At 56.5% G+C, this 57,671-nt stretch carries 49 protein-coding genes, 2 tRNA genes and 2 pseudogenes (1 of these 53 running past the window's edge); 35 read left to right on the top strand and 18 right to left on the bottom strand.

Going from position 1 to position 57,671, the window contains the following annotated elements; genetic code table 11:
• The 12 genes and pseudogenes from folP to pnp form a co-directional block, all read left to right on the top strand.
• Nucleotides 1-581, top strand: the 3' portion of a protein-coding gene (folP, locus tag ACLEIV_RS15755) for a dihydropteroate synthase (protein ID WP_410457582.1). It extends 253 nt beyond the left edge of the window; only the last 581 of its 834 coding nucleotides appear in the window; its start codon lies beyond the left edge, outside the window; it ends in the stop codon at nucleotides 579-581.
• Nucleotides 582-585: 4 nt separating this feature from the next.
• Nucleotides 586-1,911: a phosphoglucosamine mutase gene (glmM, locus tag ACLEIV_RS15750; RefSeq protein WP_410457581.1), complete on the top strand. Its 1,326-nt coding sequence runs from the start codon at nucleotides 586-588 to the stop codon at nucleotides 1,909-1,911.
• A 231-nt stretch (nucleotides 1,912-2,142) separates the two neighbouring features.
• Nucleotides 2,143-2,478, top strand: a complete 336-nt coding sequence (secG, locus tag ACLEIV_RS15745) for a preprotein translocase subunit SecG (protein WP_410457580.1) — start codon at nucleotides 2,143-2,145, stop codon at nucleotides 2,476-2,478.
• Between the two features lie 7 nt (nucleotides 2,479-2,485).
• A tRNA-Leu gene (locus ACLEIV_RS15740) sits at nucleotides 2,486-2,572 on the top strand.
• Nucleotides 2,573-2,629: 57 nt separating this feature from the next.
• Nucleotides 2,630-2,706: transfer RNA gene (locus tag ACLEIV_RS15735), tRNA-Met, on the top strand.
• 190 nt (nucleotides 2,707-2,896) lie between these two features.
• Complete coding sequence (gene rimP / locus ACLEIV_RS15730) at nucleotides 2,897-3,355, top strand: ribosome maturation factor RimP (protein ID WP_104484861.1); 459 nt, start codon at nucleotides 2,897-2,899, stop codon at nucleotides 3,353-3,355.
• A gap of 14 nt (nucleotides 3,356-3,369) precedes the next feature.
• Nucleotides 3,370-4,872 (top strand): transcription termination factor NusA, encoded by a 1,503-nt coding sequence (nusA, locus tag ACLEIV_RS15725; RefSeq protein WP_410457579.1) that lies wholly within the window; start codon nucleotides 3,370-3,372, stop codon nucleotides 4,870-4,872.
• A 19-nt stretch (nucleotides 4,873-4,891) separates the two neighbouring features.
• Nucleotides 4,892-7,588, top strand: coding sequence for a translation initiation factor IF-2 (gene infB, locus ACLEIV_RS15720; RefSeq protein ID WP_410457578.1), 2,697 nt, complete (start codon nucleotides 4,892-4,894; stop codon nucleotides 7,586-7,588).
• An 83-nt stretch (nucleotides 7,589-7,671) separates the two neighbouring features.
• Nucleotides 7,672-8,088, top strand: coding sequence for a 30S ribosome-binding factor RbfA (gene rbfA, locus ACLEIV_RS15715; protein ID WP_410457577.1), 417 nt, complete (start codon nucleotides 7,672-7,674; stop codon nucleotides 8,086-8,088).
• Between the two features lie 2 nt (nucleotides 8,089-8,090).
• Nucleotides 8,091-9,026, top strand: a complete 936-nt coding sequence (gene truB, locus ACLEIV_RS15710) for a tRNA pseudouridine(55) synthase TruB (protein WP_410457576.1) — start codon at nucleotides 8,091-8,093, stop codon at nucleotides 9,024-9,026.
• A 161-nt stretch (nucleotides 9,027-9,187) separates the two neighbouring features.
• Nucleotides 9,188-9,457, top strand: coding sequence for a 30S ribosomal protein S15 (gene rpsO, locus ACLEIV_RS15705; RefSeq protein ID WP_410457575.1), 270 nt, complete (start codon nucleotides 9,188-9,190; stop codon nucleotides 9,455-9,457).
• A 317-nt stretch (nucleotides 9,458-9,774) separates the two neighbouring features.
• Nucleotides 9,775-11,949: pseudogene (gene pnp / locus ACLEIV_RS15700) on the top strand (polyribonucleotide nucleotidyltransferase); the annotation flags it as partial.
• A gap of 136 nt (nucleotides 11,950-12,085) precedes the next feature.
• On the opposite strand, the gene ACLEIV_RS15695 reads toward pnp, so the two are convergent.
• From ACLEIV_RS15695 to ACLEIV_RS15685, 3 genes are read right to left on the bottom strand one after another with little or no spacing between them, the layout of a single operon-like run.
• A complete protein-coding gene (locus tag ACLEIV_RS15695) occupies nucleotides 12,086-13,192 on the bottom strand; it encodes a mandelate racemase/muconate lactonizing enzyme family protein (protein ID WP_410457573.1) in 1,107 nt (368 codons plus the stop codon).
• 14 nt (nucleotides 13,193-13,206) lie between these two features.
• Nucleotides 13,207-14,604, bottom strand: a complete 1,398-nt coding sequence (locus ACLEIV_RS15690) for a YfcC family protein (RefSeq protein ID WP_410457572.1) — start codon at nucleotides 14,602-14,604, stop codon at nucleotides 13,207-13,209.
• A 14-nt stretch (nucleotides 14,605-14,618) separates the two neighbouring features.
• The gene (locus ACLEIV_RS15685; protein WP_410457571.1) at nucleotides 14,619-15,776 is read right to left on the bottom strand and encodes a M20 metallopeptidase family protein; all 1,158 of its coding nucleotides are present in this window, start codon (nucleotides 15,774-15,776) and stop codon (nucleotides 14,619-14,621) included.
• Between the two features lie 241 nt (nucleotides 15,777-16,017).
• Between ACLEIV_RS15685 and ACLEIV_RS15680 the strand changes: the two genes are divergently transcribed.
• Nucleotides 16,018-16,968: a LysR family transcriptional regulator gene (locus ACLEIV_RS15680; RefSeq protein WP_410457570.1), complete on the top strand. Its 951-nt coding sequence runs from the start codon at nucleotides 16,018-16,020 to the stop codon at nucleotides 16,966-16,968.
• Between the two features lie 133 nt (nucleotides 16,969-17,101).
• On the opposite strand, the gene trhP is transcribed toward ACLEIV_RS15680, so the two are convergent.
• From trhP to ACLEIV_RS15665, 3 genes are all read right to left on the bottom strand, one after another.
• Nucleotides 17,102-18,493 carry a prephenate-dependent tRNA uridine(34) hydroxylase TrhP gene (trhP, locus tag ACLEIV_RS15675; RefSeq protein WP_410457569.1) on the bottom strand — a complete coding sequence of 464 codons (1,392 nt, stop codon included), beginning with the start codon at nucleotides 18,491-18,493 and terminating at the stop codon, nucleotides 17,102-17,104.
• Nucleotides 18,494-18,733: 240 nt separating this feature from the next.
• Nucleotides 18,734-19,729 (bottom strand): type I glyceraldehyde-3-phosphate dehydrogenase, encoded by a 996-nt coding sequence (gap, locus tag ACLEIV_RS15670; RefSeq protein WP_410457568.1) that lies wholly within the window; start codon nucleotides 19,727-19,729, stop codon nucleotides 18,734-18,736.
• Nucleotides 19,730-19,956: 227 nt separating this feature from the next.
• On the bottom strand, nucleotides 19,957-20,721 hold the full coding sequence (locus ACLEIV_RS15665) for a DUF2989 domain-containing protein (RefSeq protein WP_410457567.1): 765 nt from the start codon (nucleotides 20,719-20,721) through the stop codon (nucleotides 19,957-19,959).
• Nucleotides 20,722-20,894: 173 nt separating this feature from the next.
• Here ACLEIV_RS15665 and ACLEIV_RS15660 point away from each other — a divergent pair, with 173 nt between their 5' ends.
• The 8 genes and pseudogenes from ACLEIV_RS15660 to ACLEIV_RS15625 all read left to right on the top strand — a co-directional run bounded on the left by ACLEIV_RS15660 (nucleotide 20,895) and on the right by ACLEIV_RS15625 (nucleotide 27,349).
• Nucleotides 20,895-22,325, top strand: a complete 1,431-nt coding sequence (locus tag ACLEIV_RS15660; RefSeq protein ID WP_410457566.1) for a glyceraldehyde-3-phosphate dehydrogenase — start codon at nucleotides 20,895-20,897, stop codon at nucleotides 22,323-22,325.
• 119 nt (nucleotides 22,326-22,444) lie between these two features.
• Nucleotides 22,445-22,723 carry a YeaC family protein gene (locus tag ACLEIV_RS15655; protein ID WP_410457565.1) on the top strand — a complete coding sequence of 93 codons (279 nt, stop codon included), beginning with the start codon at nucleotides 22,445-22,447 and terminating at the stop codon, nucleotides 22,721-22,723.
• A 182-nt stretch (nucleotides 22,724-22,905) separates the two neighbouring features.
• A complete protein-coding gene (locus ACLEIV_RS15650) occupies nucleotides 22,906-23,868 on the top strand; it encodes a YbgA family protein (RefSeq protein WP_410457564.1) in 963 nt (320 codons plus the stop codon).
• On the top strand, nucleotides 23,858-24,703 hold the full coding sequence (locus ACLEIV_RS15645) for a MerR family transcriptional regulator (RefSeq protein WP_410457563.1): 846 nt from the start codon (nucleotides 23,858-23,860) through the stop codon (nucleotides 24,701-24,703). Before ACLEIV_RS15650 ends, ACLEIV_RS15645 begins: the two co-directional genes overlap by 11 nt.
• The gene (phrB, locus tag ACLEIV_RS15640; RefSeq protein WP_410457596.1) at nucleotides 24,675-26,084 is read left to right on the top strand and encodes a deoxyribodipyrimidine photo-lyase; all 1,410 of its coding nucleotides are present in this window, start codon (nucleotides 24,675-24,677) and stop codon (nucleotides 26,082-26,084) included. The genes ACLEIV_RS15645 and phrB overlap by 29 nt, the downstream gene beginning before the upstream one ends.
• 4 nt (nucleotides 26,085-26,088) lie before the next feature.
• Nucleotides 26,089-26,439: pseudogene (locus ACLEIV_RS15635) on the top strand (class I SAM-dependent methyltransferase); the annotation flags it as partial.
• Complete coding sequence (locus tag ACLEIV_RS15630) at nucleotides 26,409-26,816, top strand: DUF2878 family protein (protein WP_410457562.1); 408 nt, start codon at nucleotides 26,409-26,411, stop codon at nucleotides 26,814-26,816. The pseudogene ACLEIV_RS15635 and the gene ACLEIV_RS15630, both read left to right, overlap by 31 nt.
• Nucleotides 26,813-27,349 (top strand): DUF3833 family protein, encoded by a 537-nt coding sequence (locus ACLEIV_RS15625; protein WP_410457561.1) that lies wholly within the window; start codon nucleotides 26,813-26,815, stop codon nucleotides 27,347-27,349. Before ACLEIV_RS15630 ends, ACLEIV_RS15625 begins: the two co-directional genes overlap by 4 nt.
• A gap of 259 nt (nucleotides 27,350-27,608) precedes the next feature.
• On the opposite strand, the gene yfbR is transcribed toward ACLEIV_RS15625, so the two are convergent.
• Nucleotides 27,609-28,202 (bottom strand): 5'-deoxynucleotidase, encoded by a 594-nt coding sequence (yfbR, locus tag ACLEIV_RS15620; RefSeq protein WP_410457560.1) that lies wholly within the window; start codon nucleotides 28,200-28,202, stop codon nucleotides 27,609-27,611.
• 69 nt (nucleotides 28,203-28,271) lie between these two features.
• On the opposite strand from yfbR, the gene ACLEIV_RS15615 reads away from it, so the two are divergent.
• Nucleotides 28,272-28,562 (top strand): DUF1244 domain-containing protein, encoded by a 291-nt coding sequence (locus ACLEIV_RS15615; protein ID WP_410457559.1) that lies wholly within the window; start codon nucleotides 28,272-28,274, stop codon nucleotides 28,560-28,562.
• Nucleotides 28,563-28,758: 196 nt separating this feature from the next.
• On the opposite strand, the gene purU is transcribed toward ACLEIV_RS15615, so the two are convergent.
• From purU to ACLEIV_RS15600, 3 genes are all read right to left on the bottom strand, one after another.
• The gene (purU, locus tag ACLEIV_RS15610) at nucleotides 28,759-29,595 is read right to left on the bottom strand and encodes a formyltetrahydrofolate deformylase (protein WP_410457558.1); all 837 of its coding nucleotides are present in this window, start codon (nucleotides 29,593-29,595) and stop codon (nucleotides 28,759-28,761) included.
• Between the two features lie 36 nt (nucleotides 29,596-29,631).
• Complete coding sequence (locus tag ACLEIV_RS15605) at nucleotides 29,632-30,093, bottom strand: YchJ family protein (RefSeq protein ID WP_410457557.1); 462 nt, start codon at nucleotides 30,091-30,093, stop codon at nucleotides 29,632-29,634.
• A 110-nt stretch (nucleotides 30,094-30,203) separates the two neighbouring features.
• Entirely contained in the window at nucleotides 30,204-31,157 is a 954-nt protein-coding gene (locus ACLEIV_RS15600) for an OmpA family protein (protein WP_410457556.1), read from the bottom strand.
• Nucleotides 31,158-31,611: 454 nt separating this feature from the next.
• Between ACLEIV_RS15600 and ACLEIV_RS15595 the strand changes: the two genes are divergently transcribed.
• The 7 genes from ACLEIV_RS15595 (at nucleotide 31,612) to ACLEIV_RS15565 (ending at nucleotide 39,869) form a co-directional block, all read left to right on the top strand.
• Nucleotides 31,612-31,875 carry a helix-turn-helix domain-containing protein gene (locus ACLEIV_RS15595; protein WP_410457555.1) on the top strand — a complete coding sequence of 88 codons (264 nt, stop codon included), beginning with the start codon at nucleotides 31,612-31,614 and terminating at the stop codon, nucleotides 31,873-31,875.
• 152 nt (nucleotides 31,876-32,027) lie between these two features.
• On the top strand, nucleotides 32,028-32,948 hold the full coding sequence (locus ACLEIV_RS15590) for an ROK family protein (protein ID WP_410457554.1): 921 nt from the start codon (nucleotides 32,028-32,030) through the stop codon (nucleotides 32,946-32,948).
• A 51-nt stretch (nucleotides 32,949-32,999) separates the two neighbouring features.
• Entirely contained in the window at nucleotides 33,000-33,611 is a 612-nt protein-coding gene (locus ACLEIV_RS15585) for a BamJ family beta-barrel-assembly machinery protein (protein WP_410457553.1), read from the top strand.
• Between the two features lie 187 nt (nucleotides 33,612-33,798).
• Nucleotides 33,799-34,611, top strand: a complete 813-nt coding sequence (dapB, locus tag ACLEIV_RS15580) for a 4-hydroxy-tetrahydrodipicolinate reductase (RefSeq protein WP_410457552.1) — start codon at nucleotides 33,799-33,801, stop codon at nucleotides 34,609-34,611.
• 411 nt (nucleotides 34,612-35,022) lie between these two features.
• Nucleotides 35,023-36,159: a glutamine-hydrolyzing carbamoyl-phosphate synthase small subunit gene (gene carA / locus ACLEIV_RS15575; protein WP_410457551.1), complete on the top strand. Its 1,137-nt coding sequence runs from the start codon at nucleotides 35,023-35,025 to the stop codon at nucleotides 36,157-36,159.
• A gap of 16 nt (nucleotides 36,160-36,175) precedes the next feature.
• Nucleotides 36,176-39,403 carry a carbamoyl-phosphate synthase large subunit gene (carB, locus tag ACLEIV_RS15570; protein ID WP_410457550.1) on the top strand — a complete coding sequence of 1,076 codons (3,228 nt, stop codon included), beginning with the start codon at nucleotides 36,176-36,178 and terminating at the stop codon, nucleotides 39,401-39,403.
• Between the two features lie 262 nt (nucleotides 39,404-39,665).
• Nucleotides 39,666-39,869 carry a cold-shock protein gene (locus tag ACLEIV_RS15565; RefSeq protein ID WP_071473096.1) on the top strand — a complete coding sequence of 68 codons (204 nt, stop codon included), beginning with the start codon at nucleotides 39,666-39,668 and terminating at the stop codon, nucleotides 39,867-39,869.
• 238 nt (nucleotides 39,870-40,107) lie between these two features.
• On the opposite strand, the gene ruvX is transcribed toward ACLEIV_RS15565, so the two are convergent.
• The 8 genes from ruvX to metK form a co-directional block, all read right to left on the bottom strand.
• Nucleotides 40,108-40,539, bottom strand: a complete 432-nt coding sequence (gene ruvX, locus ACLEIV_RS15560) for a Holliday junction resolvase RuvX (protein WP_410457549.1) — start codon at nucleotides 40,537-40,539, stop codon at nucleotides 40,108-40,110.
• Nucleotides 40,536-41,090, bottom strand: coding sequence for a YqgE/AlgH family protein (locus ACLEIV_RS15555; protein ID WP_410457548.1), 555 nt, complete (start codon nucleotides 41,088-41,090; stop codon nucleotides 40,536-40,538). Before ACLEIV_RS15555 ends, ruvX begins: the two co-directional genes overlap by 4 nt.
• A 70-nt stretch (nucleotides 41,091-41,160) precedes the next feature.
• Nucleotides 41,161-42,108, bottom strand: a complete 948-nt coding sequence (gene gshB, locus ACLEIV_RS15550) for a glutathione synthase (protein ID WP_410457547.1) — start codon at nucleotides 42,106-42,108, stop codon at nucleotides 41,161-41,163.
• On the bottom strand, nucleotides 42,105-42,836 hold the full coding sequence (gene rsmE / locus ACLEIV_RS15545; protein WP_410457546.1) for a 16S rRNA (uracil(1498)-N(3))-methyltransferase: 732 nt from the start codon (nucleotides 42,834-42,836) through the stop codon (nucleotides 42,105-42,107). Before rsmE ends, gshB begins: the two co-directional genes overlap by 4 nt.
• A complete protein-coding gene (locus ACLEIV_RS15540) occupies nucleotides 42,814-43,518 on the bottom strand; it encodes an endonuclease (RefSeq protein ID WP_410457545.1) in 705 nt (234 codons plus the stop codon). Before ACLEIV_RS15540 ends, rsmE begins: the two co-directional genes overlap by 23 nt.
• A gap of 147 nt (nucleotides 43,519-43,665) precedes the next feature.
• Entirely contained in the window at nucleotides 43,666-44,136 is a 471-nt protein-coding gene (locus ACLEIV_RS15535) for a peroxiredoxin (RefSeq protein ID WP_410457544.1), read from the bottom strand.
• Entirely contained in the window at nucleotides 44,133-44,648 is a 516-nt protein-coding gene (locus ACLEIV_RS15530) for a SprT family zinc-dependent metalloprotease (protein WP_410457543.1), read from the bottom strand. Before ACLEIV_RS15530 ends, ACLEIV_RS15535 begins: the two co-directional genes overlap by 4 nt.
• Nucleotides 44,649-44,902: 254 nt before the next feature.
• The gene (metK, locus tag ACLEIV_RS15525) at nucleotides 44,903-46,063 is read right to left on the bottom strand and encodes a methionine adenosyltransferase (RefSeq protein ID WP_410457542.1); all 1,161 of its coding nucleotides are present in this window, start codon (nucleotides 46,061-46,063) and stop codon (nucleotides 44,903-44,905) included.
• A gap of 251 nt (nucleotides 46,064-46,314) precedes the next feature.
• Here metK and tkt point away from each other — a divergent pair, with 251 nt between their 5' ends.
• The 6 genes from tkt (at nucleotide 46,315) to ACLEIV_RS15495 (ending at nucleotide 57,409) form a co-directional block, all read left to right on the top strand.
• Nucleotides 46,315-48,315 carry a transketolase gene (tkt, locus tag ACLEIV_RS15520; protein WP_410457541.1) on the top strand — a complete coding sequence of 667 codons (2,001 nt, stop codon included), beginning with the start codon at nucleotides 46,315-46,317 and terminating at the stop codon, nucleotides 48,313-48,315.
• 836 nt (nucleotides 48,316-49,151) lie between these two features.
• A complete protein-coding gene (locus tag ACLEIV_RS15515) occupies nucleotides 49,152-49,823 on the top strand; it encodes a hypothetical protein (RefSeq protein WP_410457540.1) in 672 nt (223 codons plus the stop codon).
• 113 nt (nucleotides 49,824-49,936) lie between these two features.
• Nucleotides 49,937-50,386 (top strand): hypothetical protein, encoded by a 450-nt coding sequence (locus tag ACLEIV_RS15510; RefSeq protein ID WP_410457539.1) that lies wholly within the window; start codon nucleotides 49,937-49,939, stop codon nucleotides 50,384-50,386.
• Nucleotides 50,387-50,415: 29 nt separating this feature from the next.
• Entirely contained in the window at nucleotides 50,416-51,039 is a 624-nt protein-coding gene (locus tag ACLEIV_RS15505) for a hypothetical protein (RefSeq protein ID WP_410457538.1), read from the top strand.
• 113 nt (nucleotides 51,040-51,152) lie between these two features.
• Complete coding sequence (locus tag ACLEIV_RS15500; RefSeq protein WP_410457537.1) at nucleotides 51,153-51,983, top strand: hypothetical protein; 831 nt, start codon at nucleotides 51,153-51,155, stop codon at nucleotides 51,981-51,983.
• Between the two features lie 209 nt (nucleotides 51,984-52,192).
• Nucleotides 52,193-57,409, top strand: coding sequence for a DUF4011 domain-containing protein (locus tag ACLEIV_RS15495; protein ID WP_410457536.1), 5,217 nt, complete (start codon nucleotides 52,193-52,195; stop codon nucleotides 57,407-57,409).
• Nucleotides 57,410-57,671: the final 262 nt, after the last annotated feature.

Raw genomic sequence — 57,671 nt, 5'->3', positions numbered from 1 at the left:
TGCGCCAGGAGCTGGATTGCTGGATTTCCGTCGATACCAGCAAGGCGGGGGTGATGCGGGAGTCGGTCAAGGCCGGTGCGGATTTGATCAATGACATCCGTGCCCTGCGCGAGCCGGGGGCCTTGCAGGTGGCAGCCGACAGTGGCGCCGCCGTATGCCTGATGCATATGCAGGGTCAGCCCAGAACCATGCAGCAGGCACCGGATTATCAGGATGTGACCCTCGAGGTGGCGGACTTTCTGCGGCAACGGCTGTCAGCCTGTGATGAAGCGGGTATCCCCCGCGAGCGCATCTGCCTGGATCCCGGTTATGGATTCGGCAAGCGGCTCGAACACAACTACGAATTATTGGGCAAGGTAGGCGACCTGCATGCCTTGGAGCTGCCGTTGCTGGTCGGTATGTCACGCAAGTCGATGCTGGGACAATTGCTGGACCGTGACGTCGAGCAACGCCTTGCCGGTGGCCTGGCGGCGCATTTGTTTGCGTTGAGTCAGGGCGCGCAAATATTACGAGTGCATGATGTAAAAGAAATGGCCGATGCCATGCAAGTATGGCAGCAGGCCGCACAATATCAGGGATAATACAATGAGCAGAAAATATTTTGGTACCGACGGCATTCGCGGGCGGGTAGGGGATTACCCCATCACGCCGGAATTCGTGATGAAGCTGGGCTGGGCCGCCGGAAAGGTGCTGTCTCGTACTGGCACCAAGAAGGTGCTGATCGGCAAAGATACGCGCATCTCCGGTTACATGCTGGAGTCGGCGTTGGAGGCGGGCCTGTCTGCGGCGGGCATACAGGCGGCGCTGCTCGGCCCCATGCCGACCCCGGCCATTGCCTACCTGACCCGTACCTTCCGGGCCGAGGCCGGTATCGTGATCAGTGCTTCCCACAATCCCTATTACGATAACGGCATCAAGTTCTTTTCCCATGACGGCACCAAGCTGCCGGACGACGTCGAGCTGGCGATCGAGGCCATGCTCGATCAGCCGATGGATTGTGTGGCCTCCGAGCTGCTGGGCAAGGCCAGTCGCATCAACGACGCGGCCGGGCGTTACATCGAGTTCTGCAAGAGTACCTTTCCTTCCGAGATGCATCTGGATGGCCTGACCATAGTGCTCGATTGTGCTCACGGCGCCACTTATCACATAGCCCCGGCGGTATTTGAAGAGCTGGGTGCCAAGGTGATCCGTACCGGCGTGCAGCCGAATGGCGTCAACATTAATGACAAGGTTGGCTCGACCGCGCCGGCGGCACTGGTGGCTGCCGTGCAGGAGTACGACGCCGATCTGGGTATCGCCTTCGACGGTGATGGTGATCGACTGGCGATGGTGGATCATACCGGTGCCTTGCTGGACGGCGATCAATTGCTGTATATCATGGCGCGGGACGCTCGTCGCCGGGGTACCCTTAGCGGCGGTGTGGTCGGTACCCTGATGACCAACATGGCGCTGGAGCTGGCGCTGGCACAGCAGGATATTGCCTTTGTGCGGGCCAAGGTGGGTGACCGTTATGTGATGGAGCTGCTCAAGCAACACGGCTGGAAGCTGGGGGGGGAAAACTCGGGCCATATCATCAGCCTGGATCACAACAGTACCGGTGACGGCATAGTGGCATCATTGCAGGTGTTGCGTGCCATGGTTGATGAAGGGCGCAGCCTGCATGAATTGAGTAGAGAGCTGGTGCTCTATCCTCAGGTGCTGGTTAATGTGCGCTTTCAAGCTGGCACCGATCCGCTGTCCGACAGCGAAGTGCAATGCCGGGTGGCCGTTGCGGAAGCTGAACTCGCCGGCGCAGGCCGGGTCTTGCTGCGCAAATCCGGCACCGAGCCTCTTATCCGGGTCATGGTGGAAGGCGCCGATTTTGAACAGGTACAGCGTCTGGCTCGGCATATTGCCGATGCGGTTGCCTGAGAGGCGGTATTTGTTGGCTCGACTTTAGTCGGGCAAATATCCCAGCCCCACTGTGAAGTGGGGCCTACAAGAAGAAAAACGGTTGTCCAATCATCGTTTTGTCTTCTTTTTATTCACTTGAATCTATTTTTTAAAATTGCACTTGTATCCCGTCAAGGGTCTAGCTAGTATTAGCCCCGCTCCGGACAGCAGTCTGATGCGGGGCTCAGACGTCAAGCAAAGGTAAGGCTGATGTACGAAATTCTTTTAGTGGTGTATCTGCTCATCGCACTGACTCTGATTGGTCTGGTGCTGATTCAGCAAGGTAAGGGCGCCGATATGGGTGCTTCCTTCGGAGCAGGTGCGTCGAATACGGTTTTTGGCTCCAGTGGGTCCGGTAATTTCCTGACCAAGGCGACAACGCTACTGGCAGCAGGCTTCTTTGTGGTGAGTCTGGTATTGGGGAATCTCTCCAGTAACAACACCAAGCAGGGAAGTGAATGGGAAGATCTTTCTGTACCTCAGGTAGAAGAAAGCGTCATCCCGGGTGATGTTCCTGCCATAAACAGCAGCGACGTACCCGAATAAGGTTTTTGCCGAGGTGGTGGAATTGGTAGACACGCTATCTTGAGGGGGTAGTGCCTGTATAGGCGTGCGGGTTCAAGTCCCGCTCTCGGCACCAAGTCATAGTTAAGTTGAGATTCGAGCTCAAATTAACTATACTCTCGCACGGTTCGGACGCGGGGTGGAGCAGTCTGGTAGCTCGTCGGGCTCATAACCCGAAGGTCGTCGGTTCAAATCCGGCCCCCGCAACCAATCCTCACGTTTGTCGCATGTTATTTAATGATAGCTGCGGTAAATGGTCGCTGCGAGGCGACAGTCAGGGTCCAGGTGAATAGCCCCGATTTGAAGATCGGGGCTTTTTGTTATCTGCACTTCAGCACCGGTATCATCGGTGCACATTCACTGGGCTGCGAGCCCTTTTTTTGTTTTCGGAGGGGTAGCTTTGGCTACATTGGAACAACGATTGACCGAGATGCTGTCAGAGCCCGTAGAGGCTCTGGGCTTTGAATTGCTGGGGCTCGAATTTGTACGCGCCGGCCGGCATTCGACCTTACGTTTGTACATCGACCATGAAAACGGTATTGAAGTAACTGATTGTGCCGAAGTCAGTCGGCAGGTTAGTGCCGTGCTCGATGTGGAAGATCCCATATCTACCGAATATGATCTGGAGGTGTCTTCTCCGGGTATGGCTCGCCCCCTGTTCAAGCCGGCTCATTATCAGGCCCTTATCGGCCAGCAGGTAGAATTATCCCTGCGTATGGCGGTGAACAATCATCGTAAACTGACCGGGCTTCTGGTGTCGGTAGACGACACCATGATCAGGTTGGAGGTGGCGGGAACCGAATTCCCCATCGCCTTCGCCAATATCCAAAAAGCGCATCTGGTTCCGAACTTTGACTAACGAGGCAGTCGGACATGAATAAAGAAATATTGCTGGTTGTTGATGCCGTTTCTAACGAAAAGGCCGTGCCTCGCGAAAAGATTTTCGAGGCACTGGAAACCGCCCTGGCTACGGCCACCAAGAAAAAATATGAAGGTGATATCGCGGTACGGGTCGAAATCGACCGTAAAAGCGGTAATTTCGAAACCTTCCGTCGCTGGCAGGTAGTGGAAAACCAGGAAGCCCTGACCAACCCCTACGGCGAAATCACCCTGGAAGCGGCACAGATCGACGAGCCTGACATTCAGATTGGCGATTATGTGGAAGACGAGATCGATTCGGTTACCTTCGACCGCATCACCACCCAGACAGCCAAGCAGGTTATCGTACAGAAAGTACGTGAAGCCGAGCGCATGCAGGTGGTGGAGCAGTTCCAGGATCAGGAAGGCGAGATCATTACCGGTGTGGTCAAGAAGGCGACGCGGGATAACGTGATTCTGGATCTGGGCAGCAACGCCGAGGCGGTGATCTTCCGTGAAGATTTATTGCCGCGGGAATCGTTCCGTTCCGGTGATCGTATTCGCGGCCTCTTGTATGCGGTTCGTCCCGAAGCCCGTGGTGCCCAGCTGTTCGTCAGCCGTAGCCACCCGGACTTTCTGAAAGAGCTGTTCCGCATCGAAGTACCGGAAATCGGTGAGGAAATTATCGAAATCATGGCTGCCGCCCGGGATCCGGGCAGCCGTGCCAAGATTGCAGTCAAGACCAACGACCGTCGCATCGACCCCATCGGGGCTTGTGTCGGTATGCGTGGTGCCCGGGTTCAAGCCGTATCCGGCGAGCTCAGCGGTGAGCGGGTCGATATCGTGTTGTGGGACGACAACCCCGCCCAGTTTGTGATTAACGCCATGGCACCGGCAGACGTGGCCTCTATCATCGTCGATGAAGATGCCCATTCCATGGACATCGCGGTGGAATCCGGCAATCTGGCCCAGGCCATCGGCCGTAACGGTCAGAACGTTCGGCTGGCAGCTCAGCTGACCGGCTGGGAACTGAACGTGATGACGGTAGAAGATCTGCAGAGCAAGCATCAGGTAGAAAGCGACAAGATCATGAATCTGTTTGTCCAGGATCTGGACATCGACGAAGATTTCGCCGCCTTGCTGATGGAAGAAGGCTTTTCTTCCCTGGAAGAAATTGCCTATGTGCCGGTCAGCGAGTTGTTGAGCGTCGAAGGCCTGGATGAAGAGACGGTGGAGGTGCTGCGTAATAGAGCCAAGGATGCCCTGACTACTCGGGCCCTGGCGCAGGAAGAATCATTCGAAGGGGTGGAGCCGGCAGAAGACCTGCTCGCACTGCCCTCCATGACCCGGGAGCTGGCGTATTCGCTTGCCGCCCGTGGTGTTGCGGATCTGGAAGAATTGGCAGAACAGGGCATAGACGACCTTGAAGGAATTGAAGGTCTGAATGAAACCCTGGCAGGGGAGCTTATCATGGCGGCCCGAAATATCTGCTGGTTCGGAGACCAGAACGAAGAATAAGATCAGCGGAGGTAAATGAATGGCAGAAGTTACATTAACGCAGCTCGCCAGCGACATCGACACATCGGTTGACCGTCTTGTCCAGCAGTTTCGCGAAGCCGGCATGGAGAAATCCACTGCCGACACCGTATCGGAAACCGAAAAGGCCGCCTTGCTGACGTTTTTAAAGAAACAGCATGGCGCTGACGATAAAGAACCCAAGCGGATGACGCTGCAGCGCAAGACCATCAGCACCCTGAGTGTGCCGGTCGTCGGCGGCAAGAGCAAAGCCGTACAGGTCGAGGTGCGCAAGACGCGCACCTACGTAAGACGTGACTCGCTGGAAGAGCAGCAACGTCAACAGGAAGCAGAAGAGCAGGCGCGTCTGGAAGCAGAAGCACAGGCCCGGCGTGAGGCCGAAGAGCAAGCCAAACGCGAAGCCGAAGACAAGGCCAAGCGTGAGGCACAAGAACAAGCCAAGCGTGACGCGGAAGAAAAAGCCCGCCAGGCTCAGCTGCAAGCTCAGAACACCACAGAGCAGGGGGCAACCAAGCCCCGAAGCAAAGAGCAGAAAAAGGCGGACGATATGGCGAAGAGCGAAGCAGAAAAACTGAAACAACAGCGTGAGCAAGAAGCCTTGCGCAAGGCCGAGCTGGACGCCCAGAAAAAGGCCGAAGAAGTACGCAAGCTGGCTGAAATAAACGAAAAGCGCTGGGCAGAAGAAGCCGCGGCGAAGAAGCCGGAAGATGCGGATTACCATGTCATGACCAACGAGCATGCCAAGGCCGCGGAAGACGAAGCCGACAAGACCGAAGAGCAGAAAGCTCGCCGTAGTACCGGTGGCAAGAAGCGCAAGGGTGGCAAAAACAAGGAAGATCGCGAAAATCGCGAAAGCCGCAACGAACGTCTGAGAAAAGGCAAGCGCGCCAAGGTAATGACGCCGAATTCGATGAAGCATGGCTTCCAGAAGCCGGCGCAGGCGGTGAACCGCGACGTTGAAATCGGTGAGACCGTCAGCGTGGCCGAACTGGCCAACAAGATGGCCGTCAAGGGTGCCGAAGTCGTCAAGACCATGATGAAGATGGGTGCCATGGTAACCATCAACCAGGTGATCGATCAGGAAACCGCCCAGTTGGTGGCGGAAGAGATGGGCCACAAGGTGATTCTGCGTCGTGAAAACGAGCTGGAGCAGAAGGTACTGTCGGACCGTGATACCGATGCCGAACGTCAGACCCGGGCCCCGGTTGTGACCATCATGGGTCACGTTGACCACGGCAAGACCTCGACCCTGGATTATATCCGTCGGGCCAAGGTAGCAGCCGGCGAAGCCGGTGGTATTACCCAGCATATCGGTGCCTACCACGTCGAAACCGACAACGGTATGGTCACCTTCCTGGATACTCCGGGTCACGCCGCCTTTACCTCCATGCGTGCCCGTGGCGCCAGTGCGACCGACATCGTGATCCTGGTGGTGGCGGCGGACGACGGCGTTATGCCGCAGACCGTTGAAGCCATCCAGCACGCCAAGGCGGCCGGCGTTCCCCTGATTGTTGCCGTCAACAAGATGGACAAGCCGGAAGCGGATATCGACCGGGTCAAGAGCGAACTGTCTCAGCACGGCGTCATGTCGGAAGACTGGGGCGGCGAAAACATGTTCGTCTTCATCTCGGCCAAAACCGGTCAGGGTATCGACGAGCTGCTCGAAGCCATTTTGCTGCAGGCGGAAGTACTGGAACTGAAAGCCGTGTACGACGGCATGGCATCCGGTGTCGTCATCGAATCACGCCTCGACAAGGGACGTGGTCCGGTTGCTACCGTACTGGTACAGGAAGGTACCCTGAACCAGGGTGATATCGTACTCTGTGGCCTGGAATATGGCCGTGTTCGTGCCATGAAGGACGAGCTGGGTCGCGAAATCAAGACGGCGGGTCCGTCCATTCCGGTCGAAATTCTGGGCCTGTCCGGCGTGCCGGCAGCCGGTGATGAAGCCACCGTGGTACGTGACGAGAAGAAGGCCCGTGAAGTGGCACTCTATCGTCAGGGCAAGTTCCGTGAAGTAAAACTGGCGCGTCAGCAGAAAGCCAAGCTGGAGAACATGTTCGCCAACATGACCGAAGGCGAAGTCGCCGAAGTCAACCTGGTACTGAAAGCGGATGTGCAGGGCTCCATCGAAGCGATTTCCGAGTCGTTGCAGAAGCTGTCTACCGACGAAGTGAAGGTCAAGATCATCGGCTCCGGTGTGGGTGGTATTACCGAAACCGACGCCAGCCTGGCAGCGGCATCCAACGCCATCATAGTGGGCTTCAACGTGCGTGCCGATGCGTCTGCCCGCAAGATGATTGAGGCGGAAGACATCGATCTGCGTTACTACAGCGTGATCTATGAGCTGCTGGATGAAGTGAAGCAGGCCATGACCGGCATGCTGGCTCCCGAGTTCAAGCAGGAAATCATCGGTCTGGCTCAGGTACGTGATGTGTTCCGTTCGCCCAAGTTTGGTGCCGTGGCCGGTTGTATGGTCACCGAAGGTAACGTCAAGCGCAGCAACCCGATCCGGGTACTGCGCGAGAACGTGGTCATTTACGAAGGCGAGCTGGAATCTCTGCGTCGCTTCAAGGACGATGTGCAGGAAGTGCGTAACGGCATGGAATGTGGTATTGCCGTGAAGAACTACAATGATGTACGAGTGGGCGACCAGATAGAAGTCTTCCAAATCGTGGAAGTACAGCGCACCCTGTAAGGGCGGCTTGTACCAGGAACCCCGGTTTCAGCACTGATATATAAATGGGGGCCTTTGGCCCCCTTTGTCTTGGAAAGAGAGTTATGGCCAGAGAATTCAGCCGATCCCGCCGGGTAGGTCAGGAATTGCAGAAAGAAATTGCGATGATCCTGCAGCGGGAAATCAAAGATGAGCGCCTCAAGTTGGTGACGGTATCCGGTGTCGAGTTGTCTCGAGATCTGAACTACGCCAAGGTGTTCGTTACCTTTCTGGAAAACGATCCGGAAAAAATCGAACAGGGCATGAAGGTATTGAAAGATGCCAGCGGCTTTATTCGCAGCCTGGTGGGTAAAGCCATGCGTCTGCGGGTGACGCCCGAATTACGTTTCTCCTACGACCAGAGCCTGGTCGAGGGGATGCGTATTTCTACCCTGGTTTCCAGCACCATCGCCGAAGACAATCGTCGGATGAAAGACGGTGGTCAGGACGAGCAGGATCAAGATCAAGAGAAGAAGGACTGAAGATGGGGCGTCAGCGTCGATTTCGTGGCCGTGAGGTAGACGGCATTCTGTTGTTGGACAAGCCTGCCGGCATTACCTCCAACGATGCCCTGCAACAGGTCAAGCGTATTTATGCCGCCGCCAAGGCGGGTCATACCGGCGCGCTCGACCCATTGGCCACCGGCATGTTGCCGATTTGCCTGGGTGAGGCGACCAAGTTTTCCCAGTTTCTGCTGGAAGCGGACAAGCGCTATCGGGTGGTTGCCAAGCTGGGCGAGCGCACCGATACCAGCGATGCAGACGGCGAAGTGGTCGAGACCCGGCCGGTCAAGGTGGCTCCGGGTGACCTGATCGAGGCACTGGATCGTTTTCGTGGCCAGAGTCAGCAGATCCCGTCCATGTATTCCGCACTCAAGTATCAGGGCAAGCCGCTGTACCAGTATGCTCGTGAAGGCATCGAAGTACCGCGGGAATCCCGACCCATCACCGTCTATGAGCTGACCCTCATTCGCTTTGAGGGGGATGAAGTCGAGCTGGAAGTACACTGCAGCAAGGGCACTTATATCCGGACCATCGTCGATGATCTGGGCGAGGTGCTGGGCTGCGGTGCACACGTGACCGTGCTGCGCCGGCTGGCGGTGGCGGGTTACCCGACCGAACGCATGCTGACGCTGGAGCAGCTGGAGTGTATCCTCGAAAACTGCCGGACGCAGGATATAGCGCCTCGCCTGGAGCTGGATCCGCTGCTGTTGCCGATGGACACCGCCGTATCCAGCCTGCCGGAAGTGAACATGTCCGCGCTGGTGGCCGGTTATATCAACCAGGGGCAGGCGGTTCAGGTCTCCGGCGCGCCGCTCGAGGGATTTGTACGCATGACCATGGGCGATGAACAGCAGTTTATCGGTGTCGGTGAAATCGACGATGACGGTAAAGTTGCCCCCAAGCGTCTGGTTCGCTGAAACGCCCGAGGTTCCTGACATAAACGGCGCTCGTTAAGGCCCTTTGTGTTGCTGGCATTTTCTGGTTGCCAACATCGGCTTAACTGGTAGAATGCGCAGCTCGCTTTCCGGCTGAATTAGTGATCGGCTGGAAAAAACATTCATCTCTTTGGAGTAATAAGATGTCACTAAATGCTGAAACCAAAGCCCAGATCGTTGCTGACTTTGCTCGTGCCGAAGGCGACACCGGTTCACCTGAAGTTCAGGTTGCCCTGCTGAGCGCCCAGATCAACCACCTGCAAGGTCACTTCAAGCAGCACATCCACGACCATCACAGCCGTCGTGGTCTGCTGCGCATGGTATCCCAGCGTCGTAGCCTGCTGGACTACCTGAAGCGTAAAGACGTTGCGCGTTACAGTGCACTGATCGCCAAACTGGGTCTGCGTCGTTAATCGACTCATCCGGTTCAAGAAAAAGGGGCTCAGGCCCCTTTTTTGTTGCCTGCAGAAAAGCGTTAAGCCATAAGCTGACAACGGCAAGTGAAACAACATCGCTTGTAGACATCGAGTTTATGCGGATGAACCAGCCACTGGCTGTTTGTTTTTCCAGCAGAGTTGGAACCTGAAAAAACACTCTGTTTCGGTTTAACTTCCAGCTGTCGGTTTACGACTTAAAGCTTGTTTTCCCCTTGCGATTCTGTCCTTTAAACGGGAATCAAGTATACTGTGCCGGTAAATTAAAAGACCAAACATATTAAGGAATCTACAACGTGAATCCTATCGTGAAAACCTTCCAGTATGGCCAGCATACAGTCACCCTCGAAACCGGCGTAATGGCGCGTCAGGCGAGTGGTGCCGTCATGGTCAGCATCGATGATACCGCCGTTCTGGTAACCGTCGTTGGCAAACGCGAAGCCGATGAAAGCAAAGACTTTTTCCCGCTGACCGTCAACTACCAGGAGCGTACCTACGCTGCCGGCCGTATCCCGGGCAGCTTCTTCAAGCGTGAAGGTCGTCCGACGGAAGGTGAAACACTGACCTCGCGACTGATTGACCGTCCGATTCGTCCGCTGTTTCCCGACGGATTCAAAAACGAAGTACAGGTGATTGCGACCGTGGTATCGGTAAACCCCGATATCGCACCCGATATTGTTGCCATGCTGGGTGCTTCTGCTGCCCTGGCCATTTCCGGTATTCCGTTTGCCGGTCCTATCGGTGCGGCCCGCGTCGGTTACATGAACGGCGAATACGTGCTGAACCCGAGTATCAGCGAGCTGGAAAACAGCGAGCTGGATCTGGTGGTGGCGGGTACCGCCAATGCGGTACTGATGGTGGAATCCGAAGCCAACATTCTGCCGGAAGAGGTGATGCTGGGTGCCGTGGTTTACGGTCACGAGCAACTGGGCGCCGCCGTCCAGGCCATCAATGAATTTGCCGCCGAAGTGGGCACTCAACCCTGGGACTGGCAGCCGAAGGCCGAGAACGAAGGCCTGAAAGCCCAGATTGCCGAACTGGCGACCACCGAGATGGGCGAAGCCTACCGCATCACCGACAAGAGTGCCCGTCGTGACGCCATTGGCGCCATCAAGGCCAAGGCACTGGCGGCGGTTCTGGCCGCTCATCCGGAGCAGGGCATCAAGGAAGTGCAGGAACAGCTGGGCAAGCTGGAGAAGCAGATTGTACGTGGTCGCGTAGTACGCGGTGAGCCCCGTATCGATGGCCGTGAACCGGACATGATTCGTGCTTTGAACGTGGCCACCGGCTTGCTGCCCCGTACTCACGGCTCTGCCCTGTTTACCCGTGGTGAAACTCAGGCCCTGGTTGCGGCTACCCTGGGCACAGAGCGTGACGCTCAGCTGATTGACGAGCTGACCGGCGCCCGTACCAACCGCTTCATGCTGCACTACAACTTCCCTCCCTACTGTGTGGGCGAAACCGGCATGGTCGGCAGCCCCAAGCGTCGGGAGATCGGTCACGGTCGTCTGGCCAAGCGCGGCGTTGCCGCCGTGATGCCGAGTGCCGAGGCATTCCCCTACACGGTGCGTGTGGTATCCGAAATCACCGAGTCCAATGGTTCTTCCTCCATGGCCTCCGTGTGTGGTACCTCACTGGCACTGATGGACGCGGGTGTACCTATCAAGGCTTCTGTGGCCGGTATCGCCATGGGCCTGGTGAAAGAAGACGCCGGCTTCGTCGTGCTGTCCGACATTCTGGGTGACGAAGATCACCTGGGCGATATGGACTTCAAGGTGGCCGGTACCACTCAGGGCATTACCGCTCTGCAGATGGACATCAAGATTGAAGGCATCACCAAGGAGATCATGGAAGTGGCGCTGAAGCAGGCGCGTAACGCTCGCCTGCACATCCTGAAGGTGATGGATGAAGCGATGCAGGCACCGCGTGCCGAGATTTCCGACTTCGCACCTCGCATCCATATCATCAAGATCAATCCCGAGAAAATCCGTGATGTCATCGGTAAAGGCGGCGCCACCATCCGTGCCCTGACCGAAGAAACCGGTACCACCATCGAGCTGGACGACAACGGTACCGTCAAGATTGCCGCCGTTGACGGCGAAGCCGCCAAACTGGCCATCCGCCGTATCGAGCAGCTGACCGCAGAAGTGGAAGCCGGCACCATCTACGAAGGTCAGGTTGTGCGTTTGGCCGACTTCGGTGCCTTCGTCAACATTCTGCCCGGTAAAGATGGTCTGGTTCATATCTCCCAGATCACCGAAGAGCGGGTCAAGAATGTGTCCGATCACCTGACCGTAGGCGATACCGTCAAGGTCAAGGTACTGGAAGTGGATCGCCAGGGCCGTATTCGTCTGTCCATCAAGGAAGCGAATGCACCGGTTGTAGCCGAAGCTCCCGCTGCCGAAGAAACCAAGGTTGAAACGGCACCGATTGAAGCAGCCAAGACCGAAGCGGCACCGGCCGACAAGGCCGAGTAACTTCAGCCATGGCCTGACAGGCTAACGCGCTAATAGAAAAAGCCGGGATGATTCCCGGCTTTTTTTTATCTCATTCTGGGTGGTGGTGTTGGAATAGCCAGTTTATGAGGCGTGGTTCATTTTCGAGTGGTCAGTCGATTCGATCCTCAAAGGTGCTGAGTGCTCGTACTCGCTCCTCGTCGATCCATATACCGAGCCCGGGTGCGTCGGACAATTCTATATGGGTATCGCTGCCGGGCATATCGGCGACATCATGAGAAATCATGGCTGGTCCGACTAGATCATTGGCCACTATGTTGCCATGTGCTATCGCCAGGTGTGCGCCGGCAAGGGTCGCCACTGAAGACTCGACCATGGAGCCTATCTGGCAGGGAATGCCGGCGGCGCAGCCAACCTCGGCCATGATCCGGGCGGCGTGCAAGCCACCGGATTTCATCAGCTTGATATTCACCATGTCTGCCGCCTGGCGCCGAACCACCTCAAGCATGTCGCGCACGCCGTGGATGGGTTCATCGGCCATGATGACCGCCTCGGTGGCCCGAGTCACCTGACTGAGCGCATCCAGACTTTCAATGGAGACCGGTTGTTCGAACCAGTCCACCCGGTAGGAAACGGTCTGGCGGATAATGTGCAGAGCCTGCTTGGCACTCCATCCCTGGTTGGCGTCGACCCGCAGAGCTACACCCGGCATCATGGCCTCCCGAACACGGGCGATACGTTCAATATCCATCTCAGAGGTATCCCCAAGCTTGATTTTGACCGACGTATGGCCGCGGGCACAGGCGTCTCTGGCCTGACGCGCCATTTCTTCCGGTTCCAGCATGCTGATCACGCTGGGTACCTCCAGGCGGGCATGATAGCGTCCCCCAAGCAGAGCATAGAGCGGCACCTTGCAGTGCCGGGCCAGCAGATCGTGCAGGGCGATGTCCAGGGCGGCCTTGGCGGAAGGGCTGTGGCGAATGCGCGTCTCCGCCGTCTTGTGGAAGGCGCCGATACTGTCGAAGGAACGCCCGATCAGTAACGGCGCCAGCTCCCTGGCGATGATCTGGCGGGCCGACTGCCAGGTTTCTCCCGAAACATGCTGGTCGACAACCGCTTCTCCCCAGCCAACGTCACCCGAGGTCGATTCAATCCTGACCAGGATACTCTCGATATCTTCATAGGTATCGTAGGCAATCTTGAAGGGCTGTTTGAGTGGCAGGCGAACGCCATAGACGGTGATCTGTTTAATTTGCATAGAATAGATTCCTTTCAAGACCAGGAAAGATAGTAGGCAAGGGTAACCATGCCGGCGGCCAGCATTAGCTGGATGAGGAACAGCGGCATTATCCACTTGATCCATTTGCTCCAGGACACCCCGGCGACCGACAACCCCGCCATGAAATAGCCGGAAGTGGGGGTCACGATATTGGTGATGCCGTCCCCCAACTGGAAGGCCAGCACGGCTGTCTGACGGGACACTCCCACCAGATCGGCCAGCGGAACCATCAACGGCATGGTCAGGGCGGCCTGGCCACTCCCCGAAGGCACCAGGCAGTTCAGCAACAATTGCACCAGAAACATGCCGACGGCTGTGAACACGGGTGGCATGCCGCCAAGCAATTGCTCGAGGTGATAGAGAATGGTATCCAGGATGCTGCCGTTCTTGAGTACGATCAGGATGCCGAAGGCGAAACCGACCACCAGAGCGCCCATGGCGATGTCCTTGAGACCATTGACGAACTGTTCGGCAATCTCGTTGGGGCTCATCCGGGCAAAGGCGCCGACCAGCATGCACATCAGCAGAAACACGCCGGACATTTCACCGATATACCAGCCATGGCGGATGACCCCGTAGGCGATCAGCAGGATGGCGCCGGCGAAGGTCGACAGGATAAGTCGATCGGAATGGCTTAGGGGGCTTTCGTCGAACCGGGGCTGATTTTCAATGGCCCCGGGTTCCGGAGTCGATTTCACTTTGGCGGCATAGTAAGTCACGAAGGAGATGCTTATGCTGACAAACACCAACCAGTAGATAATCCGTAGGCCCATGCCCGAGAACATGGTCAGCTGGGCAATATCCTGAGCCACCCCGACGGTAAAGGGGTTCATGAAGGCGGCGGAGAATCCGGCACCGGCGCCCACCAGGGGGACAGCGGCTGCGACCATGGAGTTGTAGCCCAGCATCCTCATCATGGGCGCCAGTATGATGATGAAGGCGATGGTTTCCTCGGCAAGGCCAAAGGTTGCCCCCCCGATGGCAAACAACAGCATCAGCAATGGGATCAGGATGATGTCATGACCCGACAGGCTGCGGCTGATACTGGCCACCAGTTTCTGCAGTACCCCGGTGGCCTTGAGTACGCCGAAAGCACCTCCGGAGATAAAGATGAAGAAAATGATGCTGCTGCCTTCCTTCATGCCCTCGAACACCGCGATAAAGGGCGTAAGCAAGGTTGCTTGCTGACCATCGATGACGGCATAACTGCCTGGCACCACCACTGTCTTGCCCTGCTCGGAAATCACTCTCTCATAGCTGCCGGCATCGATCAGATAGGTCATCGCGGCCGCGATGCAGATGAAACTGAACAAGACCACGAAGATATGTGGAAAAGCGAATTGCCGGCGTGGTGCAGCCTCGAGCGCTGCGGTTCTTTCTAGATGACTCATGCTACCTCCCGGACTTACCGGTTGCTGTCGAGAAAACGCCGAGCGGAGTGGGAAAGAAAGCGACTGCCTTTCTCCAGGATGTCGTCGTTGAAGTCGTAGTCGGGCTGGTGCAGTTGTGGGACGGAGCCACCGCAACCATTGCCAATCCAGGCGTAGACGCCGGGCACTTTTTCAAGGAAGGCGCCCATGTCGTCGGCGCCCATGCTGATTGGATGATCCACCAGCAGTGATGCGCCCCACAGCTCTTCGACTACGCTTCGCGCGAGGGCGACACAGGTCGGATCGTTAGCCACCGGCGGGGTCGAGTGCCGGTAATCAATAGTCGGGGGACATCCCGTGACCAAGCCGATGCCTTCCACAATATCGTGGATACGTTGTTCGATATGCTGTCTGACCTCGGGCCGGAAGCTGCGGGCGGTGCCCTTGATCCTGGCCGTGGCCGGAATAATGTTGCTGGCATGGCCGGACTGAAGGCTGCCGACGCTGACAACGGCGATATCTTCTGGATTGGTATTGCGGCTGATGATCTGCTGCAGGGCGGTTACGAACAGCCCGGATGCGAAGACCGGATCCGTGGTCAGATGGGGCATGGCACCATGGCCGCCTTCGGAGGTGAACTGCACCTCGAAGTCGTCACTCGAGGCCATGTGGGGCCGGTCGTGGATCACGAAACGGCCGGCCTCGACTCCGGGCCAGTTATGCATGCCAAACATCGCCTCGATAGGAAATCGCTCCAGCAGGCCGTCGTCGAGCATGGCGGGTGCCCCGGTACCGAGCTCTTCGGCCGGTTGGAATATAAGTACCACGCGACCAGAGGCCGGACGGTGTTGAACCAGATCGAGGGCCGCACCAACCAGCATTGCCGTGTGGCCGTCATGGCCGCAGGCATGCATGACACCCTGATGCCGGGAGCAATATTCGGTGCTGTTTTCCTCAACCAGCGGCAGGGCATCCATATCGGCCCTCAGTCCGACGCTGCGACCGGCGGACAGGCCGTTGATAATACCGACCACGCCGTGGCCGCCGATGCCCTGATGTACCTCGTCGACACCAAGTTCCCGCAGCATGCCGACTACCCGCTCGGCGGTCTGTTGCTCGTGGCAGGAGAGTTCGGGAAAGCGATGAAGCTCACGCCGAAAGGCAATCATGCGTTCTATATCACGCTCTTTCATTAGACAGATCCCTCTATTAGCTATTTATGCCTGAAACCGGCTTGTTCTTCCGTGACTGACTCCCTTGCTCTTTATAAACAGCATATTGTCAGGAGCAAGAGTACATGACATAACCGTTCGTGTTGTTGCACTGAACGATGTTTTTCATCATATTCAATGAGTTAAAGGCCGAAAAATACTTTTTCTCGATAGGGACATACCTTTTTGATATGCCACAGGCTGTTTGGGGCGAAATAACAACATGGATATAAGAAAACTGAGGTACTTTCTGTCGGTAGTCGATGAAGGTTCGATCACTGCGGCTGCAAGGAAGGTTCACATTGCTCAGCCGGCATTAACCCGGCAAATCCGGCTGCTAGAAGAAGGGCTGGGCACCCGGCTGCTCAACAGAAATCACAAGGGGGTGGTGTTAACCCGGGCGGGAGCATTCCTGTATGACAATGCCCTGCGTCTGGTGGCCGACATTGATAATGTGGCGAGGAAGACCAAAGCCATAGCGAAAGATGATGCCAACAGCCTGTCTATCGGTATCACCACCATTCATCCTTACATTCCAGGTATCTCCGGATTGATTAGCCAATTCCGTGCACAGTATCCGGATATCCGGCTGGCGCTCGAGTCGATGCTGTCCGGCCCTCAGACCATGGCGATTATCCAGGGCAGCATCGATGCCGGTTTGTTGTTTATAGAAAAAGACGATGAACCCTTGCTGGATATGCTGCCCATTGGCTCTTTCCGCATGGCGGTGATCACTCGCCGCCAATCCGATTTGCTGGACAAGGCGCCGACTTCTCTGCGTGACTTTGATGGTGCTCCTTTCATCCGCTTCAAGCGTGATTCGACCCCGGGCAGTTACGATCGTATCGACCGGTATTTTAATGATGCAGGCATCAGGCGACATATAGTGCAGGAATGTCACGATGACATCACCATTCGCAGCCTGGTGGCCACGGGCATGGGTTACGCCATTATGCCCAGCATCCTTGCCATGGGTGACGATAATCTCATTGCCTACGAATTCGATGATTTACCCCTTTATTCCCCGTTGATGTTGGCCTGGCGTAAGGGCGGAAAATCACCCGAGGTGGATTTGCTATGCCGTGTTGTCATGAATATGGGCCAGCTAACGCATGGTGCAGAGGAGCAGGCATCGCTCCCGGCTCAATCAACAAGGGCGAAGATGGAGCCGTGAGGCGATGGTGATGGCGGCAGGCAGCGATAAAAAGAGAGCCCAATGTGGCTCCCTTTTTGTATCACGGTTGTTTATTCGGTATTTTTCTCGGGAGGCGCGATAACGGTTTCTGTCGTGCTCCGGTCGATGTCTTTCAGGCTGGCTGCGGTTGCTGGGCATGGGGTTGGCGGCTGTCCTGCCGAATGTCCAGGTGGCGCAGCAGTATGCCGAAGCCGGCGTCTATCGACTCGGGCAATGGTAACCAGACTACATGACCGCTGCCGGGGGCGACCTCGATGGCTTCACCCTTGCGGTTTTTCAGCTGTTCGAGGGTGAAGGTCAGGTTACCCTTGGGTGTCATCAGTTCCAGCCGGTTGCCGATCAGAAACTTGTTTTTCACCGCCACCTCTACCCAGTCACCGTTACGGGCAGTGATCTCACCCACGAACTGCTGGCTGGTGGAGACCGAATAACCGGTGTCGTAATTCTGATAGTCGCCGTGGGCGTGACGCTTGAGAAAGCCTTCGGTGTAACCGCGGTGGGCGAGGTTTTCGAGGGTGTTCATCAGGGAGGCGTCGAAGGGCTTGCCAGCCACCGCATCGTCGATGGCCTTGCGATACACCTGAGCGGTGCGGGCCACGTAATAGAACGACTTGGTGCGGCCTTCAATTTTCAATGAGTGCACCCCCATCTGGGTGAGCCGGTCCACATACTGCACCGCCCGCAGATCCTTGGAGTTCATGATGTAGGTGCCGTGCTCGTCTTCATAGGCGGCCATGTATTCGCCGGGTCTGTTGCTTTCTTCCAATAGCACCGGCTGGTCGTGCGGGGCACCGGCACCCAGGGTAGGCTCGACCGGTTGCACCAGGATGGGCTCCTGTTTGTGTACTATTTGACCGGCGTCGTCTTCCTTGGCCTCATGCACCTTGTATTCCCAGCGGCAGGCGTTGGTACAGGTGCCCTGGTTGGGATCGCGCTTGTTGATGTAACCGGATAACAGACAGCGGCCGGAGTAGGCCATGCACAGGGCACCGTGTACGAACACTTCCAGCTCGACGCTGGGGCAGTTGGTGCGAATTTCCTCGATCTCTTCCAGCGACAGCTCGCGCGACAGTATCACCCGCTCGATGCCGTAATCCTGCCAGAATTTGACCGAGGCCCAATTGACCGCATTGGCCTGTACCGACAGATGAATGGGCATGTCGGGAAAGTGCTCACGCACCAGCATGATAAGGCCGGGATCGGACATGATGAGCGCATCCGGGCCCATCTCCACCACCGGCTTCATATCGCGCAAAAAGGTTTTCAGCTTGGCGTTATGGGGCTGTATGTTGACCACCACATAGAACTTTTTACCCAGCGCATGGGCTTCGTCGATGCCAGTTTTGAGGTTTTCGTGGTTGAATTCGTTGTTGCGTACCCGCAGTGAATAGCGTGGCTGGCCGGCGTAAACCGCATCGGCCCCATAGGCGAAGGCGTAGCGCATATTCTTGAGAGTACCGGCGGGGGAAAGCAATTCGGGTGTGAATAATTCGGTGGTCAACATGGGATCTCGTCTGATGTCGGGTCAGCGGGCCGTCACTTGATGGCGGCCGGAAGACGATATTTTACTCCACCAGGCCGCCAGTTTCGAGCAAAGCCAGAAAAGTCGACTCAGCTTGTCAGTATGCTCTCTTGATACGCTCGACTTCCAGCTCGGCCTCGTCATCTTCCATATAGAATGCCCGGGCTACATTCACCCTCGGCTGACGATGATGGTGGTCGGAGCCAGCCTCAAAGGGGCGGCTTATTTCGAAATATGGGCGATAAGATCCAGCACCTTGTGGGAATAACCCATTTCGTTATCGTACCAGGCCACCAGTTTGACGAAGTTGTCGTTCAAGGCGATGCCGGCTGAGGCATCGAACACACAGGTACAGGTTTCGCCGAGAAAGTCGGTCGAGACCACGGCGTCATCGGTATAACCCAGTATGCCTTTCAGCTCGCCATCGGCTGCCGCCTTGAGGGTGGCGCAGATCGCGTCATAGCTGGCCGGTTTTTCCAGACGTACGGTCAAATCCACCACCGAGACGTTGGGGGTGGGTACCCGGAATGCCATACCGGTGATCTTGCCGTTCAGCTCAGGTATCACCCTGCCGACCGCCTTGGCGGCACCGGTAGAGGAGGGGATGATATTCTGACCTGCGCCCCGGCCAGCACGCCAGTCTTTTTGGGATGGTCCGTCAACGGTATTCTGGGTAGCGGTAGTGGCGTGTACCGTGGTCATCAGCCCTTCGACGATACCGAAGTGGTCATTGACCACCTTGGCCAGTGGTGCCAGACAGTTGGTGGTACATGAGGCATTGGAGACGATATCTTCGCCGGCATAGCGCTGGTGGTTGACGCCCATTACGAACATGGGGGTGCTGTCTTTTGACGGCCCTGTCATCACCACTTTTTTGGCGCCGGCCTGAATATGTTTACGGGCCTTTGCGTCGGTCATGAAGATGCCGGTGGCCTCGGCCACTACATCCACGTCGAGTTCGCCCCAGTTGAGAGTAGCGGGATCGCGCTCGGCGGTGACTCGAATGACGTTGCCATTAACGAGCATCTGGCCGCCTTCTACCGCCACGTCACCCCGAAAACGACCGTGGGTTGAGTCGTATTTCAGCATATAGGCCATATAGTCCACATCTTGCAGATCGTTGATGGCAACGATCTGCATATCATCGCGCTCACAGGCGGCGCGGAACATCAGTCGACCGATACGTCCGAAACCGTTGATAGCTACCTTGATCGTCATAGATTCACCTGATGTTGAAAGGATTGAAGATGGCGGAATGAAAAAACTGTCTGGTTGTAAAGTTACAAAAAAAAGTCAAGTCGTCAATCGAGCATGCTCATGATCCCGATTTTTCTTGCGCAGGATCAGGGTGTTGTGAATTTTTATTTCATTTCAGCTGACAAGAACAACCGGGTGACCTGAAAATTTTTCCTCGAGATCATCGTTAATACCGGAAGAGAAAGCGTTCAACTCCGATGATAGGACCCGGTTTCCAGCTGATGAATGATGCTGTCGACCGCTTGTTGCATCTGCCGTTGCTGAACCTCGTCGAAGCGGGCATAGGGGTCGATACGCTCCAGATTCAGCATGGCCGAGTGCCCGAGGCTGCTCAGCACTCGGGTCCAGATCCAGGCATCACGATAGCGGCGCTCTCGGATATAGAGCGTCAGCAGGTTGGCGATAATCTCGGAGTCTACGGTAGCTTCGGCGTCGTAAAGGCTCAGGGCCCGATGCAAGGCCTGCTCTGCTGCTGCACTGTCGCGAATGATGAGCAACTCGGCGAGGGCCTTCTGCAGTTCGGGTTGCTGCATTTCCGTTCTGTCGGCCAGTGAGATGAAGCGGGCTTTCGCCTTATTATCGCCCCGGAGCTGCCAGTGCCAGAGTAATAGGTAAGGGTAATCCGAGTCTATGGTCTGCTGCTCGAGCTGTATCAGAGCGGTTTTTGCCTTGATGGTGGCTTCCAGCTTGTCGTTTTTACGCTCTTTGCGTTTGGTGTATTCGATGGCCAGCAGAGGATCCAGACAATCGTGGTAGGTTTTCAGGCTGGCCATCAGCGCATAGATATTGGCATCATTCGGCGTGTCTGCCTGTTGCTTTCGCGCCCGGATCAGGTCCGAACGTTCAAACTTGCACCAGCTGTCTTCGTGCAGATCAGCACAGAATTGCGGTGTTGTTTCACAGATGGTTTGGATGCGATCTTGCTCACAAGCCGTCAAAAATAACGGGGCCATGAGCACCAAAAAAGCCATTTTAGTATTCATTCGAGTATCTTACTGCCTGTCCTTAGTCTGGTAATCATACCCCCTATCCACTAAAATGGGCGCACTTAAATAGAGCTGATGCGGCATGGTTTTTGCCCGCTTCAATACTAATGACAGTTACCTGAAATAAAAGGATTCGGTCGATGACCCACGAGAGTTACCTTTCCGCCTGGCAGCAAAGCCAGGAGCTGGCAGAGTCTATGCAGCCCCTGATCGGCAAACTGTATCGCAACCAGGGGGTGGAAATTTGCGTTCACGCGCGTCCCCTGCTGAATGCCTCTACCATTGAAATTATCAAGGCTCATCGTGTGGTGAGTCGCCACGAAGGGAAGGCCCTGCTGGTCAGCGAGAGCTACCCGGTGCTGAAGGCACTGAGCGAGCTGGATCTGGCTCCGGCCAGCATCGATCTGGGTAAGCTGGCGGTCAGCTACTGGCAGGATCACCAGGACGAGTCCGGCCTGGCAGATTTCTTGCGCAGCGAGCTGGCTTCAGCCCTGAACACCGATCATGACAACAAGCCGACCGACGTGGTGTTGTACGGCTTCGGCCGTATCGGCCGACTGCTGGCGCGCCTGCTGATCGAGCGCTCCGGTGGTAACCATGGCCTGCGTTTGCGGGGCATAGTGGTACGTGGTTCGGTTGACGATCTGGAAAAGCGTGCCAGCCTGCTGCGTCGTGATTCCGTGCATGGTCCTTTCAACGGCTCCATCGAAGTCGATACCGAAAACCACGCCATTATCGCCAACGGCACCTATATTCAGGTGATTTATGCCAATAGCCCGGCAGAAATCGACTATACCCAGTATGGTATCGACGATGCGTTGATCGTCGACAACACCGGCATCTGGCGCGATGAAGCCGGCCTGGGCCTGCACCTCCAAGCCAAGGGGGCTGCCAAGGTGCTGCTGACCGCACCCGGCAAGGGCGATATCAAGAACATCGTATTCGGTGTCAACGACAACATGATTCTGCCGGAAGACCGCATCATGTCGGCCGCGTCCTGTACCACCAACGCCATTACTCCGGTGCTGAAGGCGGTGAACGATGCCTACGGTGTGAAAAATGGTCACGTGGAAACCGTGCATTCCTACACCAACGACCAGAACCTGATCGATAACTTCCACAAGGGCGATCGCCGTGGTCGCAGTGCCGCACTGAACATGGTACTGACCAGCACCGGCGCCGCGTCTGCCGTGGCCAAGGCTCTGCCGGAGCTCAAGGGCAAGCTGACCGGTAACGCCATTCGCGTGCCGACGCCGAACGTCTCCATGGCGGTGATTAATCTGAATCTGGATAAAACGACCACCGCCGAAGAGCTGAACGAGTACCTTCTCAAGGTGTCGCTGGACTCACCGCTGCACAACCAGATCGACTTCAGCACCAGCAGCGAGCTGGTGTCCACCGATATGGTTGGCTCTCGTTTTGCCGGAATCGTCGACTCTCTGGCCACCATTGCCGAAGGGGATCGGGCCGTGCTCTACGTCTGGTATGACAACGAGTTCGGTTACAGCTGCCAGGTTGTGCGCGTGATGCAGAAAATGGCCGGTATCGAGCTGATGGACCTGCCCGCCTGAGGGCGGATACAGACTAGTACCGGCAACTAATGCCGTAACAGTTGGGAGGGGCGGCCATTGGGCTGCCCCTTTTGTTTTCGTGGCGATAATATCCATATCGCCCCAGAGGAGAAAGTGTCATGTCATCTTTTCAGCAAGCGATCCAGAATATGCCCGAAGAGGTGTATCAGAAGCTCAAGACCGCGGTCGAACTCGGCAAGTGGCCGGACGGCTCTGTGTTGACCCCCGAGCAGAAGGAAAGCAGCATGCAGGCGGTGCTGCTCTGGCAGGCGATGCACAACGACAATCCCGAGCACATGACCATAGGTAAAGGCGGCGAGCTGGTGATGAAAAGCAAGTCCGAGCTGCGCCGCCAGTTCCGCGATGAAGCCGAGATCACCCGCCAGAAACTGAACTGAGCCGCTCTTCCTGCGCTCCCTGCCACCGGGCCGACGATAATATCGCGGCCCGTTTTTTATGCCTGTGGTTCATGATAAATGCGCTGGTTTCCTGTTCGAATTGAAATTCATCTTGTACAAACTTGATCTCGTTGTACAACTATGCTTATCTTGTAAGATATAGTTGTACAAGAGGGCTAGATATGTATAAGTTTAACCCAAAGGTAATACGCGTCGGCATCAGCGGTTGTCTGACCGGGCAACCGGTGCGCTTCGACGGTGGTCACAAGCGTTCCCACTTCTGCACCGAACAGCTGGCCGAATTCGTGGAGTTTGTGCCCTTGTGTCCGGAAATGGCCATCGGCCTGGGCACGCCCCGGCCCAGTATTCGGCTGATCAATCAGGACGGCGACATACTGGCGCAAACGGCGAAAGGGCAAGACGTGACCGCGGCTTTACGTGATTACGGCCAGAAAATGGCAACCCAGTTTGATGGCCTCAGTGGCTATATCCTCTGTGCCAAATCGCCCAGCTGCGGCATGGAACGAGTGCGGGTTTACCATGACAGTGGCAAGGGCAATGCCAGGGAAGGCACCGGTATCTATGCCGCCGAGCTGATGCGGGCGCAGCCCTTGTTGCCGCTGGAAGAAGATGGCCGGCTCAACGATGCGACGCTGCGGGAAAATTTCGTGACCCGGGTCTTTGCCCTGCATGACTGGCAGTGCCTGCGCCACGAAGGGTTAACCGCGGCTCGTCTCATCGCCTTTCACAGCCGTTACAAGTATTTGCTGATGGCGCATCATCGCGACAGCTACCGGCGGCTTGGCAATTTGCTGTCCGATCTGTCCGATCTGTCCGTCGCTCTCGAGCACAAGGCGGATGCCTATATCGAAGGCATGATGCAGGCGCTGAGCAATAACGTCAGCCGCACCAATCACACCAATGTGTTGCAGCATCTGCAGGGCTATTTCAAACAGGAGCTAAGCTCCCGCCAGCGCCAGGAACTGGCCCGCACGATTCATCAATACCGGGAAGGCATATTACCCTTGCTGGCGCCCATTATCCTGTTACGTCATTACCTGGCAGAGCACCCCAACGACTATCTGCACCGACAGGTGTACCTGAACCCTCATCCGGAGGCATTGCGACTGCGTTATGGTATCTGAGCCTAAATATCCGATCCGGGACGTGTCCCGGCTAACTGGTATCAACCCGGTTACCCTGCGCGCCTGGCAGCGTCGTTACGGCCTGTTGAAGCCGGCCCGTACCGAAAAAGGCCACCGCCTGTACTCCGAAGACGATATCGCCCTGATCCGCCAGATACTGCATTGGCTGGGTCAGGGGGTCAGTATCGGACAGGTGAAAGGCCTGCTGGCCGATCCTGCACCAGAAGTCAGCGGCTCCAACTGGGAGCAGGCCCGGGACCGGCTGATGACGGCCGCGCTGCAACTTAATCTCGGCCGTCTGGAAGCCGATCTGCTGGAGCTGACCCGTCTCTATCCGGCAGAGCTGGTGTTACGCCGGGTGATAGATCCCTGGCTGCAGGCTTTGGCTCGTCTGCATCGTCCCGATGCGCAGTTGATCGAACAAAGTGCTCTGGCCTTGTTGAAGCGGTTGTTACATCAGCTACTGACTATCAAAACCGGGCCTGTGGTGGCGGTAGCTAGAGTAGGCCAGGTGAGAGAACAGCTGGCGGTGCTGACCCAGTTTGAATTGCAGGGGCTGGAATGTCGCAGTCTGGATCTGGGGATACTCGATCCGCTGACCTTGCCGCTGGCGGAGGGAAGACTCAAATTTGATGTTCTGGTGGTGATACTGGGAGCCGGCCTGAGCCAAGGCTGGTTCAGCGACATGGACGCCGCCTTTCCGCAGAATTGTTTTTTTATCGGTGAGCTCGGCGCTCTTTATCGGCAGCAAGGTTGGCTGAAGCGGCCCTTTTCGGCCTGGGTCAGTGACATAGCGAGGGAACATGATGCGTCATTTAGTCTGGTTCAGAACTGATTTGCGGGTGGCGGATAACCCTGCCCTGTATGAAGCCGCCGCCGACGGCACCGAGGTGGAGGCGGTGTATATCGACTGTCCGGGCCAGTGGCAAGAGCATGGCAAGTCGGCCATGCAGCGTGACTTTCTGTCCCGCAATCTGCAGGCGCTGAACGAGCAGTTGGCGCAGTTGGGTATACCGCTGACGGTGCTGACCGTCGATACCTTTGCCGAGGTACCGGGCCTGCTGGCCCGGTGGCTGGAGGAGCGCACCTTCGATGCCCTTTATGCCAACCGGGAAATCGGCATCGACGAACGTCGTCGTGACAAGGCGGTGCAACAGATACTGCCCATCCCCTGTCGGGTGTACAACGGCGATTGCGTGGTCGATCACGGCAGCCTGATCACCCGAGGTGGCGACATGTTCAAGGTGTTTACCCCCTTCGCCAAAAGCTGGCTGGCCAGGCTGAGCGCCGGCGGTTACCGGTTGTTACCGATGCCGGCGGCTCTGGGGGAACCGCTGCCTTTCAAGCCCCCGAACCTGAGTGGCGAGCGGGTATCGAGTGAAGCCTGGCCGGCGGGAGAGGCCGCCGCTGCCGAGCGGCTGACGCAATTCTGTCAGTTGTCGTTACGGGATTATGGCGAACGGCGTGATTTCCCGGCCGATGACGGCACTAGCAGCTTATCGCCTTATCTGGCGCTCGGCATTATGTCCCCCAATCAGTGTCTGGCGGCCATCGAGGCCGAGCTGGAACAACTGCCGTTCAGCCGCGGCGAGCCGGGATTTGCCTGGCTTAATGAGTTGATTTGGCGGGAATTCTATCGCCACCTGCTGGTGGCCTTTCCACGCCTGTCTATGGGGCGGGCCTTCAAGCCCGATACCGAGGCGCTGCCGTGGAGTCGGGACGACGAAGGGTTCCGGGTCTGGTGTGAGGGCCAGACCGGCTATCCCATCGTCGATGCGGCCATGCGCTGCCTGAAGCAGACCGGTTGGATGCATAACCGGCTGCGGATGATAGTGGCCAGCTTTCTGACCAAGGATCTGCATATCGACTGGCGCCGGGGAGAAGCCTGGTTCATGTCGTGCCTGATTGATGGCGAGCTGGCGGCCAACAACGGCGGCTGGCAATGGGCTGCTGGCACCGGCGCCGATGCGGCGCCCTACTTTCGGGTGTTCAACCCGACCACCCAGGGGGAGCGCTTCGACGCGGAGGGCGATTTCATTCGCCGTTGGCTGCCGGAGCTGACCGAGGTACCGGCCAGGATGATTCATGCACCGCACGACTGGCTGGATAATCAGAGCCCGGGGCATGGCTATCCCAAGCCGATGGTCGACCACGGCCGGGCCCGGCTGCATGCCATCGCCATGTTCGATGCGCTGAAAGACAGGGAGGCGGTATGAGCCCTACCGTAAGGGCGTGGACTTTATTCAGCGTTATATCTTTCCCGGTGGCTGTCTGCCTTCGGTAAGCGAAATGTGCCGGCACCTGAAAGAGCAGACCGACATGACCCTGACCCGTCTGCAGGATTACGGCCAGCATTATGCCGAGACCCTGAAGATATGGGCCGAGCGTTTTCATCGGCTGGAGCCGGCGCTGATACGTCTGGGCTACAGCCAGGATTTTCATCGGTTGTGGGCTTTTTACTTCGCCTACTGCGAGGGTGGTTTTCGCGAGGGCACTATAGGACTGGTGCATTTTGAGGCGGCTAAGCCGGGAGCACGCAGGTGTCTAGATGGCAATGGACTCAACTGCTAGCCTTCGAGGGGTTCTGGCTGCTGGCGGTAGCGGGACAAAACAGCTGGAGCCTGCTGACCGGCTTCTTGCTGCTGCTGCACTTCGTATTTACCCCCAGTCGCCGGGCCGATGTGCGGGTGCTGTGGCTGGCGTTGCTGTGGGCAGGATTTGTGCTGACCCTGGGGTACAGCCTGTGCTGGTTGCGGCGCGTGCCACTTTGGCTGTTGATGCCGATAGGGGCAGTTGCCGGCACCAGTTCCTACCTGGCCGGCTGGCAACTGGGGGCGGTGAGCCTGCCGCTGGGATTCTGGCCCAGCGCGGTGATACTGGCGTTGTTGTGGTCGGTCTTGTTACCGCTGTTGGTGCGGCTCGAACGGCGTGCGCGGAGGGAAGCATGATGAAAAAAGTCCTGTTGCTACTGTGGCTGTTGGCCATGCCATTTTCATCGCCATTGTGGGCCAGCCCGACGGCGGATTTGAACCTAGTCGGTCAGGGCAGCATGCGCTGGTTGTTCCGGGGTCTGTATCAGGCCCGTTTTTACAGCGCAGACGGACAGTATAGGGCCGGTGACTTTCCTCAGGCACTGGTACTGCGTTATCAGCGGGATATCGGCAAGGAGGACTTGCTCGATGCCACCGTGACCGAGTGGCAGCGCCGGGTATGGTACATAGAAAAAAGCGCCAATGGCCACTACAGCGGTACCGCAGACGATGTGGTGGTGCCGGCCAAAGGCCAGGCCCGGGGGGGGGCCCTGAACTGGCGTTATACCCTGTCGGTGCCGGTTGACGGCCAGACCTGGAATATCGACTTCAACGACTGGATGTATCTGCTCGATGACAACCGGGTACTCAACCGCGCCGAAATGACCAAGTGGGGTTTCAAGGTCGGCGAAGTGATCCTATGGATCGAGCGCAAGAATGGTGAGGGGTGAAGTTGTTTCATTCTTACAACATGGCTTGCTGGGAGGCTGTAGGGCTGCCACTTCCGAGCCGCTTCGGGCACATCCCTGTGACGCTCAGTAAATGCCATCCTTGGCATTTGACGGGATCCCTGCAGCCTCTTCAATGACGCCGGTGCTGTCTGTAGGAAGTGCCACCAGACGGCGGCTCTACTCGGGGAGGGCGGAGGTGTCAGCCGAGCAGTGCCCATCGGCCGGAGCTCTGCGGTTATCGCAATCCGTTCACGAGACGTTAAAACTCCGGGCTGGAAATTTCGTCCAGCGACAGTGAAAAGCTGGGCACGAACACCTCGAGAAAATAGCGGATTTCGTCGTTCATGCGCGCATCCAGCATGGTGGTGAGCCGCTTCTTGGCCGCCGCAAACTCCCGGTTTCCGGCGCTGAGTTCTTCCTCACACTTCAGGTAGGCACAGAGAATGTCCGCCGATTTCACCAGATGGCGGTAGTCGTCTGGCCCGTGTCCGCAGAGCAGGGGGGCGTAGGCCGCCTGCAGCTCGGCGGGCAGCATGGCGAGCAGGCTCTGCTCGGCGTTGCGTTCTATATCCTTGTAGGCCCGGGCTATGTCTTCATTGAAGTATTTTACCGGGGTGGGCAGGTCGCCGGTCAGTACCTCGCTGGCATCGTGAAACAGCGCCTGCATGGCCGCCTGGGCCGGATCCAGGGTGCCCTTGAAAAAGGTATTGCTGATCACCGCCAGCGCATGGGCCACCATGGCCACTTGCAGGCTGTGCTCGGCGACATTTTCCTGCTCTATGCTGCGCATCAGCGGCCAGCGCTGGATAAGCTTCATGCGGGCCATATGAGCGAAGAAGTGACTGCGTTTCATGGACGTGCCTGTGTTGTTGAGGGCGATATCGTTATAATGGCACCAACCGACCCCAATGGAGAAGAGCACATGGATAAGCAAACCCAAACCGAACTGGAAGCCGCCGCCTTCCGTACCCTGCTGGCGCACCTGGACAAGCGCAAGGATGTGCAGAATATCGACCTGATGAACCTGGCCGGTTTCTGTCGTAACTGCCTGAGCAAGTGGTATCTGGCCGCCGCCGACGAGCAGGGGATAGAGATGAATTACGATCAGGCCCGGGAGCGGGTGTACGGTATGCCCTACGAAGAGTGGAAGGCGAAATACCAGCAGGAAGCGACGCCCGAGCAGAAGGCCGCCTTCGCCCGGAGCCAGAAATAACAGCCGTAATCGGTCAGCTTTAAGTTGTAAGCAGTCAGACTTTGTCTGCAGGTACAGCGTTGTACCTGCAGATTTTATACTTCAGTCATTCAGGGCCATGACCCGGAATCCGTACTGCTGGCAACTATGCATTTACAAGTACAGCCGAGAGCCCTCAAATTCCACCACTGACAGCTTCCAGCTGCCCGAAGGGCTGTTACTTGAACACCACCGTCTTGTTGCCGTAGACGAACACTTTTTCTTCCAGCACCAGATTGAGTGCCCGGCTCAGTACCGATTTTTCCACATCACGTCCGGCCTTGGCCATCTCCTGGGCGTTGAAGGTATGATTCACGTGGGTTACGTCCTGCTCTATGATCGGGCCCTCATCCAGATCGTCGGTCACAAAATGGGCGGTGGCGCCAATCATCTTCACGCCGCGCTCAAAGGCCTGACGATAGGGGCTGGCGCCGACAAAGGCGGGCAGGAAGGAATGGTGGATATTGATCAGCCGCTGGCGATAACGGGCCACGAATTCGGGGCTGAGAATACGCATGTACTTGGCCAGCACCACATAATCGGGCTGATAGCGGTCGATGATCTCGGCCAGCTGCAGTTCGTGTTCGGCCCGGTTCATCCCCTCGTGCGATACCGTGTGGTAGGGAATATCGAACTTCTCGGTCAGTCCGGCCAGGGTGTCGTAGTTGCCGACCACCGCCTGGATGTCGATGTTCATGGCCCCGGCGAAGCGTTTCATCAGGATGTCGCCCAGGCAGTGGGCTTCCTTGGTCACCAGTATGACCACCCGCTTGTTGCCGGCGGGCACCAGTCGGCGCTGGCTGCCGGCGGGCAGGGCGTCGTCCAGATCGGCGAGCAGGGTGTGATCGTTGAAATAGCCTTCCAGCTCGGTACGCATGAAGAAATGACCGTTATCGTAGTCCACGAATTCGTCATTTCGCATGATATTGAGCTGGTGCTTGTAACAGATGTTGGTGATCTTCGAAATCAGTCCCTTGGCATCGGGACAATGAGTCAGCAGTATTTTTCGTTCCATTATATAAGGGTCTGTCAGCTAGTTAAGTGAAAGGTCTCAGCGTCTGGAGCAGCACTGTTTGTATTTCTTTCCGCTATCGCACGGGCAGGGCTGATTGGCACCTATTTTCGGGGGATTGAGCTGGCCGGAATGGTACATCCAGCGGCTCTGTTCCCGAACAAAGCGAGACTGCTCATGCAGAGTGACAATCCGACCGTTTTCCTTGTAGCGTACCTTGAACTCCACCACGCCTTCTTCATCGGTGGGCGTGCCACGGGCAAAAACAATGGACAGATCAAGCCAGTCGGTATCGAGTCCGGTTTGTGACAGTTCATCTACGGTGAGCGCTCCCCGGGTTTCGGAGTGCCAGCTTTGCAGCAGATAGTCGCCCAGACCCAGTACGAAGGCACTGTAGCGGGAACGCATCAGGGCCAGGGGCGTCGGCGCCGGTGAAACATCCTGCAGATAAGGTTGGCAGCAGAGTTCGAAAGGCTGCTGACTGTGACAATAGCAACGCATGGGGAGGGAAGCCCGGGATAAAAAGAAAAACAGTATGCCATGACCGTAGTAAGGTAAAAATAAAAAACGGCTCCGAAGAGCCGTTTTTAACATCAAGAATCGAAACGATGTTATTCGATGATTTCAACCTGAATGGTCGCCTGAGCCTTGGCATCAACACGACGATCGCGCTGACGTTCGGCTTCGGTCACGCCTTCGGCCAGTTCACTACCGTACCAGGCCGTCTGGATGTTCTGAGCGGCAACGCCACGCTGAACCAGATAGTCTTTGGCGGCCAGAGCACGACGCTCGGACAGACGACGGTTGTACTCGGCGCTACCCAGACGGTCGGCATAACCGGCCAGTTCAACCTGGTGATCCGGGTTCTGCTGGGCGAAGCGTGCTACTTCGTCCAGGGTGGCACGAGAGTCGGAAGACAAGTCGGACTTGTCGAAGGCGAAGTAGATGGAGCCATCGGCAGTGACGGTGCGGGTCTCATAGGCCACTTCGGGAGCCGGCTGAGGAACAACCGGGGCTACTGGAGGCGGAGTAGTCACACCGCGGTTCGGGTGCAGTACCAGTTCCAGCATGAAGTTGTTTACATCGGTTTCGAAGCCGTTGTTTTGCAGATCACCCATGTCTTCGATGCGACGATAGCGAGCCTGTACGTCGACCAGATCGGAAGCGCGATAGGTCAGACCCAGACCGGCCAGCGGAGAAACGCCTTCGTCACCGGCGCCGGCATCGGTATCCCAGCCCAGGGCACCCAGCTCACCAAACAGGGATACGCGCTCACTCAGAGGAAGGCGGCCGATGGCAGACAGGTTCAGTGCCTTGGTATCGGCATCTTCACCTAAGTAGTTGAAACCCAGCTCGGCACCGAAGTACTGGTTGAAGTTGTAGCCGGTGAATATGCTGACCGCTTCGCCATCGTCGTCGAGGGCCGCGTTGTTGTCATCGATATCTTCATATTGGGCGTAACCGGCACCGGCACCCAGGTACCAGTCATTGGCCTGAACGTTGGCAGAAATACCGGCAGCTGCGAGAGCCATTGCAATCAGAGAAGGAGCCACTGTCTTTTTCATAATTGTCTTCCTCATTTTATGAGTTTTCGGCATATAGGCCGAAATGGGTACATCACCGAACATTAGAGGCGGTGAAGTGCGGAAAGTCCTCTTTGTATTTTTATTGTCCAGAGGAGAACCATATGGCACAAATTCATCTTGTATCTGTACATCCGCACGAGTAGCAGACTAACGGTTTTCATTGAGGCTCACAAGCAGGCGGCCGGTCAAAAAGGCTAATTTTGTCGCGCCAGTTACAAGATATTGATGCAGTTTGCACTGGGTTTTGCAATGCAATGCTGCAGTTTGCGGAGAAAATGGAGTTATATGGTGTTATTTGGCGCTATCTGAGTCTAGTTCGGAATTATTTTCGGTAAAACGAGACCAGTGCATAACGAGTCTCTTTACCGGTGTTAAACTAATAAGACAGCGATACCAGTGGTTATCGGAATTCTTCGATAGGAGTAGCAAGGTTATGAACCCAGATACCAGCTTGGTCGGAAAAAAAATCCGGCAAATCCGTGAGGCGATGGGTCTCAGCCGCCCAAGATTTGCAGAGCTGATCCAGGTCCCCCCTACCACGTTGAAAAACTATGAGTTGGGATATAGGGAAGTGGGCGGCGCTTTTCTGGTTGCGTTGGCGCAGCACCCCGATCTGCACAAATTTACCCTCTGGTTGTTGTCTGACCAGACCATCGAAAGTGTCGGACAGGTGAGCCCTGAGCAGACCGCCGAATAATAGTAGAGATAAGGGGTTGTGCTCTTATCTTCATGTTATTGCCCCCGTACTTAAAGCCCTCATACCGCGATGCCGGCAACTACGTCGTGGTATTTATTGGCGGAGTCATGTCCATAGAGGTAATCTCCGCTGTTTTCTGCAGAGGTTTCCCGATGTTTTACGGTGTTGATATCGGCGGCAGCAAGACAGCCTTTGCCGTCTTTGATGCGCAGGGCGTTGAGCGAGAACGTTCGGTGCACAAGACGCCGCCGACCACGTATGCTTCTTTTATTCGGTTGTTGGCCGGTCTGGTGAATGCGGCCGATAGTCGCTGGCAGACGGCCGGCAGCGTCGGCATCGGTTTTCCCGGTGTGCTGGATAGTCATGGCCTGATACTGGCGCCTAATGTCTCGGCGATCCATGGCCGAGACCTGCAAGGCGATTTGCAACATCTGCTGGCAAGAGCCGTGTACGCCGACAATGACGGCCACTGTTTTCTGTTGTCGGAATATCATCAGGGGGCGGCGGCCGAGGCCGAGCTGGCCCTGGCGCTGACCCTGGGTACCGGGGTGGGGGGCGCCCTGTTGCATCGAGGGCGGTTGGTGAACAGTGGCCGCGGCGGCAGTGCCGAGTTCGGTCATGGGGGGATCAACGCCACTCTGCTGGAGCGTCACCCGGGGCTGCCTTTGTTTCCCTGTGGTTGTGGCCTGCGTGGCTGCCTGGAAACTTATGTCTCCGGCACCGGGCTAAGCCGGCTTTACCAACATGGTGGCGGTGAGCCGCTGTCGGGCCCGGCCATTATCTGTGCCTGGCAACGGGGGGAACAGGCGGCCAGCGATTGTCTGTCGCTTTATCTGGATATTCTGGCGGCGGGGCTGGGGAATTTGATGACCCAACTGGATCCGGATGTGGTGGTGCTGGGTGGCGGGCTCAGCGAATATGCCTGGTTATATCGGGAGCTGAATACCCGGATACCCGAATACCTGATGAAGAATGTGGCACAGGCACCGGTGCGAGCCCCGGTGTTTGGTGGTAGCGGCGGGGTACGGGGTGCTGCATTATTGGCCAGGCGTGCGGCCTTGCCATTTAGCTGACCGACTTATTTTGTTAGCATGCCTTTTTTGTACCCAAACGAAGGGAATGTCATGTCGTCATATGAGACAGTAGAGCAAAAGGCCAGCTACGGTGTTGGTCGTCAAATCGGTGATCAACTGGTTCAGCAGTCGTTCGAAGGACTGGAAGTGTCAGCCGTACAACAGGGCCTGGCCGACGCCCTTGCCGGCGTGGAATTCGCCGTTTCTCGCGAAGACATCAACGGTGCCTTCCAGGTGATCACCCAGCGCATGCAAGAGCAGCAGGCTGCCCAGTCTTCTGAAGCCAAAGAAGCGGAAGCCGCTTTCTTCTCTGCCAACGGTGAGCGCGCCGAAGTGCAGCAGACCGAGTCCGGCCTGCAGTACGAAGTACTGGCCCAGGGTGAAGGCGCCAAGCCTGCCGCGACCGATACCGTACGCGTACATTACCATGGCACCTTTATCGACGGTTCCGTATTCGACAGCTCTGTCATGCGCGGCGAGCCGGCTCAGTTCCCGGTGAACGGCGTGATCAAAGGCTGGGTCGAAGCCCTGCAACTGATGCCGGTTGGCTCCAAGTGGAAGCTGTATGTGCCCCACGATCTGGCCTATGGCGAACAGGGTGCCGGCTCCATCCCGCCGTGCGCGACTCTGGTGTTCGAAGTTGAACTGCTCGAAATCGCCTGATTCTGAAAAAACCGGCAGCCGCCGGTTTTTTTATACCCTTGAAAGAGAGGGAGGCGTGAGGAGTAAGGCGTAAATAGTCATGACGCTCTCTTGCTTTACTCCTCACGGCTTTTTCGTTTTAAAGCCTACTCTTATCTGGCAAACTTCCGGTTTACCCTTCGGCTTACATGAATAAAGGAATAACAGCATGACAAATCCGGTTCGCATCGCCGTGGCTGGCTGTAACGGACGCATGGGCAAGGTGTTGGTGGAGTCAGTGACTCATACCGAAGGCGTCACCCTGACCGCGGCCATTGAGCATGCCGGCTCCACGGTACTGGGCGTCGATGTGGGTGAGCTGGCCAATGTCGGCCGGCTGGATGTGATGGTCACCGACAGTTTGGCGGCGGTGATCGAACAGGTAGACGTGATCATCGACTTTACCCGGCCGGAAGCGACCCTGGCCAATATCGCCCTGGCTCGACAGCACGGCAAGCGACTGGTCATCGGCACCACCGGTTTCGATGAGGCACAAAAGGCCGAGATTCACGCCGCTGCCGCCGAGATCGCCATGGTCATGGCCTCCAACTACAGCGTCGGCGTTAATCTGGTGTTCAAGTTGCTGGAGCAGGCCGCCAGGGTCATGGGCGATTACACCGATATCGAAATTGTCGAAGCCCATCACAGACACAAGGTCGATGCGCCGTCGGGTACCGCGCTGAGCATGGGCGAGGTGATTGCCGACACCCTGGGCCGGGACCTGAAAGAGTGCGCCGTGTATGGCCGAGAGGGCATTACCGGAGAGCGGGATCGCAACACCATCGGTTTTGCCACCGTGCGTGCCGGTGATATCGTCGGTGAACATACCGCCATGTTCGTGGACATCGGTGAGCGCGTCGAGATCACCCACAAGGCGTCCAATCGGCTGACCTTTGCCAATGGTGCCGTGCGGGCCGCGGCCTGGATAGCCGGCCAACAGGCGGGTCTGTACGACATGCAGGACGTATTGAACCTTAAGTAATGCATTAAGACGATGAACTCGGCTTTAACCCCCTATTAGTGAGAAAAAATCGGGGTTTAGGCTGGGTTTTTCGTTTTTATTATTTTGTAACGTATTGATTTGTAATTGTTTATTTTATTATCTTTTATTTTTCATATCAAAATATTAAATTCTATTTCAACCCGATTATTTTCTTACCTATTTCTCTTTTGTTTTGCTTTTTATGCATTTTTTATCGACTTTTATTTCTATTTTCGCCGTTCTCTGGCGGGATGAAAGGTTTTTAACGAAAAAGTTTGTCGAAAACGCTGCTTTTATATAAAATACGCAGAATTTGCCCAGTATTAGCCGGGATGCAGTAATATTTTTTTGTCTGCACCTCGGGACAGCCAGGTAAATTGTTGATTTATAAGAATTAACTTGGAGGTTGTCTTGACTCACTCAGCGCTGCTTGTATTGGAAGACGGTTCTGTCTTCCCTGGTACAGCCATTGGTGCCGACGGTTGTTCCGTCGGTGAAGTGGTATTCAATACGTCGATGACGGGATACCAGGAAATCCTCACCGACCCATCTTATTCCCGTCAAATCGTTACGCTTACTTATCCTCATATAGGCAATACCGGCACTAATGCTGAAGATGAAGAGTCCGATAGGGTGCATGCCCAGGGCCTGATCATTCGTGATCTGCCCATTATCGCCTCTAACTTCCGCAATCAGCGCTCTCTTTCCGATTACCTCAAAGCCCATAACATAGTGGGTATTGCCGATATCGATACTCGCAAGCTGACCCGTATCCTGCGTGAAAAAGGCGCTCAGGCCGGTTGTATCATCGCCGGTGTGAATCTGGACGAAGCGGCAGCTCTGGCCGAAGCCAGGGCGTTTCCCGGCCTGAAAGGCATGGATCTGGCAAAGGAAGTCACCACCGCCAAGGCTTATCCCTGGAATGAAGGCAGCTGGACCCTGGGCGAAGGCCACAGTCAGCCTGCCGAGGCCGAATTGCCCTACCATGTGGTGGCCTATGACTATGGTGTGAAACGCAACATTCTGCGCATGCTGGTGGACCGCGGCTGCCGCCTGACGGTAGTACCGGCCCAGACCCCGGCTGCCGACGTGCTGGCGTTGAATCCGGACGGTATCTTCCTGTCCAACGGCCCCGGTGACCCCGAGCCCTGTGACTATGCCATCGAGGCCATCAAAGCCTTCCTGGAAACCGACATTCCGGTGTTCGGTATCTGCCTGGGTCACCAGTTACTGGGCCTGGCCAGTGGTGCCAAAACCATTAAAATGGGGCACGGTCATCACGGCGCCAATCACCCGGTGAAAGACCTGGACAAAGGCGTGGTGATGATCACCAGCCAGAACCATGGCTTTGCGGTGGACGAAACCACCTTGCCTGACAACGTGCGTGCCACCCATGTGTCGCTGTTCGATGGAACCCTGCAGGGTATTCATCGTACCGACAAGCCGGCGTTCAGCTTTCAGGGGCACCCCGAGGCGAGCCCGGGCCCGCATGAAGCGGCCGACCTGTTCGACCACTTTATCGATTTGATTAAGCAGTACCGCGCGTAAGGAGTAGGGAAGAGTTATGCCAAAACGTACAGACATACAGAGCATTCTGATCCTGGGCGCAGGCCCGATTGTGATTGGTCAGGCCTGTGAATTCGACTACTCCGGCGCTCAGGCCTGCAAGGCCCTGCGTGAAGAAGGTTACCGGGTCATTCTGGTGAACTCCAACCCGGCCACCATCATGACCGATCCGGAGATGGCCGATGCGACCTATATCGAGCCCATCCACTGGGAAGTGGTGCGCAAGATCATCGAAAAAGAGCGTCCGGATGCGATTCTGCCCACCATGGGTGGCCAGACCGCACTGAACTGTGCCCTGGAGCTGGAAAAGCACGGCGTACTGGCCGAGTTTGGCGTCGAGATGATCGGTGCCACCGCCGATGCCATCGACAAGGCCGAAGATCGCAGCCGTTTCGACAAGGCAATGAAGAGCATCGGTCTGGCCTGTCCGCGTGCCGGCATCGCCCGCACCATGGAAGAGGCCTACAAGGTTCAGGAAGAGGTGGGTTTCCCCTGTATCATCCGTCCTTCGTTCACCATGGGTGGCACCGGCGGCGGCATCGCCTATAACCGTGAAGAATTTGAAGAAATCTGTACCCGTGGTCTGGATCTGTCGCCGACCAACGAGCTGCTGATCGACGAATCCCTGATCGGCTGGAAAGAATACGAGATGGAAGTGGTGCGGGATCGTAACGATAACTGCATCATCGTCTGCGCCATCGAAAACTTCGATGCCATGGGCGTACATACCGGTGACTCCATTACCGTGGCACCGGCCCAGACCCTGACCGACAAAGAATACCAGCTGATGCGTAACGCCTCGCTGGCGGTGCTGCGCGAAATTGGCGTGGAAACCGGCGGCTCCAACGTGCAGTTCGGGATCGACCCCAAGACCGGTCGCATGGTCATCATCGAGATGAACCCGCGGGTATCCCGTTCTTCTGCTCTGGCTTCCAAGGCAACCGGTTTCCCGATTGCCAAGGTAGCGGCCAAGCTGGCCATCGGTTACACCCTGGACGAGCTGCAAAACGACATCACCGGTGGCCTGACTCCGGCCTCGTTCGAGCCGGCCATCGACTATGTCGTGACCAAGATACCACGCTTCAACTTCGAGAAATTTGCCGGCGCCAACGATCGTCTGACTACCCAGATGAAGTCGGTCGGTGAAGTCATGGCCATCGGCCGTAACTTCCAGGAATCGATGCAAAAAGCATTGCGCAGCCTGGAAACCGGTCAGCACGGCTTCGATCCCATCGTTGACCTCAACGATTCAGACAGCCTGTCGCGCATTCGCCACGAGCTGCAAGAGCCGGGCCCCGAGCGAATCTGGTACATTGCCGATGCCTTCCGTGCCGGCATGAGCGTTGACGGCGTCTTCAAGCTGACCAATGTGGACCGCTGGTTCCTGGTGCAGATTGAAGATCTGGTCAAGCTGGAAGATCAGGTAAAAGAACTCGGCATGGCCGACCTGTCTCCCGAGTTGCTGCGCAGCCTGAAGCGCAAGGGCTTTGCCGACATCCGCCTGGGCAAACTGCTGGGTGTGTCCGAAGGTGAAGTACGCAAGCTGCGCCATCGCTACGAAATATTCCCGGTTTACAAGCGGGTAGACACCTGCGCCGCCGAGTTTTCGACCGATACCGCTTACATGTACTCATCCTATGATGACGAATGTGAAGCCAAGCCGTCCGATAAAGACAAGATCATGATCCTGGGTGGCGGCCCCAACCGTATCGGTCAGGGTATCGAATTCGACTACTGCTGTGTACATGCTGCGCTGGCCCTGCGGGAAGACGGTTTTGAAACCATCATGGTCAACTGTAACCCGGAAACCGTATCCACCGATTATGACACCTCCGATCGTCTCTACTTCGAGCCGGTCACGTTGGAAGATGTGCTGGAAATCGTGCGCATCGAAAAGCCCAAGGGCGTGATCGTACAGTACGGCGGCCAGACGCCGCTAAAACTGGCTCGCGACCTTGAAGCTGCCGGTGTACCCATCATAGGTACCAGCCCGGATGCCATTGACCGTGCCGAAGACCGTGAGCGCTTCCAGCAGGCAGTAGAGCGCCTGGGGCTGAAGCAGCCGCAGAACGCCACCGTGACTGCCATGGAGCAGGCGGTGTCTCTGGCCGAGAAGATCGGTTACCCGCTGGTGGTTCGTCCTTCTTATGTACTGGGCGGCCGGGCGATGGAAATCGTCTATGACGAGCAGGATCTGCGTCGTTACTTCAACGAAGCGGTTACCGTGTCCAACGAGTCACCGGTACTGCTGGATCGTTTCCTCGATGACGCCACCGAAGTGGATGTCGATGCCATCTGTGACGGCAAAGACGTGGTCATCGGCGGTATCATGGAGCACATCGAGCAGGCGGGCGTTCACTCCGGTGACTCCGGTTGCTCTCTGCCTCCCTATACCCTGAGCAAGGCCATTCAGGACGAGATGCGCGAGCAGGTGCGCAAGCTGGCCCTGGAGCTGGGGGTCGTCGGTCTGATGAACATCCAGTTCGCGGTCAAGGGTAACGATATCTACCTTATCGAAGTCAACCCGCGTGCCGCTCGTACCGTGCCCTTCGTGTCCAAAGCCACCGGTATTCCGCTGGCCAAGGTAGCTGCCCGGGTCATGGCCGGCAAGTCACTGGCCGAGCTGGGTGTGACCAGGGAAATCATTCCGCCTTATTATTCCGTCAAGGAAGTGGTGCTGCCGTTCAACAAGTTCCCGGGTGTCGATCCGCTGCTCGGTCCTGAAATGCGTTCTACCGGTGAAGTGATGGGCGTGGGGGAAACCTTCGCCGAAGCCTTTGGCAAGGCTCACCTGGGCGCCGGTAAAGGTGTACCGAAAGAAGGCCGTGCCCTGTTGTCCGTGCGTCACAGTGACAAGCAGCGAGTGGTCGATCTGGCCGCCAGCCTGCTGGAAGCCGGTTATCAGCTGGATGCCACTCACGGCACTGCCGTGGTGCTGGGCGAAGCCAACATCAACCCGCGTCTGGTGAACAAGGTACATGAAGGCCGTCCTCATATTCTTGATCGCATCAAGAACAATGAGTACACCTACATCGTCAACACCGCGGAGGGTCGTCAGGCCATCGAAGACTCGCGACAGCTGCGCCGTGGTGCCCTGGCCCAGAAACTGGCCTACACCACCACCCTGAACGGTGCCTTCGCTACCGTGATGGCGATGGCGCATGACGCCACCGCGTCGGTTATTTCAGTACAGGAAATGCATGCCCGTATCGCCAAGGGCGAATAAGCGGTATTGCGAGATAGTACGATTGGAAAAAGGCGCCTCTCGGCGCCTTTTTTATTGTATGTTATTCATACAAAAATATTCGCGATAAAGTTTGACGACACCCCTCGACTCCCGTAGAGTGCACTCCAGCAAAAGATTCAAGTTAGCGCGGCCGTTGTACATTGTTCGTTCCTTATGGCACTACAGTCACCAAGCTTCCCTTATTTGATATTTGTTGCATTTTCCGAGCATGAGCTCGTCACTAAAATAAAGGTAAGAAAAAATGGCTAACGGTACCGTAAAATGGTTTAACGAAGCAAAAGGTTTTGGGTTCATCACTCCGGCTGACGGCAGCAAAGATCTGTTTGCCCACTTCTCCGAAATCGTCGGTAGTGGTTTCAAAACTCTGGCAGAAGGCCAGGCAGTATCCTACACCGCTACTGAAGGTGCCAAGGGTCCGCAGGCTTCACAGATTCAGGTTCTGTAATTACCCTTCGGTAATTCAAGACCTAAAAAACCCGCTTCGGCGGGTTTTTTGTTTTTGTATCATGCAAGGGAAGAAAACAAAGCGGTCAGCTTGTCTCATCGGCACAAATTTTTGTCGCTTGCGGTATCGTGCGCTTTCATCGGGCAAAGCACATTGCTCCTCCGTACGCCGAGGTTCGGCGAAGCGCAACCGCTTCGCATGACGGTCATTCTCAATGACTTGTGACTAAAAGACAGGCTTATGGCTTACCGCCACCCGAAGGGTCTTCCATCCAGGATTCCAGGATCAGCTGCGCCGACACCGCATCTACCGCACCTTTACCGAGGGCCTTGTAACCACCGGCTTCGAACAGGCGGGCGCGGGCATCGGTGGTGGTCAGGCGCTCGTCCTGCAGCTCAACCCTGATACCGAAGCGGCCGTGCAGCCGGTTGGCAAACTTGCGGGCGCGGCGGCTGATGTCCTGTTCGGTACCGTCCATATTGAGTGGCAGCCCGACCACCAGCAGCGTCGGTTGCCACTCTTTCAGCAAATCCGCTATCTGATCCCAGTTGGGCACCCCTTCGTTGGCCTTCAGTGCCAGCAGGGGGCGAGCCGAGGCGGTGATCTGCTGCCCGACCGCCACACCGATGCTTTTCATGCCGTAATCGAAGCCCAGTAAGGTCAGGCTCATGCGTGACCCACTTGAGACGACAGGTGGCGTGGATCGATACCCAGGCGCCCTATGGCCTGATGCCAGCGCTGGGCGAGGGGAGTATCGAAGATAAGCCCGGTGTCGGCGGGAATGGTCAGCCAGCTGTTTTCAGTCAACTCCTGCTCCAGCTGTCCCGGTGTCCAGCCTGCGTAGCCCAGGGCAACCAGATAGTGCTCGGGCGCCTGTTCGGTGCCCAGGGTTTCCAACACGTCCGGCGAGGTGGTAATCATCAGGTTATCGGTCAGCAACTGACTCGAACTGAACCCTTCCACCGGGCTGTGCAGTACAAAGCCCCGATCTGCAGCCACAGGGCCACCCTGCAGCACCGGTTTGTCCAGTTCTGGCTTGTCATCGGGGGTCATCTCCAGCTGATGCAACAGCTCATGCAGCGGCATATCGATAGGAATGTTGATCACCAGCCCCATGGCGCCTTCGTCGTTGTGCTCGCAAATATAGGTCACGGAGCCGGCGAAGAAGGGATCCTTGAGGCTGGGCATGGCAATAAGAAAATGATGTTGCAGTGAGTCCATGTCATCTCGTCTTGGGTTGGTCATGGCCCCGCCGGCACAAGGCGGGCGGGGTAGCGGTCGGGTGTTACTGTCAGGATAGACGCTTTTCGATGGCGTCCATCAGCATGCCGGAGATGTTGACCGGGAAGGCGGCTTCGATTTCCCGCACGCAGGTCGGGCTGGTGACATTCACCTCGGTCAGCTTATCACCGATAATATCCAGCCCCACGAAGATCAGCCCCTTTGCCTTGAGTGTCGGGCCCAGCGCCTCGGCGATGCGGCGATCGCTGTCGCTCAGGGGGCGCGCTTCACCCCGGCCACCGGCGGCCAGATTGCCCCGGGTTTCACCGCCCTGGGGAATACGGGCCAGGCAATAGGGCACCGGCTCGCCATCCACCACCAGCACCCGCTTGTCACCGTCCTTGATGGCGGGAATATAGGCCTGCACCATACAGTAGCGGCTGCCGTGTTCGGTCAGGGTTTCGATAATGACGCCCAGGTTGGGATCGTCCTGTTTTACCCGAAAGATCGAGGCGCCACCCATGCCGTCGAGCGGTTTGATGATGATGTCTTTGTGCTCCTGATGAAAGGCGCGGATATCACTGCTCTTGCGGCTGACCAGGGTGGTGGGGGTAAACTCGGAGAACCAGGCGGTATAGAGCTTTTCGTTGGCGTCGCGCAGGCTCTGGGGCTTGTTGACGATCAGGGTACCTTTTTCTTCGGCCCGTTCCAGCAGGTAGGTGGCGTAAATGAACTCGGTATCGAAAGGGGGATCCTTGCGCATCAGGATCACGTCGAGCGAGCTCAACGGCTGGCGTTCGGCTTCTTCCAGGGTGAACCACTGGTTGGCGTCTTCCTTTACGGTCAGCCGGGCCATGTGGCCGAAGGACTCGCCGTCACGCAGGCTCAGGTCGCTCATCTCCATGTACCACAGCTCATAGCCGCGGTGCTGGGCTTCCAGCAGCATGGCGAAGCTGGTGTCTTTCTTGATGTTGATGGACTGGATGGGGTCCATCACGATTCCCAGTTTAATGGTCATGCAAGATCTCCAAATCGGCATTGCAGGGCGGTGATGGCGGTCAGGGCCGCGGTTTCGGTTCTCAGTACCCGGGGGCCGAGCAGTATATCAATAAAGCCGTGTTCACGGGCCCGGATGATTTCGTCGTCGGACAGGCCGCCTTCGGGGCCCACCAGCAGCCTGACACCGGCGCCGGGCGGCGGCAAGGTATTGACGCTGTATTCGGCTTTCGGGTGCAGGTTGAGCCTGAGCGCGGTGGTTTCCTGTGCCAGCCACTGCTCCAGGGCCATGGCCGGGCGGATGTCGGGCACACGGTTGCGGCCGCATTGTTCGCAGGCGGCGATGGCGATGTTCTGCCATTGCTGCAGCTTTTTTTCCAGCCTTTCACCGGAAAGCTTGACGCCGCAGCGGCTGGAGAACAGCGGAGTGATCACATTCACGCCCAGTTCGACCGACTTCTGGATGGTGAATTCCATTTTGTCGCCGCGGCTGATCACCTGGCCCAGATGAAAGTGCAGCGGCGATTCGCAGTCGGCGGCCTCGAAGTCGCCGACACGAACCAGAACCGACTTTTTGTCGGCCTGCAGGATCTCGGCCTGATACTGGCCACCCTGACCGTTGAACAGCACCAGCTGCTGGCCGGGCTGCATGCGCAGCACCCGGCCCACATGGCTGGCCCCATCGCTCGACAGCGACAGTTCAAGTCCGCATGACAGGGCCGCGGGCTCATGGATTCGAGGTATACGCATAATGTTTGCACTGTTCCTTTACAAAGGGGTTGCTGTTGCCCTGAATGGCGCTGATACGATGATCCCGCTCGCATTCCCATTGGCTTGCCGGATACTGCCGATTCCAGACCTCAAACAGTTTCAACTGCTGCGAGGCGATTTTCAGCCGGTATTGTTGCTGCATATACAGATAGGTACGGGCGATGGCCCCCCGGCTGGCCTCGGGCGGCTGTACTTTTCTGCCCTTGAAGTCGACCAGCATCTGGCAATGGCCATACTGGTTCGGCCTACCGTTCCATTCGGAAAAACGGTAATTGGAGCGATCGCCGTTGACCTCGCCGACCGCCGGCACCAGATTGTGCAAATCGCCTTCCATCTGCTTGAACAGGGCATCGCTGCGGGTACAGTTTTTTCGGCCACCCTGCTGCCAGCACTGGCGCTGGTGACCGAATTCCCAGGCCGGGACCACGTGCTCCCACTCGATGCGGCTGGCCCGCTTCTGCTGTTTGCGCACCTGGTAGCCGCAGCGTTCCAGATCCGGTACCAGTTTTTTGCCCTGGGCACCGATGGGGCAACCGCAGTAAAAGCTAACCGGATAGTCGGTATAAATACCGGGAGCGACTTTTTTGGCCTGACGAAAGGACAGGGCTTCGCCATAGGCCAGCCAGGAGCTGAAGCCCAAAAGTAAAATGAAATAGCGCACGACTCGTTATTTTTTATGGTTTTGTAATGGGGCAGTTTACCACCCGCGGCGGGGGCGGGGAAAGGGGCCAGGGTCGGACAGGGAATGGGGAAGCGCGGGTAGAAAGCCGTGATCAGGGATGGAGGGCCTCCCCCATCCCTGGTGTCGTTATACCAGCTCCAGCATGGCCTCGGCGGAAGACACCTCAAACTTGCCCGGTGCTTCTAGCTGCAAGGCGGTGACCACGCCATCTTCTGCCACCAGTGCAAAACGCTGGGCGCGCAGGCCGCCGAAGTCACCCGTGTCTTTGGCAAGGCCCAACGCCTGGGTGAAGGTGCCGGCACCGTCGGCCAGCATGGTGATGGCGTTGGCGTTCTGGGCCTGCTGCCAGGCGCGCATCACGAAGGCATCGTTGATCGACAGACAGCACAGACTCACACCCTTGGCCCTGAACCGGTCGGCCAGCGCCACAAAGCCGGGCAAATGGGCGTTGGAACAGGTGGGAGTAAAGGCGCCGGGTACGGCGAAGATAATCACTTTCTTTCCGCCAAAGAGCGCGGCGCTGTCGGCGCCGGTTTTGCCGGCGTCGGTGACAAAGGTAAAGCTCTGTTCGGGCAGTTTATCGCCAATCTTGATCATGGGACTTTCCTTCTGGTGGTGTTAGTCACGGATAACGACAACAGTTTATTACAATGCAGGCATTGATAGCGCTGTTTGCCGCGTTGAATGCTGTTATGGCGACGTACACTCAGCTGATGCCGGCGACAATCGCAGTCGTATGGAAAGGTCGGGGCCACTTTGGCGGTGTTCAGCTGGTGACGAGTGCGTGGCTGGAGTCCGAATACCGACAGCATGATGCTCTGCCATTCCCGACCGTGGGGTTTGACCTTGCCGAAGCAGGCGAAGGCCACCAGGTGGGCCACTTCATGGGGAATGATCTCGGCCATGAACTCGGCTTCGTTATCGGCCAGCAATACCGGGTTGAAACGCAGCTCCCAGCGCTCCAGCCAGGCCGAGCCGGCGATGCGACCACGTTGGTTGAAGCACACCCGGGCCGGTTCAAAGTTCCGGTCGGTGTGACGAGCGGCCAGTGCCAGGCACTCTGTGACCCGGTCGTGCACGCGCTGGAAAAGGAGTTCGTCAGGTTTCATGGCTTCAGGTACCGTAACCATCGGGTAAAGGAACCGCTCCCCCGACACGCTGTAAATACATCCATGTAGCGCTCAGCACACGCCATCCATGGCATGTGACGGTCGGCGGAGCGGTACCCTTTACCCTCATTTCTGCACCCAAGGTGTCGGTTGGGCGGTAGCTTGGCGATGAGCGAAGCGAATCCCACCATCTGTGTCGGTGGCGGCAAGGTATGCTCGATCAAAAAGGGGAAGCCTGCGCTTCCCCTTATCACTTACTTCAGACCGGCGGCGTCACGCAACAGTTCGGCCTTATCGGTCGCTTCCCAGGGGAACTCGTCCCGACCGAAGTGGCCGTAGGCGGCGGTGGACTGATAGATGGGACGGTTCAGGTCCAGCATCTGGATCAGGCCGTAGGGGCGCAGATCGAAGTGTTCGCGTACTAGGGCATCGATCAGCTCTTCTGCCACCTTGCCGGTGCCGAAGGTTTCCACGCTGATGGAGGTGGGCTCGGCCACACCGATGGCGTAGGAGACCTGAATCTCACAGCGCTCGGCCAGGCCGGCGGCGACGATGTTCTTGGCCACGTAGCGAGCGGCATAGGCGGCGGAACGGTCCACCTTGGACGGATCCTTGCCCGAAAAGGCACCGCCGCCGTGACGGGCCATGCCGCCGTAGGTGTCGACGATGATCTTGCGCCCGGTCAGGCCGCAGTCACCCATGGGACCACCGATGATGAACTGGCCGGTGGGGTTGATGAGGTACTTGGTGTCTTTGCTCAGCCACTCGGCCGGCAGCACCGGCTTGATGATCATCTCCATCACCGCTTCGCGCAGGGTGGCCTGATCGATGTCCGGGCCGTGCTGGGTAGACAACACCACAGTGTCGATGGCAACGGGCTTGCCGCTGTCGTCGTAGGCGAAGGTGACCTGGGATTTGGCGTCCGGGCGCAGCCAGGGCAGCTCGCGGGCCTTGCGCACATGGGCCTGGCGCTTGACCAGACGATGGGCGTAGGTAATGGGAGCGGGCATCAGCACATCGGTTTCGTTGGACGCATAACCGAACATCAGGCCCTGATCGCCGGCACCCTGGGCGTAGGGGTCTTCATCTTTCCGGTCTACGCCCATGGCGATGTCCGGAGACTGTTTACCGATGGCGTTGAGCACGGCGCAGCTTTCGCCGTCGAAGCCCATGTCGGAGCTGGTGTAGCCGATGTCACGCACGGTACGGCGTACCAGCTCTTCGATGTCGACCCAGGCGCTGGTGGAAATCTCACCACCCACGATCACCATGCCGGTCTTGACGAAGCTTTCGCAGGCCACGCGTGCCTTGGGATCCTGCTCTATGATGGCGTCCAGTACCGCATCGGAGATCTGATCGGCAATTTTGTCCGGATGACCTTCGGATACGGACTCGGAGGTAAACAGTCTGGCCATGATACTTTCCTAACTTGAATTAATCTGGGGTGTAATGCCGACCTGAAGATGGCGGTATTAACATCTGGATGGCTATTCTAGAGAGCCGTCGCACCGATTGCCAGTAAAAAGTCGTCTGGCCGCCTCCTTGCCCACCCGGTTTAATCACTCCTTTTGACCTGGGGAGATTAGATTTGCGCCCTCTGGCAGTCTTTGGGACAATACCGCCGTTTTCTTCACCCCTTTCAAGTTAATGTTCTCAGGAGATGTCGATGCCTTCTCGTCAAGTGCTGGCCAATGCCGTGCGCGCACTCAGTATGGATGCGGTACAGAAAGCCAATTCCGGTCACCCCGGCGCCCCCATGGGCATGGCGGATATCGCCGAGGTGTTGTGGCGCGATTACCTCAAGCACAACCCCGGCAACCCCGACTGGGCCGACCGCGACCGCTTTATTCTGTCCAACGGCCATGGCTCCATGCTGCTGTACTCTTTGCTGCACCTGACCGGCTACGAGCTGTCCATCGACGATCTCAAACAGTTCCGCCAGCTGCACTCCAAGACCCCGGGTCACCCGGAGTACGGTTATGCGCCGGGTATCGAAACCACCACCGGCCCCCTGGGTCAGGGCATCACCAATGCCGTGGGCATGGCCATCGCCGAAAAATCCCTGGCCGCCCAGTTCAACCGCCCCGGTCATGACGTAGTCGACCACCACACCTACACCTTTTTGGGTGATGGCTGCCTGATGGAAGGCATCTCCCACGAAGCCTGCTCCCTGGCCGGTACTCTGGGTCTGGGCAAGCTGATTGCCTTCTGGGATGACAACGGCATCTCCATCGACGGTCACGTCGACGGCTGGTTCAGCGACGATACCCCCAAACGCTTCGAAGCCTACGGCTGGCAGGTGATTGCCGACGTAGACGGCCACGATAGCGCGGCCCTGACTGCCGCCATCGACGCCGCCCGCGCCGACACCGCTCGTCCGACCCTGATCTGCTGTAAAACCGTCATCGGTTTCGGCTCGCCCAACAAGGGCGGCACCCACGACTGTCACGGCGCCCCCCTGGGCGAAGCGGAAATTGCCGCCACCCGCGAACAGCTGGGCTGGAGCCATGCTCCGTTCGAGATCCCCGCCGACATTTATGCCGACTGGGATGCCAAGGCCAAGGGTGCCGCCGCCGAAGCCGCCTGGAACGAGCAGTTCGCCGCCTACGCCGCCGCCCATCCGGAACTGGCTGCCGAGCTGAAGCGTCGCGTTAACGGTGAGCTACCTGCCGACTGGGCTGCCCAGAGTGCCGACTTCATCAAGACCCTGCAGGCTAACCCGGCCAAGATTGCCACCCGCAAGGCGTCCCAGAATGCGTTGGACGCCTTTGGTGCCATTCTGCCCGAGCTGCTCGGCGGCAGTGCCGATCTGGCCCCCAGCAACCTGACCATGCACAAGGGCTCCCAGCCCATCAGCGCCGAAGACGCCGGCGGTAACTACCTGCACTACGGTGTACGCGAGTTCGGCATGAGCGCCATCATGAACGGCATCGCCCTGCACGGCGGTTTTGTGCCCTACGGCGGCACCTTCCTGATGTTTACGGAATATGCCCGCAACGCCCTGCGCATGGCGGCACTGATGAAGCAGCGCTCCCTCTTCGTTTATACCCACGACAGCATCGGTCTGGGTGAAGACGGCCCGACTCACCAGCCGGTTGAGCAGATTGCTTCGCTGCGTCTGACCCCGAACATGAGCACCTGGCGCCCCTGTGATCAGGTTGAGTCTGCCGTGGCCTGGAAAGCGGCCATCGAGCGAAAAGACGGCCCCACCGCGCTGATCTTCTCCCGTCAGAACCTGGGTCAGATCGATCGCACCGACGCCCAGCTGGCCGACGTGGCCAAGGGCGGCTATGTGTTGAAAGACTGTGCCGGCACGCCCGAGCTCATCATCATCGCCACCGGCTCCGAAATCGAGCTGGCGATGGCGGCCCAGCAGCAGCTGAGCGCCGACGGCAAGCAGGTGCGCGTGGTGTCTCTGCCTTGTACCGATGTGTTCGATGCCCAGTCTGCCGACTATAAGGAAAGCGTGCTGCCCGCCGCCGTGACCAAGCGTCTGGCGGTAGAAGCCGGCATTGCCGACTACTGGTACAAGTATGTGGGCTTCGGTGGCGACATCATCGGCATGCATACCTTCGGTGAGTCGGCTCCTGCCGGTGACCTGTTCAAGCTGTTCGGCTTCACCGTCGACAACGTGGTTGAAAAGGCGAACACCCTGTTAGGCAAGTAAGTTGGCCTAAGCATGAGCGTTATTGCTGAATGAGAAAAACCGGCTGCGGCCGGTTTTTTTGTGGCTAAAAGGAAGGGGAGCGGCACCGTCTTTTGTAGCGGCCGCTTCTACTCGAGTGCAGAGGCAACATAGCCGTCTCTCACGACACGCTACGAGTACATCCCTGTAAGCTCAGACATGCCATCCATGGCATGTCACGGTCGTGGGAGTCGTTCTCTGTTGCCTCTTTATAGTATCGAAGCCGCCTGTTGGCGCCGTTTACATTCGAATTGGCGCCGACTTGTAGAGGCCGCTTTAGCTGGCCGGTTCTACGCAGCAGAACATAAGCTCTAAACAAATGATCTCTTTCACCTCGGCGTAAACATCGGACAAAGGGCCCGCTCCGCCGACACGCCGTGAATCCTTCCCTGGAGGCTCCGCCGCGCCATCCCTGGCGCGGAGGGTCGGCGGAGCAGATCCCTTTGTCCTCCCTGATGCACCGGAATACCCTCTGGCAGAGGCTGCAGCTTTCCGTGGTTTTTAAATTGCACTTCGTCGTCACTCCGTCCAAAATGGTCTCATTTGAAGTTAATGTGCCATGACAATGACTGAACGGGAAGTCGTGGCCTGAAGACTCGATGTTTTATACCGACTATTTTTATGGCTCGGCGAGAATGCCTGTATTGCTGCAGCCTTGTGCTTACATGTGCTCGGTGATACTTTAAAATACTTTGCTCATCAATGGGTTGTAGCTGATGGGGCCGTTGATACCGAGCATGATCAAGGATCAATCTGAGCATGAGCGTATATGCGCATGCGTAGTATTAAAAATGTTAAGGCTACAAATGACTGAGAGTATGGAATCTATAATTAATTGGACAAATAGTAATTCTGGTTTTTTGGCCCTTATTATTTTTTTGGTCACTCTTTTTTTGGGTTGGGTCACAGGGATATTCAAGGCTCTTAAACGAAAACCAAAATTAAAGATGGAAATTCTGCAAGGCCCCACATTTTGCGCATCTTTCGATACTCCAAGAACATGGAATGGCCATCAGGCACATAGAACAGCTATATCTATTTATCTATCCATAACTAATGTAGGTAGTGCACCTACGGATATAAAAGAGATTCATGTTGGGTACAAGTCACAAAGTCATTCCCTCCCATTTCTTTGGTTCTGGCTTAAGGAGCTAACTGCATCAAAATCAGACTTTGTAATGAAGCTAGGAGATGATTCGAAAGTATTCCCATTTCTTATGCAAAGAAATCAACTTACAGAGAATCAAATTGATACCTACTTACTCGAAGGTAAGCGATGTAATGGAGTCGTATACTTCGAACAGGAAGAGTCATGGGGTAACTATTTGCCTAAAGTGCAGGACAACAAGATGAAAGTAAAAGTCAGAGTCTGTGATGTCTATGGCAACTATTACACTGCCAAGTCAGTGATCAACAAGGTTACCCTTCAGGCCGCAAAAGAGGTTTGCGAAAAATTTGGAGAAACGAGAGAGTCATTAGTTGAAGCATAAAGCCTTAACAAATCAATCAACTACGCGCCTTCGGCGCCGGACAGCTAAAATCGTGGCTTCGCCACAACGCTGCCGGTTATTAAGGCGTTATGTTTCTTGGGAGTGAGTCATCAATGAGTGACTTCGCAACGAAAAAGCAGAAGCCCAGCGCGAAGGAGTATCTGGAGGCGTCGCTAGATCAGGTTGTTGAACGCCTCAACAACAACCCGAATGGGCACAAAAGCGAAGAAGCTCTTATTCAGGCCGTAATCACGGTAAGGGCTGCAAAGATCAACGAACGCCTGTCGCACAGGCTGAATTGGCTAACGGGAATGCTCGTTCTTGCAACAATTTGCTTGGTCGCAGTGCCGTTCATTGCGCCTTCTATTGAGAAGAAGCAAATAGAAGCGCAGATATCTTCTCAAGCTACCCTCATCGAGAGTCAGAATGCGAAGCTTGAACAATTGGCGCAGACAATTTCCAAGCTCGCCCAGGAGCAAGGCACTCTCGCAGCCGAGGTGGAAAAACATAACAAGGCACTCCAGCCGACCGCCCAGCCGCTGGCGCGGCCGGGCGGCGGCTGAGCTTTGTCGTTATATTTCGAAGGAAGCATATGGAAGATTATTTTAAACGGCTGGAAAATGAGCTTGATGCCATCAAGCAGCTCGCATCGCAAGGCGGTGCAAATGGTTTCTTTGGCCAAGAAGCGCTGCGTTTTTACTCAATAGCAGGAACACTTCTTGAAAGCTTCACATGCGATAAAAATGCTAGCGTAAATGAACGCTATATAACTCATATTCTTTCCAGATCGATCCTTGAAAACTATTTCTGGATGATCTATCTATTTGACGACCCTGCCCAAACAGCAATTCGATATTCCGGCATGGTTGATGCTTTTAAGCGGGATTACCACAAGCTACTAAATGAGCCTCTGCTGCCTCATAAAGATCAGTTAGAGCCTTCAAACCAATCTTGGTCGAGTTTGAATCGAGCGATGGATGTAAATAGCCTGCTCGCACAAGTTAAAAACGATCATGGCGACAAGCTAAATTACCTCTACTTTATTTACCGTATCACTAGCTTTGACACGCATGGCAAAAGCCTAGATGCCATCTTTCAAGAGGCCTTCGGTAAGCAAGTGAAGTTCCCGGTATTGGATATTGGGTATGCAGTACAACTTGTAGCCAACCAATATTTGGTGACCTTGGAACAACTGAGAAGTGCAGGTGAAATATAACAATTTTCTGCACACGGAAAAATTACTCGCTGCGCTCCTAATTTTCCGGTGAGCAAGGCGTTCGGCGGCTATGAAAGTTTATCGGTATAGTGGAACACGAGTAGGAGATTGTAATGCGGCGGCAATGGGGTACACCTGAGGAACAAATCAAGAAACTCGAGCAGGAACTGTGGTCGGCCCGATATGCAATTCTCGGGTTGGCACCAGCTGCCTATCAAGAAATCCTGCGGAGCTACTATCGCTGCAACGATCGGTCCGAGTCTTACCATTGGTTAGATTCAGTGGCTGAGAAAATAATCGAAACAGTGGAACCACTTCCTAACGATAAGGGATCATTTTTTGGGGCTCGGGCCTATTGTCCGCTATGTGGTGAAGGAACTTCTTCTACCTATGAAAGAGGATACGCATTGCCTGAAGGACTGCGTAGACACCTAACCGGCTGGGGCAGGTCTCAGATGTGTGCGGTAACGGAAGCCGCGCATCAACTTGCGCTTGATCACTTTCATGACGAGTTCAGCGCTGAGGAAGAGACTCAGAGGCTAGAGCAACAAAAAAGAAAAAATGCGCGATTGCGGAATGAGGTTTTGCTTCGAACCGGTCCGTTAAGCGAACTAGAGCTGATGGACGAGACCGGGTATTTTGGCGAACCTCGCAACAAAAGCGACTGGGTAAAGGCAGAGTCGCGTTTAGATGAGCTTGGCTTTGAAATGTCAGAAGACGAGCGCGTGCGGCAATACGTACTCGACGCTGAGGCGTACGGCGTTTATGCGGATCCTAGAAGCAACAAGGAAATTGTTTTTCGTGTCTATCGGAAGCCGTTTCCGAAGCGCGTGTCGCGGACAGGGGTTCGCCGATATTCCCAATTTGTAATTAGAGATTCGTGGAAGAATGATATTTCGGGTAAGTTCCACGTAAGGTTGGAAAAAGCGTTAACGGAGCTGTGACGCCGCCGAACAAAGCCAGGTACAGCGGCGCCTTTTCCGTTGCGGCTTCGCCTCCACTACAAATCCGCGCGTGCTGGCGGCGCTAAGCTGATCGAGTGGCATGATGAATTTAAAGGTAGGGCAGCTTAGCCATAGATTTTGGGGGTGGGCGCATATCTCTTATATGTTGCGAAGTGATAACCTGTAATATCTATTGAGAGGGAAGGGTTATGTCAGACCAGGATACGTCAAAAATAAAAATCCACACCACCTTGGTGGAAAAGATTAACTTCGCCTGCCACCAGAGCGCCTTCGCTGTGCTGCGGGAATTGCAGATCGAGAATCTGGATGAAGAGCAGGATCTGTCAGACCTGACGGTGACCTTGGAGGCATCCCCTGCGTTTGTGAAGTCGAAGACCTGGACGGTGGATCGACTCGCGGCGGGTGGCCTTTTGGGCATGAAGGATCGTGATCTGGAACTGGATGGCGGTTTCCTGCTGGGGCTGGCGGAATCCATGCGTGGCACGGTAACGATACGGGTCATTCAGGGTGAGCAGTGCCTGGCTGAGTTGACAATCCCAGTTGAATTGTTGGCCTGTAATGAGTGGGGCGGGGCTACCTATATTCCTGAGCTGCTGGCCGCATTCTGTACCCCAAATGATCCGGCGGTAGACCGTTTGCTGGGTCAGGCTAGTCAGATTCTTCGCAAGGCGGGCAAGTCGGGCAGTATCAATGGCTATGACTCCGGTAGTCGTGAGCAGGTGTGGCTGATGGCGTCGGCCATTTATTCCGCCATTGTAAAAATGCAGGTAGGCTATGCGCTGCCGCCGGCCAGTTTCGAAAGCAATGGCCAGAAGATTCGCCTGCCCAGCCAGATTGAAAGCGCGAAAGTGGCTACCTGCCTGGATACCACCTTGCTGTTTGCCGCAGCACTGGAGCAGGCTCAACTTAACCCGCTGGTGATTCTGACCCAAGGCCATGCGCTGGTGGGGCTTTGGCTGGATAAGGAAGATCTCTCCAGTGTGGTGGTGGACGAAGCGGAAACCCTGCGCCAGCGTATCCCCCTGAAAGAACTGATTCTTATCGAAACCACCTTCCTGACCAATCACCCCGCACCGCCGTTCTCTCAAGCGGTGAAAGATGGCATCAAGCAAGTCTCTCTGGATAAGGATCACGAGTTTGTCGCCGCTATCGATATTCGCCGGGCGCGTGCGCATCGCATCAATCCCATTAGCCTGAAAACCCAGATTGCCGGGCTTGCCGAAGCGAAGGATGAGGAAGACGTTTTCGAACCGGGGCTTGAGGCTGCGCCGGTAGATTTACCGTCGGCACCGGTGCATGTGGAAGAGGATGTGCCGGAAGATACCCCGGGTGGTCGTCTGGAGCGTTGGCAGCGCAAGCTGCTGGATTTGTCTGCGCGCAACCCTTTGCTGAATCAGAAGCCCAGCAAAAGCAGTTTGACGTTGGTATGCCATGATCCTGGTGAATTGGAAGATGTGCTGGCCACTGGAGCGCGGATTTCCATTGCGGCGTTCCCGCAGTTGAAGACCCAGGATCAGGATTTGGACATCCACCGACAACGTACGGGCGAAGAGCTGAAAGAGGTCTATGCCCGCGATGCGATCGCTAAGAAGCAGGTGTTGGTGGAGCTGACCCAGGAGGATCTGGATAAGCGGGCGGTGGAGATTTACCGCAAGGCACAAACATCGCTGAAAGAGGGTGGATCCAATACCCTGTTTTTGGCGGTCGGTTTCTTGCTGTGGAAACCCCAGGACAAGGATGATCGCCGTTATCGTGCCCCGCTGATTCTGTTGCCGGTTTCTCTGGAGCGGAAGTCCGTGCGCAGTGGTGTGAAGATGGTGGCCAATGATGACGATCCCCGCTTTAACACTACCTTGCTGGAATTGCTGAAAAAGGATTTCGGTATTGAGATTCATGGCCTCAGTGGTGCGCTGCCTGAGGATGACAGTGGTGTGGATGTGGCGGGCATCTGGAATCGGGTGCGCCATGCCATCAAGGATGTACCGGGCTTTGAAGTGGTCGAAGAGACCGTGCTGGGGCACTTCTCCTTCGCCAAGTATCTGATGTGGAAGGATCTGGTGGACCGCTCTGAGGCGCTCAAAGAAAGCCCAGTGGTGCGCCATTTGCTGGACACCCCCCGTGAAGCGTATGAAAGCGATATCCGTTTTGTTGACCCCAAAGAGATTGATCGCGAATACACCCCGGCAGACTTGTTGACGCCGCTGCCGGCGGATTCGTCACAAATGGCGGCTATCGCCACGGCAGATCGCGGCAAGGATTTCGTGATTATCGGCCCGCCTGGCACGGGCAAGAGCCAGACCATCAGTAACCTGATTGCGCACATGCTGGGAACGGGCAAGAAGGTGTTGTTTGTGTCCGAGAAGACCGCCGCCTTGGAGGTAGTGCACCGGCGCCTCAAGGATATCGGTCTGGGTCAGTTCTGCCTGGAGCTGCATTCCAACAAGGCCAAGAAAGCGGATGTACTGGATCAACTGCGGACTTCCTGGCATAGCGCCTCCCAGTCCACGGTGAGTGACTGGAAAGCGGAGGCGGAGCGACTCAAGGCATTGCGTGACCGCTTGAACCGGGTAGTGAATGCCTTGCATCAACGGCACCGCAATGGTCTGACCGCGCACTATGCCATTGGCGTGAAGGTGCGTGATACAGATCTGGCGGCCAAGGTGAAACTGAGCTGGCCCAATGCGGCCTATCACGATGACGCGCAGCTGCTGAAGCTGCGTGAAATGGCCGAATTGCTGGCGGTGCAGGCCAAGGCGGTTGGCAACCTGGTCGATCATCCTCTGGGTTTGATTAGCAACTTTGACTGGCGACCGCAGTGGGAAGAGGAGGTGGTAGGCGCCGCTCGGAGTCTGAAGGCTGGAGGGGCGCAGCTGGTTGAGAAACTGACCTCACTTGAGAAGGCGCTGGGAATCAACTTGGGGGTGGTGGGCTTGCCCAAGTTGACCGCCATGGCTGAAGGCGGTCAGGTGCTGCTGGATGCTTATCGTCAGCAGGCCTCTTTTGCGCTGGAACCGGATGCGACAGAACGGTTGGACGCGCTGGAAGAGGCGGTTACTCAGCTGAAAGCCTATATCGAAACGCAAGCCAAGCTGAGCTGTACCTATGACGCGCTGTCTTGGCAGAAGCTGGATGCGACGGTACTGGGGCCAGCCTGGGCGGAGGCTAATGACACCTGGTGGCCCAAGAGCTGGTTTGCCAAACGCAAGGTCGTAAAGCAAATGCGTGAGGGTGGGGCACAGGGTGACCCTGACCCAACCAATGATATTCCCGTGTTGAAACAGTTGCGGGAAACCGGCGGCCAGATCGACCTCCTGGATGGTGTGCTGAAAGGCCTGCGGGAATGGGATTCCTACAATTCAGACCCCAGTGCCATGGCGGCCTTGAAAGAGCTGGGCTCACGGGCGCGTGTTGTGGTTGGCAAGCTGGCGGACGATGCGGAATCCCTGGTGGCCCTGCGCAGCAAGATCCGTACGCTGCTCTATGATGCTAACGATCTGTTGGCCCCTGAGGCGCCGGTGGGTCGGGCCATCAATGATTTCAAAGCATCTTTCGAGTCCTTTAATTCCCATAAGGAAAAATTGGAGGCATTGATTGGGGCTTCACTGGATGGCGGACTCCCTGGCGATGTACCTGCCCTGGAATCGCTTGGCGCACGGTGTCAGGAGATTGTGGACAACCATATAGCCTTGCGTGATTGGTGTGCCTGGGTGCGGCGTCGCTCTGAGGCGCTGGATTTCCAGCTCGGCCCACTGGTGGACGCCATCGAGAATGGCTCCGTAGCCGCCGGTCAGGTGGAAGAGGTCTTCGAGGCGGCCTATTGCAGTTGGTGGTCGTCTGCGGTGATTGGTGAGGATGAGGTGTTGCGTACCTTCTCTTCTCCTGAGCACGAAGCTGCTATTGAGAATTTCCGGGAGCTGGATACCCAGTTCAGTGACCTGACGGCGAAGTATATTGCGGCGAACCTGGCCGGAGAGATTCCGGATCAGGAAACCACCAAGAAGAAGTCGTCCTGGGGCGTGCTGGCGCACGAGCTGCAGAAGAAGATGCGCCACAAGCCGGTGCGGGAAATGATGGAAACCATCCCGGACGTGATCACGACGCTGGCACCCTGCCTGATGATGTCGCCACTGTCGATTGCGCAATTCCTGTCCGCCGGACAGGCGCAGTTTGATGTAGTGATTTTCGATGAGGCTTCCCAGATTACCGTTTGGGATGCGGTGGGCTCAGTGGCGCGTGGCAAGCAAGTGATTGTCGCCGGCGACCCGAAACAGATGCCGCCAACCAACTTCTTTGGTCGCTCCGATGATGACCCGGATGGCGACATTGATGGCGAAGGGGATCTGGAAAGTATTCTGGATGAACTGATTGGCGCCAGCATTCCTCAACGCGTACTTAACCTGCATTACCGTTCCCGCCGGGAAAGCTTGATTGCCTTTTCCAATAGTCGCTATTACGACAGTTCCCTGATTACCTTCCCGGCTCCGGTGCATCCTGATAAAGGGGTGTCATTGGTGAAGCCGGAAGGCTTCTATGCACGGGGTAAGGCACGCCATAACCAGGGTGAGGCCAAGGCCATCGTGGCTGAGATCGTCCGCCGTCTTACCTCTGAGGACGCCTCCGTTCGCAACCAGTCCATTGGCGTGGTCACGTTCAATACGGAGCAACAGAGCTTGATTGAGGATCTGCTGGATAAGGCGAGAGCGGAAGATCCGGGGATTGAGTGGGCTTTCTCCGAGGACGAGCTTGAACCGGTATTCGTAAAAAACCTAGAAACCGTGCAGGGCGATGAGCGGGACGTCATCCTGTTCAGCATTACCTACGGCCCGGATGAAGCAGGCCACGTCACCATGAACTTCGGTCCGCTCAACCGTACTGGCGGTGAGCGTCGTTTGAATGTAGCCATGACCCGTGCCCGTACCGAGATGATGGTGTTCTCCACCATGCCCCCTGAGCGTATCGACCTTTCCCGCACCCAGGCGCGTGCCGTGGCGGATCTCAAACACTTCCTGGAGTACGCCGAGCGTGGAGCCTCTGCTCTTGGCGCTGCTGTTCATGGCTCTATGGGGGATTTCGAATCCCCGTTCGAAGTGGCTGTGGGCAGAGGGTTGCAGGAGAAAGGATGGACAGTACATCCTCAAATCGGTGTCTCCGCCTACCGCATCGATATGGGCATTGTTCACCCTGACAAGCCCGGTATCTATCTGGCAGGCATCGAGTGTGACGGTGCCATGTACCACAGCTCTGCCTATGCCCGTGAGCGTGACAAGATTCGGCAGGGTGTTTTGGAAGGCCTGGGTTGGACGCTGTTCAGGGTGTGGTCCACTGACTGGTGGACGAATAAGCAGAAGGCTTTGGAAGAGGTTGATGCTGCCTTGCGAGACCAGATTAATATGAGTCAGAAATAGTAACTGTCGTTGGTAGGCGTTATGTCCCTCTATCATTACGAGGGGCGACGGAGGCTAATATTTTTAGTAAGAATCGTAGAGGTGTTTTCATCATTGCTTGTCAGATGTGATAATTTTGAGGGCGGGGAAAAATTTGAAGATAACCTTCCCATAAAAGAAAGTCGGGGTTTGATAGTTCACGGAAAACTATCTGCTTGGGTGTTTGAATATGTAGTGGTTCAATGATCCCGGACACCATTTAAGGTGGTACAGTCACCACCGT

Origin of the sequence: Oceanisphaera submarina, from assembly GCF_046521305.1 — a bacterium.
GTDB classification, from domain to species: domain Bacteria; phylum Pseudomonadota; class Gammaproteobacteria; order Enterobacterales; family Aeromonadaceae; genus Oceanimonas; species Oceanimonas submarina.
The sequence above is the reverse complement of the archived record's forward strand: the minus strand, read 5'-3'. Positions and strand labels throughout refer to the sequence as shown.

Coding starts and splice junctions, on each gene's coding strand:
- glmM (WP_410457581.1), top strand. CDS start 586: ATGAGCAGAAAATATTTTGGTACCGACGGCATTCGCGGGCGGGTAGGG.
- secG (WP_410457580.1), top strand. CDS start 2,143: ATGTACGAAATTCTTTTAGTGGTGTATCTGCTCATCGCACTGACTCTG.
- nusA (WP_410457579.1), top strand. CDS start 3,370: ATGAATAAAGAAATATTGCTGGTTGTTGATGCCGTTTCTAACGAAAAG.
- infB (WP_410457578.1), top strand. CDS start 4,892: ATGGCAGAAGTTACATTAACGCAGCTCGCCAGCGACATCGACACATCG.
- rbfA (WP_410457577.1), top strand. CDS start 7,672: ATGGCCAGAGAATTCAGCCGATCCCGCCGGGTAGGTCAGGAATTGCAG.
- truB (WP_410457576.1), top strand. CDS start 8,091: ATGGGGCGTCAGCGTCGATTTCGTGGCCGTGAGGTAGACGGCATTCTG.
- rpsO (WP_410457575.1), top strand. CDS start 9,188: ATGTCACTAAATGCTGAAACCAAAGCCCAGATCGTTGCTGACTTTGCT.
- ACLEIV_RS15695 (WP_410457573.1), bottom strand. CDS start 13,192: ATGCAAATTAAACAGATCACCGTCTATGGCGTTCGCCTGCCACTCAAA.
- ACLEIV_RS15690 (WP_410457572.1), bottom strand. CDS start 14,604: ATGAGTCATCTAGAAAGAACCGCAGCGCTCGAGGCTGCACCACGCCGG.
- ACLEIV_RS15685 (WP_410457571.1), bottom strand. CDS start 15,776: ATGAAAGAGCGTGATATAGAACGCATGATTGCCTTTCGGCGTGAGCTT.
- ACLEIV_RS15680 (WP_410457570.1), top strand. CDS start 16,018: ATGGATATAAGAAAACTGAGGTACTTTCTGTCGGTAGTCGATGAAGGT.
- trhP (WP_410457569.1), bottom strand. CDS start 18,493: ATGTTGACCACCGAATTATTCACACCCGAATTGCTTTCCCCCGCCGGT.
- gap (WP_410457568.1), bottom strand. CDS start 19,729: ATGACGATCAAGGTAGCTATCAACGGTTTCGGACGTATCGGTCGACTG.
- ACLEIV_RS15665 (WP_410457567.1), bottom strand. CDS start 20,721: ATGGCCCCGTTATTTTTGACGGCTTGTGAGCAAGATCGCATCCAAACC.
- ACLEIV_RS15660 (WP_410457566.1), top strand. CDS start 20,895: ATGACCCACGAGAGTTACCTTTCCGCCTGGCAGCAAAGCCAGGAGCTG.
- ACLEIV_RS15655 (WP_410457565.1), top strand. CDS start 22,445: ATGTCATCTTTTCAGCAAGCGATCCAGAATATGCCCGAAGAGGTGTAT.
- ACLEIV_RS15650 (WP_410457564.1), top strand. CDS start 22,906: ATGTATAAGTTTAACCCAAAGGTAATACGCGTCGGCATCAGCGGTTGT.
- ACLEIV_RS15645 (WP_410457563.1), top strand. CDS start 23,858: ATGGTATCTGAGCCTAAATATCCGATCCGGGACGTGTCCCGGCTAACT.
- phrB (WP_410457596.1), top strand. CDS start 24,675: ATGCGTCATTTAGTCTGGTTCAGAACTGATTTGCGGGTGGCGGATAAC.
- ACLEIV_RS15625 (WP_410457561.1), top strand. CDS start 26,813: ATGATGAAAAAAGTCCTGTTGCTACTGTGGCTGTTGGCCATGCCATTT.
- yfbR (WP_410457560.1), bottom strand. CDS start 28,202: ATGAAACGCAGTCACTTCTTCGCTCATATGGCCCGCATGAAGCTTATC.
- ACLEIV_RS15615 (WP_410457559.1), top strand. CDS start 28,272: ATGGATAAGCAAACCCAAACCGAACTGGAAGCCGCCGCCTTCCGTACC.
- purU (WP_410457558.1), bottom strand. CDS start 29,595: ATGGAACGAAAAATACTGCTGACTCATTGTCCCGATGCCAAGGGACTG.
- ACLEIV_RS15605 (WP_410457557.1), bottom strand. CDS start 30,093: ATGCGTTGCTATTGTCACAGTCAGCAGCCTTTCGAACTCTGCTGCCAA.
- ACLEIV_RS15600 (WP_410457556.1), bottom strand. CDS start 31,157: ATGAAAAAGACAGTGGCTCCTTCTCTGATTGCAATGGCTCTCGCAGCT.
- ACLEIV_RS15595 (WP_410457555.1), top strand. CDS start 31,612: ATGAACCCAGATACCAGCTTGGTCGGAAAAAAAATCCGGCAAATCCGT.
- ACLEIV_RS15590 (WP_410457554.1), top strand. CDS start 32,028: ATGTTTTACGGTGTTGATATCGGCGGCAGCAAGACAGCCTTTGCCGTC.
- ACLEIV_RS15585 (WP_410457553.1), top strand. CDS start 33,000: ATGTCGTCATATGAGACAGTAGAGCAAAAGGCCAGCTACGGTGTTGGT.
- dapB (WP_410457552.1), top strand. CDS start 33,799: ATGACAAATCCGGTTCGCATCGCCGTGGCTGGCTGTAACGGACGCATG.
- carB (WP_410457550.1), top strand. CDS start 36,176: ATGCCAAAACGTACAGACATACAGAGCATTCTGATCCTGGGCGCAGGC.
- ACLEIV_RS15565 (WP_071473096.1), top strand. CDS start 39,666: ATGGCTAACGGTACCGTAAAATGGTTTAACGAAGCAAAAGGTTTTGGG.
- ruvX (WP_410457549.1), bottom strand. CDS start 40,539: ATGAGCCTGACCTTACTGGGCTTCGATTACGGCATGAAAAGCATCGGT.
- ACLEIV_RS15555 (WP_410457548.1), bottom strand. CDS start 41,090: ATGGACTCACTGCAACATCATTTTCTTATTGCCATGCCCAGCCTCAAG.
- gshB (WP_410457547.1), bottom strand. CDS start 42,108: ATGACCATTAAACTGGGAATCGTGATGGACCCCATCCAGTCCATCAAC.
- rsmE (WP_410457546.1), bottom strand. CDS start 42,836: ATGCGTATACCTCGAATCCATGAGCCCGCGGCCCTGTCATGCGGACTT.
- ACLEIV_RS15535 (WP_410457544.1), bottom strand. CDS start 44,136: ATGATCAAGATTGGCGATAAACTGCCCGAACAGAGCTTTACCTTTGTC.
- ACLEIV_RS15530 (WP_410457543.1), bottom strand. CDS start 44,648: ATGAAACCTGACGAACTCCTTTTCCAGCGCGTGCACGACCGGGTCACA.
- metK (WP_410457542.1), bottom strand. CDS start 46,063: ATGGCCAGACTGTTTACCTCCGAGTCCGTATCCGAAGGTCATCCGGAC.
- tkt (WP_410457541.1), top strand. CDS start 46,315: ATGCCTTCTCGTCAAGTGCTGGCCAATGCCGTGCGCGCACTCAGTATG.
- ACLEIV_RS15515 (WP_410457540.1), top strand. CDS start 49,152: ATGGAATCTATAATTAATTGGACAAATAGTAATTCTGGTTTTTTGGCC.
- ACLEIV_RS15510 (WP_410457539.1), top strand. CDS start 49,937: ATGAGTGACTTCGCAACGAAAAAGCAGAAGCCCAGCGCGAAGGAGTAT.
- ACLEIV_RS15505 (WP_410457538.1), top strand. CDS start 50,416: ATGGAAGATTATTTTAAACGGCTGGAAAATGAGCTTGATGCCATCAAG.
- ACLEIV_RS15500 (WP_410457537.1), top strand. CDS start 51,153: ATGCGGCGGCAATGGGGTACACCTGAGGAACAAATCAAGAAACTCGAG.
- ACLEIV_RS15495 (WP_410457536.1), top strand. CDS start 52,193: ATGTCAGACCAGGATACGTCAAAAATAAAAATCCACACCACCTTGGTG.